Here is a 55,102-nt window from a genome sequence, read left to right as displayed (position 1 = left end):
TTGACGGGTCAGCTCGATCATGTCGGCGACCAGCCTGTCCTCGTCCGCGCGGCCTCTTGGGATGCGTCGTTGCGTGGACCGGTGTTGTCCAAGCACGCGACAGGCGCGTCTCTCAGAAACGTTCAGCTGGTTGCGTACATGGTTAACACAAGCACGACGACGAGCGGGGCTCAGTAGTTTCCCTTTGTGGCTTCCGTCAGGATCAGTTTGTCCAACGTCAGATCAGAAACCGCACGTCGCAATCGTTCGTTCTCTTTCTGAAGCCGCTTCAATTCTTTCAACTGATCTACGCCCATTCCGCCGTACTTCTTGCGCCAGCGGTAATAGGTTTGTTCAACAACGCCGATCTGTCTGATCGCATCAAGTCGGGACATGCCTTGCCCCATCAGAACTTCAACCTGCCGTAACTTCGAGACAATCTCTTCGGGCTTCGGTCTCTTGTTTGCCATTCGTGGTCCTCCGTTTCCTAAGCATAACGGTGGACCAGTTCAGTTGGGGAGGCTCATCGTCAGAGCGGTCATTGAAAGCCTGTCTGAAGGGCGAAATTCAATCCACCATTTCGCCGCAATCGGGACCGACAAACGAGGAGCGGACAAACCCGACCTACCGCTGGCACTTAGAATAGGCCCGCTGGTCGAAACCAAGCGGGCCGATGGTGCTAAAACTGTCCACTCACGAGCGATTTCCCTTAATCGAGTTGAGTGAACGTTTTGTGACAAACCGTCTTGGACCTCTCTTCAATCCGCGTAAAGCATTTAGTGACTATGCGCGGACCAAACCGCCGCAGGCCAATTGTAACTTGCAGAAGCATCGAATGCTGTTAAGCGACTGAGCGCAGCATTTTGATTTTTTTTTTGGTCAAAAAGCAAAGGCCCCTCGCGCAATGAGGGACCCCAACGCAGCTAGAGACGATCAACCAGCAACCGCCGAGTTGCATTCGCGAGCTTTGTCTATGGCCTTGAGGGTCCCATCTAGGCTCACATCGAAAGTGTTGGCGTCTTCTGGCATGACGGTCATGACATAGCGCTTCTGAAGGTCGTCAACAAAGTTCGGGTTGTTGGCCAGCAAGTAGCCACCTTTGTAGTCGCGTGCGAGGTTCGAAGGTGCGGCTGTCGCATCGCCCACATAGGCTTTGTCATCCAGACGCAGGTGCACCTTGTTGTCCTTGAATTCGACGTCGGCCTTAGTAAAAACTCCGACATAGCCGAACTCTTTGTCTGCCGTCAGCCCCATCTGCACCACGTTCTCATTCTCATCCACGCGTTCGATCAGGCAAGCATTACGGCTCTTATCTACATAAATGGTCCAGCCAGACTCGTCGCCCCATTTTTCAAACTCGGCGTTGTCCTTTGGCAGGACACCGTCATCAGCGAGTGCAACGCACGCAGTGCCAAGTGCAATTGCTGCGCTAGTCGTCAATGTTCTCAATACTTTTGTCATGACATTACTCCCTAAATTTTCTTCCCAGATGATTTGCGAAACCGCCTTAAAGTGGTAACAATTCCAAATTTTGAATTCAACGTTCCTTAGCTGCTAAGCGGCAGGTAGAGTTTGGCAATTGGCCGCAATGGGCACCGGGAGGAACCGCGAGGCCCCGCCATGACCGACGATGCTTCGCGGAACATCCAGTTAGGAGTAGTAGCACCGCGAAACTTCTTCGTCTGGGAAAACGAGCAACTATTCGATTTCGAGTTTTTTGAAACGCGATCCTTTCCAGCTCACATCAGCCATCAATCCTTTTTGACCAAAAATGAAGGATACGATATCGCTTTTAAGGTTGGTGGTGTCCAAGTCACCGCCAGCGCCAACTTTGGCCACGGCCACTGATGCATCCACGCCCAATTCCCACTCGCGGTCATTGCTGGTGAACTTTGCCAGCGCTTCGTTTGTGTTCAACGCCAAGATCATCGAGTGGGACTGAATTCCAGCGATGAAACCACCTTTGACGCCGAACGTGTTGTAATAGAGCTTTTCAGCAGCGCCGGTAACCAGTACGCACCGACCTCCCTCAGCGCCAAAACCTAGGCCCGCTTTCGTGATGCTTGGGCAAACCAGCACGCCTTTAGCGCTCGCCAGCACTTCGTCAGCGCCTTTTGTGTCGGCCTTGAATTGAGCTAATGTGGCTTCTGCTTCTGAGTCCAGTTTGGCTGCATCTTCAGCAGTGAATTTTGCGGTTGCAGTGTTTGCGAACACAAAAATGAACAAAAGGCTTGTGAAGACGATTGTAAGGCGGCTTTTAAATGTAGGCATTTTCCATTCCTCAAAAATCATGAATCGAGTAGTCGGGTTGCTTGTGCGAACAGCACACATAAATGACTACCAGATCATCAAGGATACACATAATCAGATATAATATTTTTAATTATCATGTTCTTTAGTCGCCGATCCGCTTTCCCGGTGTCCCGTTGTTCGGCTCTCGAGCCTTCCCGGTGAAACTGAGCCGTGGTTTCAAATACCTACGTTTTGCAAAGCTGTTTTGAGATCAGTTCAAAAAAGTGCCGTCGTATAATGACCACTTTGGGCACTGAGCAGTCGGTCAGGCCCAATTATACGAACGACAGCTTCAAAAAGCTGAATGTCCACGCATTGGGCCAAGCCGGTGAAATCGCCAGATCATCCCGATTTCTGCAATGTCTGCTTTCGGGACTGGGTTAGAGTTCGAACCGCTGCAGTGCCCCATGTCTGCTTCGAGCCGATTGTGTTGAAAAACTCTACCCCGCGAAATTCGCGCCAAAATTTTGGAACAACGTCCCTCCGATTTAGCCCTCAGGAAACTACGTTCGAAAATGTGGGCTTTAGCGGGAGGATGTTCTCCAAATTTGATCGCCTCGGTCCGCACACCGAGTTTTTCAACACAATCAGCCCAGTGCGGACGGATAAGTCCAACAATGGCGCAACAAAGTGCCCGGACTAAAAGGCTACGCCAAATTGGGGAAATCAAAGTTCGGGCTGGTCAGGTGAAATCAATGGTCAGTAAATTTGATAATAACCGCCTGGTCCGCTTCCAAAGACATATTCATTCCAACCGCCGAAACACGTGCTACAATAGTTACGCATTTCGAGTTCACCAACACAATGTCGCTTTTGCCTGCAATTGCAAGAAAACCACTGACAACCCCCTGATAAACGCCCGGGAAATCATCTGGCGATTGCAGGCCGTAAACATTCCCCGAAATCGTGCCATCGCGGGTGCCAGTTTCCCCAAATTTGAAACCACGTACAGAAAACGGAAATTCTTGACCTTCCTCGAGGCTTAAAACTCCTTGGCCTTGACGGAAACCGATGACTAGAGACCTAGTCTCCCCTGTGAAAGTCACGCTCCCAGATAGTTTTGGATTCTCCGGGCAATCTGTACCGAGTGCTTGAGTCGTGGATGCCGACAGACAAAGCAAAAAGACGCTAAGCGAATTTTTCAGAAAACTTGGCAACTTTCCCGTCGTATAAGACATTGAACGCTCCGATTGTTCTGCCAAGCCTAATGTGCAAAGTGATTGTCAATTAAGATCAGGAGTCAAGGTGTTGATTGCTCCATCGACGCCTACACCAATTGTCTGTCCTAAGGTTAGCTTGGGTCGGGCGTTGAAGCTGTTGCCGTTTTTTAGGGCGTCTCCAAGAAGTCGAACGACTTCGGGGGAATCCTTATATTTGGCATGCGAATAAGAGCTGTCGTCATCCACATCACTTAAATCTATGGCGATTATTCCACGCCTGTCCAATTCAGAGGCCGGAAGTTGACCAATACGAGATACGCCCCCCGCAACCCTGCGGCTTGCTAACAATGCCTTGTCATCTGATGAAACAAGAATGATCATATTGTATCCGCCTTCTGGAAAGTTTCTTAGCTGTGACAGAAAAAGATCGCGGTCGATATCCGGAGCGGCTAGCACAACATTCCGAACTTTCCCGGTTGGGTTTATACCAGTTGTAATAACAATCTGGCGTGCGGCCTCCATTACCAGAAGAGTTCCCATCGAATGTGCAACTACATCGTAGCTTTCGACACTTGCAAGCTGCAAAGTCGAAAACATTTTGACCAATTGATCCCGCGCAGAAAGTACGCTGTTTATGTCGTAGACATACTTCAATGTTTGACCGCTAGATGCCCATGAAAAAAGAACAGGCACACCATTGTACCCGGTGTCTTCGACAAATTGTGTCACCTGAAGAATAGCCGAGGTCAAGTTCGTGTTGTATCCGTGGACAAATAGCAAAATGTTGCGATTTTCTCTGGGCAAACCTTTCAAATGTGCCGTCAACTCGTTCTGAAACTGTGTTTCCGTGTTGAATGAAACGGGTTGATTGATAGTGAAGTGCTTTTGCGGATCGGGTGGCAATTGCCTAGGTCGTTCAATTTCGCCTGGCACGTGTGACGGCGGCACTGAAATATCCACCTGTGCAAAGTTCAGGGCTTGGCTTCGTTCGCCGGAGTAGAACTCCCCAGAAACGCTCGACGGCACTCTAGTCGTTGCTATGAAAAGGCGGTGTTGGCCTGCATCTCGCACAACGTCCAGCGGTGCCTTCAATTCAACGCCAACGAGGTTTTTCGGAGTCGAACACGACAATAGCAGTGATGCAAATATCACTGACAAAACTGCTGGCCAAGCAAGGTCAGATAAATTTTCAAGGCCGCTGAGATAAAGTCGGGCGCTTCTTAACCCCTGTTCAAACATTCTTGAGAACGCCAATCTTGCGCTCGAATAAAACCGCTTCTCGCTTGGACGTTTCAAAATTCAAAGACCCAGACAAATTTTAGTACTGCATATTAAGTACGTAAGTCACCTCGATCCAATCTGTATAGACCTAAAGGTTTGTCGCAACCATCCGTCATTGGAACAAGAAATGACCTTGGAAGCGATTGCTAAGTTTGGCGGCAGTTAGCGATCTCTGCGCAAGTTATTATTATTGCGATACTTTTTTGCACAACTATACGTGCGCACCGGCGAAAAGTCTTGGACTTGACCATCTGTCATTGCGATTGCGGCTCATCCTGATGGTATGCCGGAAAGGGGGAACAAAAGCGATGCGCAAACCATCTGGCCCTTCGCAACGTAGATATCACACCCTCCGAACACCGCAGTTGTCGCATTGGTGGTTCTCAAAAGGAAACCTACCGATTTGACTTCGATACCCTCTTTAAGGTGGTTGATGGCAGTTCACCGAACATTTTTTTGTAATCGGCTGCAAATTGCCCCATGTGCCAAAAGCCCCAGCGATTGGCGATATTAATGACAGTGAAGGCTGGGTCTGAAGTAAGTAGTTCATTTCGAGCACGCCCCAACCTAAACCGAACAAAATAGGCTTTCGGGCCGATTCCAAATTCTTCCTTGAAAACCCTGTCCAAGGTCCGCCATGAACAGCTCACGGACTTGCAGATCTCAGCGATGGAAAGAGGATCGCATGCGAATTGCTCCATTCTTTCCAAAGCGAGTCTCAATGCTCTACGTCGCTGAAATGCGGTACTTTTGTCTTCATGGGCTTCACCATTTATGGCAAACAGAAGTATCTCCTTTGCCAACGCCTCACACATTTCCCTATCTGACAACAACGTCGAGTCGGTTAAAAACCTTGCAATAAAAGAATCCAGTCTATTGAACTCGACATCCGAGCCAGCTGCTTCAAATTTGCAAGCTGATTGAATGGTTTCAGGGACTTCTAATCCTAAAGCTTGGGCGGTTCTATCGAGGTAATCAACGTCCAAAGATATCACTCGTCCATTGAAACCACCGGAGCTTGTGCTCTCATAGCCGTCCCCATTTCCAAATGACAGCAATCGGGGTGAGTAACATCATCAAGGAGTTTTGCTTTTCTGCTTGGTGGTCTCGGGGATTGCTTAACACTCGCTTTATTTGTTCGTGTGGTGGTGGTCCGAGCCTTGTTCCCGTTGAATAGACCTTTGACACCGTTTTGCTTTAGGTTGCGGCCTAAAGCCTGGAAGTCTTCCTTCACAGCCCGACCTAAACGACTAGCGCTCTTTAACTTATGACTTTTGCTCGCAGACTTCGTGTTTGTCCCGTTGAGAGTTTTGTCTGAACCCCATCCCTTTTTGGCACCTTTTTAACCGCTGTTGCCACCCTTTCCGCCACCCTTGCCACCTCCGTTATCCCCTTTTCCGCCGCTGTTACCTCCACCTTTGCCGTTGCCATTTTTGGCGTATGCGTAATCGGTGGCGAAAACGGTCACGATTGGCGCGACTACAAATGCAGACAGTACGAGTGCGGAAACGCTCACTTTAAGGAAGTTCAACACTGCAGAAATCCTTTTCGTTTTGAGAAATACGGGTCAGCGGCGGCGAACGAATGCCATCCCTAAGAATGTTGCTCAAACAGGGCCGTAATGTGGCAGCTCTCCGACTTTCAGAAGTTGTTATTTTTAATTTAGTATTAAAATCTTAGCCTTTGTCTCCAAAAGAATCACTTGGGAATATAAGACTGTTAACAATAGCAGTAGTTTTAAAGTTTTTGTCTCCAGCAGCGATCAAAATAAACCACTAAATCGGAAATAATAGGAGCGTTAACACTCGGTTAATGTGAGGTCTGAAAAATAGCAAATAGTTTATTTTTACGAGTTGACTATGGTTAAGCAAAGCAAAAGGGAGCTATTCCCGCCTTTAAACAACGCCGAGGTCGAAACATTTGGCCCGGACAAGAATAGCTCCCTAAAACCTATGATAATAAAAGCTATATTTGCTGCCCCGATTTTGTTGATTTTTCTTCTACTGGCCTTTTTTCTAAGTAGAGCGTCCGCCGCTAGCTATATATCGATCCTGTAGTAGAAGAAGGCTTTTGCCGTGAGATAGACAATGAGGGTCCGCGCTTTTAGACGAGACAGCGAAAGATAGTTCTGTTCGTCCACTCCGCCTACTGAGCAATACTTCATTTGGTTCCGGAGCTCTGCGCCGCAGCAAACGGCAGCCTTGCCCGCCAAGCGGTCAATCGCGACAAATTCGTGAACGTCTGCCTCGAGCCCGCTCCGGTACTTTCATTTTTAAAGCTGGTTGACACGAATAAAAAGCTGTTCGTCCCCCCGTCTTGTTTGGGCCATCACGCATGGATCTGAGTGGTCTCGGTGCACGGGATTTGGAAAAGTCCGCTTTTGCGGGGTAAGTTGGTGGTTTAGTCCTCTCGACCGAAGGGAGGCCAATGAGAGGTCAATCAAAATGAACGACGTCCCAGAAGACGGCGCCCCACCTTCAGGGCCACCATGGATAGTTCCGGAAATTCAACAAAAGATCGCTTGGAGGGACGGAGATGTAGTGATTTCTGTTCCAATTAAAAGCGGGACAACCTGGACAATGAACATCGTTCATCAGTTATTAACGGGCGGGGCTGATGATTTTCGAGACGTATACGAAGAAGTGCCTTGGATTGAATTTTTGGCCTTCCCCGGGCAGCCCCAGGAAGTCGTAGTTGAACGGGTAACAGCCATGCCAACCAACACGCGCCGCGCTTTCAAGACGCATTCGCCGCCACCTGCGGTGCCGTTTCAGAGCGTCGGGTCGGGCACCGACGTCAAATATGTCGTAATCATGCGAAATCCGGAGGAGGCCCTCGTTTCATTCAGGCCATTCCTGAACAAGCACTCGGACGCATGGTATGAACTCTGGGGCGTGCCAAGAGAAGCCCTTTGTCGACCCGACTTTCCATCCTTCTATTCTGATGTGATTGACGCCAACGGTATGCAAGGCGCAATCTTTGGCTTTCTCGCCGCGTGGTGGCCGCTTCGGAATGAACCAAACGTTTTGTTCCTGCACTTCTCTGACATGAAGAGTGATCACCAAGGATCAATCCGAAAGATTGCCGAATTCATCGGTGAAGAGCTGACCGAAGAACAATGGGCTAATGTACTGGAGTTTACATCCTTCCCATGGATGAAAGCGAATGAGGGAAAGTTTGAAGGGCGTACGGTCTCAGAGATCCCGATCCTTAATTCCGGAGCCATGATCCGCAAGGGCGCCGTTGGCGAGGCAAGAATGGATGGAATGACGGAGGAGATTTCCCGGCACCTGCGCGAAGTTGGTGGCCAGATTTGCCCGGATTCCGCCGCCATCAAATGGGTTTACGAGGGAGGCACTTTACCCAATTAAGTAGCGCATGTGCGGCGAAGCAAATACGGAAGAACTGGCAAAATTAAGGACCAATGGGCAGATCTTTGACAGTCTGCCTTGTCCGCAAGTTTAACGTTAGGCTCTAGTGCTTAAAGTAACCTAAGTTTTATAGGCCCTCTTATTTGGCGAGGTCTCCAACGATGCCAACTGCGTCGACGACCGTTGAAAGGTCATCAGTAACTTCCAAAATCTCATCGTTGACGCGTATGTAACGATTGCCTTTTCCCGGAGGTTTTAATTTCCAGTCAACAAGGTCTCCAATGTCCGTGTAGTCCAAGTCGCTGGGAAGCTTGGCGCCCCTTGTATATCTCTTTATTTGTCCTGGTGGCACAGCTTTCTGGCCCTTGCCTGGTTTGCCGTCCAGCTGAACTTTTTTGTCTTTTGAGTTTCCGCCTTTCTCTTTGGCGGATACCAAATCAACGCCTCCAAATGTCAAGCTAAGAGCAAGTAACCAAACGAATACGGAATAGATCTTCACGCGATGTCCCTTCAATTTCACAGAGCTCTTACTAACAATGCACAAGCCACAATTGCTTTGGAAGCATCAAATTATGAAGCAATGATCGATAGCGTTCCAAACCATTACGCTTGTCGGTCTGACTTTGAAAACGCCTAGACAGCAACAGCTGCAAAGCGTCGTCACAAACCCAAGGACGTTCTGGCGTTGGGCAGAATTAGAACAACCTACACAGGTTTGCTCAATCTGATCGACACGCCATTGAATCTCTTCACTCGTAGCCTGGTTGCAGCCCGGACCCTCATAGACGCGCAAGCCTCCCCATTTCTGTTTGATCTGAACGATGGACGGGTGTTCATCACCAAACAGGTCGGGCTGCTCGTCGATCAACCTCTTCACTTTCCCAATTGCAAGCGTAAGCTGCTCCGCCCAAGGTAGAAGCGACGCAAACAATCTGATCGAGGTTGATTTGACAGTAGAACTGCAGAACCTGATGCTAGGACAGCGAAATTAGGAGTGTTTGTATGTCCTTCAAACAACAGTGCCAGGAGGTATTCGACCACTATGTCGCCTGCTACCAACAAGGGGACGCCAATGGATGCGCTTCAGTGTTTGCAGCGCAAGCAGAGATGTACTCTCCTTTCGGCCCACCTTCCATTGGAAGGCAAGCTATTGAAGACACACATGCAGAGTGGGTCGCGGAAGGTGGAGAAGACAAAAAAATCACTGTCTCTAGTGCAGGTCGAGACGGCGAACTCGGCTGGTGTCTTGCAGAATTTAGCGAAGGCACGACAGGTGAAGGCGTTTCGCTAAATGTGCTTGAGCGACAACCAGATGGTCGATGGCTAATCACCCGATGCAGTCTTAATGAGACGCATCCCTAGAATTTAAACAGCTTGCTGCCGTCTGATCCCATGCGTCGAATTGCCGATGTTAAATAGTTTTTATCTAAACTTACCGAGCCGAGCTAAATTGAAAGGAATCTACCATAGCCTCGCAATTGAGTTGTTTTGTTCGGTTTTGGGTTGAATTGTTCCAAGAATAACGCACTTTTGGCTGAGTTATGGTGCGTTCAAGTTGATCAAGCCACTGTACGACAATCGACAATTGAGCGCGTATAGTGAACCGTGCAATCTTATGGGCAAAAAATGCAAACCTATGCGCAAATGCTGTACAAAATTCTGGGCGAAGACACCCAGATTTTCTGAATAAAATCAATGATAAGAATGCAGCGTTATGCGCGTCCCTACAGATCTTGTAGGTTTGCGCATAACACTTCGCGCACCCCAAAAGTTTGCGTAGTTTGCCCATAGTTTTGCGCTGCGCGATTGTCTGCCTTAGCGATGAATTCAATCAGTTTTTGGCGTAGTTGTTACGGTTTTGGTCCTTTGCGGTGCCCAACCCCTCACGGGGCCTCCCAAGGCCCCTTGGGTTCCATGCGGGCTTTTTGCTTGGATTCTCGCGAAAGTCTGTGATGCGCAGAAAGCTGACTTTGCAAAGTCTAGCTTGAGCCCAAAACGGACGTGCACTGAATTAAACGAAATTGGCTTTCGCCGCTTTCAGAAAAAAGGGTTATGAGTTTCCTTCTTTAATTCGAAGTATCCCAAATCATACCTAGGTAGGAGGAGTTACCATGAAGACAGCGGTTGTGACCGGCGCCGCGGGAGGGATGGGGCAGGCCATCTGCCGCCAATTGCAGACAAACGGGTTGCATGTGATTGGTCTGGACCTCAAAGAAGAGCGTCTGAACGAACTGGCATCAGAATTTAGTTCGGACTTCACACCTATTTACGTTGACTTAACTGATCCTTTGGCCGTGGCTCAAACGTTTGAGCGCATTAGGACAGCCCGTGGCGGTCTGGATGCTTTGGTAAACAACGCTGGCACCTGCTTTATGTCTGACTTCCCGCACATTCCGCCCGAGGAACTCGAAAAGCAGATGGCAATCAACTTTAATTCTGCATTCCATTGTTGCCAGCAAGCGGTCCAATTGATGTTAGAACGCGAAGGCATCAAAAAGATTGTAAATATCTCATCGAACGGTGCTTACAATTTCGATGTGTTCGACCCTCCGCACTACCGCGCGTCAAAAGCAGCGATGGATACCCTAACAAAAGACCTCGCCCGTCGATACGCAAAGGATAAAATCTGTGTAAATTCTCTGGCACCTGCCATGACTGAGACACCGTTGTTCAATGTCTTGACCGAGGAAGTCTTGAAGAAAGCCGTTAGTGCCATGCCACATGGTCATGCGATGCTACCTGAGCAAATCGCCTCTTGGGTTGGTTTTCTCATTTCACCGGCAGGGGATGTTTCCAGTGGGAATGTGATTATTCTGAACCAAGGGCGCGACGTCAGATAATTCTTTGGTGCGACATCACTTTCCGGAAAAATGGTCCAAGGGGTGGGATCAGCTGTAGACTTCTGGTGCTTTCTTCAGAACAGCCCACTGCTTTGGACAATGCCCATAGATTACAAAGGCATCTCGCTCGGATGCCAGACGCATCAACCTGTCTGCGCTGGCAATTGCTGCATCTTCGTCCCAAGACCCGGCAAACTTCTCGTCGATTTCTGCTGGTCGGGAAATCGCATCACTGGTCAATAAAATCGCCCCCGACGGAAGATCGACCATTACCGCGATCTGGCCAGGCGCATGACCGGGTGCCATCAAAACGAAGATACCTGGCCCAATCTCTACGTCGTCATCAATAACCAGATAATCCTGCTCGGGCCATTCCATCGGCCGCATATCGCCCCAATACAAGGGGCGAGGTAAGGCTCGCTCGGCAGAGGAGATGAGAATGGGACTGTTTGGAAAGTCGCCCAATGCACCGATATGGTCGATATGGGAGTGCGTACAAATCTGTAATGAAATGTCTGACGGAATAAGCCCGAGTATTGCCAGCTGTGCGTGTGGCAGATTATCTGGTTCGCACTTCAGAACCTCGCCAAACTCGAACAATCGATCTTCTTTGACCGCGGCGTCGGTATCAATGGCGTATTTTTCAGGAAATCCAGTGTCGATGAGTATTGCTTCTCCCAAATCTGTTCGGATCAGAAACCCGCAGATACCTATTATGCGGCCAGTGGAATGGACCTTGAACAGCCCGTAGTCCAAAACCACAAGGTCAATCGGTCGCCCTTTGACAAATCCCTCTGCTTGCACAGACTCTCTCCCTGATTGACTACAAAGATTTTGAGTAGAGCATGAAAGTCAAGATACACACACTTTTTCAATACCTACTGGATACCACGGAAGCGGATCCAGAAGCTTTCGTTGGGTTTTCCTTGTCCGAGTCGCCGCGTTTGGGTGAGTTCATGGATGCGCTGGATCCAGCGCTGCCGTTGGATTGGAACCAAAAGAGCTTTCGGGGTCTGCCTGCTTTACGACGGCATGTTTTGGACCGCGCCGGCTTGTCTGATGTTTGCAAGCCAGACGACGTTCTGATCACCGCCGGCGCCGCGGAAGCCAATTATCTTGCATTCATGCAATTGGTCCAACCGGGCGACGAAGTCGTAACGGAACGCCCGGGCTGGCCACAAGCGGGCGTATTGGCAGAGGCAGTTGGCGCGACGCTAAAAGTTGTCGACCGCGAAGAGAGGGCTGGTTGGGTATTGCCGCTCGACAAAGTTGAGGCCGCAGTAACAGCGCGCACGCGGCTCATCTTTATGACCAACCCCAATAACCCCACCGGGCAGTTGATGACACAAGCAGAGCTGGAAAGGCTTGTCCAAATCGCAGATTGCGTAGGTGCATGGCTGGTTGTTGACGAAGTTTACGCGGGATTGGAGTGGGACGGGTCCCGTGCCCCTTCGATTGCTGGTTTGTATCCAAGGGGTATCACGACGGGCAGCGTTTCCAAGGCACTGGGGCTCCAGGGGCTACGCACCGGCTGGATGATATGCCGTGATTCAGATCTCATTTGGGACGCTATTATTCTGCGGGAAAACTCGAGCGAAATTATGAATATTCTTGGCGAAGTCATCGCCGAAATCGCCTTGAGGTCTGACCGATATAATCAGGCTTTGAAAACTGCACGGGCAGCTGGGATGAAAACGCTGGAACGCCTGGATAGGTTTGTTGCCGATCAGCCCAACCTCGATTGGGTCAAACCTCAGGCTGGATTAATTGGTTTGGCACGGCTCGATGGGATTGATGGCGACGTGTTCGCCAAACGCTTGCTCGCCGATCCCTATCGGACATTTCTACTACCGGGTTCGTCTTACGGGATGCAGAACCACATCCGACTGGGTGTGGGGGGAGGTGCTGCTGCCAACCTCGACCTTGGCCTAGAGCGCATGGGCGAACTTTTGGCAAACTGGTAGATTTAGGACACTCATTTCGACGGTTCGGGCTGCAAAGTCGGTCAAATAACGTTGCCCGTCCCAAGCTGACACTAAGCCCAATTTTGGTGCAAGTTCACCTGCCATACGCTGAAAGCTCTATCGCTAGAATAACGCTGTCGGCGCGCTAGTTCGAAGATGGAACAACTGATTCATAACCAAGGTTCGAAATGACAGGTTGGACAACTGAAAACGTCCAAGACTATCCGCGACCACCTGCGCTGCGGGCAGTGCCTCATCGAGTGCGGATCGAGCTCGGCGGTCAAACAATCGTGGAAACCGATCAGGCGTTTCAGGTCCTCGAAACCCACCACGCCCCCACGTATTATATTCCGCCGCAAGACATTGATGCCGTTCTGACAAAGGCCTCGGGTAGATCATTCTGCGAGTGGAAGGGTGTTGCGAGCTACTGGGACGTTCAGAGCGGGGCAGCTGCGGCTAAGAAAGCTGCGTGGAGTTATGCTGCACCAACCATCAAATTTGAACGGATTAAGGGCTATCTCGCCTTTTACGCCGGACTTATGGACGCTTGTTTTGTTGGTGAGTACCGGGTGATCCCGCAACCCGGGGACTTCTATGGAGGTTGGGTCACCGAAAACTTGAAGGGTCGCATAAAAGGCGCTCCGGGCACGGAATTTTGGTGAGTATTGATGACCGACCCTAAATCCTCACCAACCCCTTTGGCAGTTCCTACAAGCCGTTTGGTCCGTGTTGCCGGTTTAAGCAGTATGACGGCAGGCATTGCGGGGAACATGGCAGCACGCGCCCTAAGAGAGATCGGTCGCGGCGCGCGACCCGATATGCGTGGTTTGTTGATGACACCCGGCAACGTGACACGAGTCGCGGATCAACTCGCTCGCATGCGAGGCGCCGCGATGAAAGTGGGTCAGTTGATTTCGATGGATGCAGGTGAGGTCTTGCCGCCTGAACTGGCTGACATCATGGCGCGTTTACGAGATCAGGCGCATTTCATGCCACCGAAACAATTGCGTGACGTCCTGAACCGAGCTTGGGGTGCAGATTGGCGAAAATCCTTCAAAGATTTTAACGTTAGGCCCATAGCGGCAGCGAGCATTGGGCAAGTACATCGTGCGACATTGAAAGACGGGCGCGACGTGGCGATCAAAGTGCAATATCCCGGTATCGCGCGCAGTATCGACAGCGACGTGGCCAACGTTGCCACTCTGGTTCGCATGTCAGGTCTGCTTCCCCAAAGCTTTGATCTGGCTCCGTATATCCAAGAGGCGCGCAGTCAATTACATGAAGAAACGGACTATGAACGCGAGGGGCAATATCTGTGCTGTTTTGCTGACCTATTGCAGGGCGATGAAGCGATTAAAATCCCAGAGTTCTATGCAGATTGGAGCACGCCAGAAGTTCTGACGATGTCCTTTCTGGAAGGTCGCCCTATCGAGGCCGTGAGTGATGAGACAAGCGAGGAACGCAATCGAGTCTCAGAGGCCTTGGTCAATCTCACGCTGCGCGAGGTTTTTGAGTTCGGTATGATGCAGAGCGATCCAAACTTTGCCAATTACCGATACAACCCATCCAATGGAAAAATCGGTCTCTTGGATTTTGGCGCGGCACGCGCACTGCAACCATCTGCAATAGATGGATACGTGGATCTGTTGCGCGCCGGTTTGCTTGAAGACGGCGCGGCGCTTCGAAAGGCTGCCATACAACTGAAGCTTATTGAAGGTGATGGCCCATTTGACGACCGGATCCTCGGAATGATCCGCGGCGTTTTCGAAGCAATTCTATCTGCGAATGAATTTGATTTCTCCGACCGAACGCTTTCCCACCGCCTGAACAAAGAGAGTATGGCCCTGGTCGAGGTCGGCTATATCCCACCCCAGGTGCCAATGGACGTTCTTTACCTTCAGCGAAAGATTGGAGGAATGTTTCTGTTGGCTACTCGATTGAATGCCTCGCTGCCCGTGAAGATGCTGCTTGAAAAGTACGTCATCTGAACTAGCCCAATTCACTCAAAACCAACAAGCCGAACAACTACAAACCTGCGTCACTGATCAGCGTGACCAACCCAAGACGAAGTGTGAATACGGCGCGAATGTTGCCAAACGCGGATTCGAGAACGTCTTTGAAGAGCCAAGGCCGCGTCCACAGCGAAGTGGAGAGGTGGTTGAAACAAAGATCCAATTTCTGTGGCCATACGTACAGTACTTGAAGAACGGAGGTATCGTGCAAGTCGTTTGGTTCAAACGGGATTTACGGGTAAGTGATCATCCGGCACTTTCGCAAGCGTCTGAGGTCGGGCCAGTTCTGCCACTCTATGTTGTTGAACCGGAGCTTTGGCAGCAACCCGACGCGTCAACACGGCAGTGGAACTTTGCTGCTGAGACAATCGCCGGACTTCGAAAAGACCTTGGGGAACTTGGCCAGCCTCTTGTTGTGCGCACCGGGCAGATTGTGTCGGTCCTATCCGAGTTGAAGGATTGTGGTCTAGTCGACGTACTTTGGTCACACGAGGAAACAGGGAACAATTGGACGTATCAGCGGGACCTTCAGGTCGCGGCTTGGTGCAAGGATCATGGTGTGCATTGGCACGAAGTGCAAAACCACGGCGTTTTTCGCAGGCTCAAGTCTCGCGATGGCTGGGCGGAACAGTGGGACAGGTTTATGGCATTGCCCGTTTCGTCACCAGTTGCGCTTAAACCAATCGACATAGAACTAGGGTATATTCCCACGGCGCGCGACCTCGGCTTGCGGGATGATCTGTGCGTTGGTCGTCAAGCCGGTGGACGAGCTGCGGGTTTGGAGCGGCTGAACAGCTTTCTGACCTACCGAGGCAAAAGATACCAACGCGAGATGTCCAGCCCTTTGGAGGGAGCCGTTGCGTGTTCGCGGCTATCACCCTACCTGGCTTGGGGCGCGCTTTCGATGCGCGAGGTAACACAAGCGACTGAAAAGCAAAGACGCAGATTGCCGTCGCAAGCAAAGGACTGGCGCAAATCGCTACGCTCGTTTTCAGGCCGATTACATTGGCATTGCCATTTCATTCAGAAACTTGAGGATGAACCTCGAATTGAGTTTGAAAATTTGCATCGGCTCTACGACGGGCTTCGACCGAAAGCGCTAGATTGCGAGCTTTTGGCTGCCTGGTGCAAAGGCGAAACGGGATATCCGTTTTTGGATGCATGCATGCGGTCATTGCAAGCGACGGGGTGGCTCAACTTTCGGATGCGCGCAATGGTGATGGCCACGGCGAGCTATCATCTCTGGCTGGATTGGCGTGCCCCGGGTGAGCATTTGGCGCGCATGTTTACCGACTATGAGCCGGGCATTCACTGGAGTCAGGTGCAAATGCAATCGGGCACCACCGGCATCAATACCGTGCGCATCTATAACCCAGTTAAGCAGGGTTACGATCAGGACCCTGATGGGGTGTTCATTCGGACATGGTTGCCGGAATTGGCCAATATTTCGGATCAGCATATCCACGAACCCTGGAAAGCTGAAAGCGCGCAGAAAATCGTTGGAACGGTCTATCCAGATCGTGTTTTTGACCATTTCGCAGCAACCAAAGCCGCGCGCGAGCGGGTTTGGGATGTCCGCCGGAGCACTGAGTTTCGCGCCCAAGCGCAAGCCATCGCGGCAAAGCACGCGAGCCGAAAGACCAGGTGGACTGCTCGCAAAGATGCGCGGTCGGCTCAAGATCAAGAGCAACTCGACCTGCCTTTGGGGGACCAACGATGAGGATGCGGAAGAAAGCCGATTTGCCCCAGAAAATCTGCCCGATCTGCAAGCGCCCGTTCACCTGGCGCAAGAAATGGGAAAACGTTTGGGATCAAGTGAAATACTGCTCAAAAAATTGCAGGTCGGCCGCATGACCGAGATTTTTCCAGAACTTGCGGAAGCGAAAGAGACGATCAGTTTCAAGCCCACACGAACCAATGGCCTTAAAAGGCTGAAGCAGTTCGTAGGACGCGCCGGTCGGCATTATGCAGGTAAGCGGAACTACGATTTTGGGACCGATCAACGCAGCAATGTATCGGGTTTGTCACCTTGGGTGCGCCACCGTTTGATAACGGAACAAGAGGTACTGGCAACTGTACTAGCGTCACATAATCCCGACGCGGCGGAGAAGTTCGTTCAAGAAGTGTTCTGGCGCACTTACTTCAAGGGCTGGCTGGAACAGAGGCCCAGCGTCTGGGCACATTATCAACGGGATCTGTTGAGCGCTTTAGAGCGACTAAAATTCGATCAGGGCTTAGAGATCCGTTTCAACGATGCAGCGAACGGCAATACCGGCATCGACTGTTTCGATCATTGGGCGCGGGAACTGGTGACGACCGGTTACCTCCACAACCATGCGCGCATGTGGTTTGCATCAATTTGGATTTTTACGCTCCACATACCCTGGCATCTTGGCGCGGACTTCTTTTTGCGGCATTTGCTGGATGGCGATCCCGCGTCAAACACGCTGAGCTGGCGGTGGGTCGGCGGATTGCACACAAAAGGCAAAACCTACCTCGCGCGACCCGATAATATTGCCAAATACACGCAAGGACGGTTTCAACCAAAAGGCCTCGCCAAATTTGCAGAACCGTTGACCGAGCCGGTAGATCACCCGCTCATTCCACTTTCTATCCCGCTCATTCCCGCAGACAGCCCTTATCTGTTGCTGTTGACAGAGGATGATCTGTCAAGTGACTGCTTAGTGCGGACATCGCCTGCTGCCGCGATTGGACTTTTGGCGACGCATGGTCGGTCTCCAAACCCGATGGGGGACGCCGCAAAGGATTTTGCCAAGGGCGCGATGAACAGCGCCCTGGAACACTACGGAAAGCTTGCTCAGTCCGCCGAAGACTGGAGTGGTCCGTTGATCAAGGCAGCACGGAATGCTGGTGTCACAACCATTGCAACAGCCTATACGCCTGTCGGTCCCACTCGGTCACGATTGGATCGTGCGGAACCCTTTTTGAGGGACGCAGGCCTATCCTTGAATCGGATTCTTCGGCCTTACGACGCTTTGACATGGCCTCATGCAAGGGCCGGCTTCTTTGGTCTTCGAAAGAAGATCCCATCGCTTTTGAGCCAATTAAACCTGGCCACCCAACCAAGGCCATAGCCGGTGTCCACTGCCGCGCTTCTACTTCCCAACCAATTGTTTGCCCAGCACCCCGGTGTGGCCGCCCGACCCGACGCGGTTGTGCTTTTCGAAGACCCGCTTTTCTTTGGCGATGCGTTTTATCCTGCCACGATGCACAAGCAAAAGCTTTGGCTGCACCGTGCTTCCATGACGCGCTATCGCGATGGCTTGGTCGCAAAGGGATTTGATGCCGCGATTTGGCCCTTTGAGCGGCAGCCGGGCGCATGCCTGTGCCTGTTTCAAAGTCTGCGGGACCACGGCATCAGCCATATAGTCATGGTTGATCCGGTAGACTTCATTGCAGAAAAACGTCTTCGGGCGGCGGCTGGCAGAACCGATATCACGCTCGATTTCCAGCCATCACCTGGTTTTTTGAACACTCGGGCCGACAATCAGGATTGGTTTGCCGGTCGCAAACGCTGGTTCATGGCAGAGTTCTACAAGAGCCAACGCCGCCGCTTGAATGTGTTGATGGACGGCGGTCAACCGGCGGGGGGACAATGGAGCTTTGATAAGGAAAACCGTAAGAATGTGCCCAAGGCGCTGTTGGGCAGCCTGCCCTGGATCGACTGGCCTTCCCATGACGCGGTTGATGAAGCCGCGAAAGCAAGCGTACTTGCTGACTTTCCAGAAGCATTGGGCAGCTTGGATACGTTGTACTATCCGACATCACACAAAGCTGCGTCCGACTGGCTGGCGCAGTTTCTGGAACTGCGGTTTGATCACTTTGGCGACTATGAAGATGCCATTGTTGCCGGTGAAAGCTGGCTGTGGCATGCCGTTCTCACGCCAGCCTTGAACATTGGATTGTTGACGCCCAAACAGGTTTTGGACGCTGCGCTGGCGCATGCGGATCGCAAGGGTATTCCCCTGAATTCGGTAGAAGGTTTCGTCCGTCAGATCATTGGCTGGCGCGAGTTTATGCGCGCGACCTATGAGAGCCTGGGTGTGCCGATGCGCACTACAAATCATTGGGGCCATCACCGCCCAATGCCCCGCGCTTTCTACGACGGAACCACTGGTATTGATCCGCTGGACGACACGATCAAAAGGGTGCTCAAGACAGGGTATTGTCATCATATTGAACGCCTCATGGTTTTGGGTGGATTTATGTTTCTGTGCGAAATTGATCCGGATCATGTCTATCGCTGGTTCATGGAAATGTTCGTCGACAGCTATGATTGGGTGATGGTTCCCAATGCCTACGCGATGAGCCAGCATGCCGATGGCGGGTTGATCACCACCAAACCGTACTTTTCGGGTTCAAACTATGTTCGCAAAATGAGCAATTGGGGCAAAGGGCCCTGGGCCGACATTTGGGACGGGCTTTATTGGCGATTTATCCTGAATCACAGCGATAGACTGGCTGGCAATCCCCGATGGGCGATGATGTGCCGTGCGGCTGAACGGATGTCGCCAGAGGCCAAGAGCACGCACATAAAGACGGCTGAAGCTTTTTTGCGACGGATGACACAAGCATGAACACTATGGTGGCGCGTGACTGATATTGAGGTCACATCCCGTGATCAACTGTGGGAGTGGGTGAGCACGCATTTTGCCCAACGTGATAGCGTCCGCCTGCGTCACGTAGCATGACGAGCGTGCCCGCTTCTGAGAACGCCGAGCTTTCAATCGTACCTGATTGACCGTCTGGTCCTCCAACCTGCCGCAAATGATCGATACACGCGTCGTCTGCTTCAGACATTGCAAACGAAGCTGTGCCTGCGATTGCGAACATCGGTGCGAGGAATTTGAGTACAGCGAGTTTCATCAGATGGTCCCTTGCTGGCTAATCCTTAGAGTTTTGTTCCGTACAAAGCGGAACCTCACTTAGCTTCTCGTAACTTTGACAGAAACTCATCGCATGCCTGTGCGCTGCCGACGATCTCGCCTGTCGTTTCAATTCCTTGCAGAGATGCCATCTCGGAATTTACGCGATTGAGGATCTGATCCGCTTGCTCGGCGGTGATCAGGTTCTCGGCTTGTGCTCCTTTCAATGTGGTGCAGACACCGGCGGACAAGCCTGTCGCAACGCCGACACCCACCGCGGCCCCACCACCCAAGGTCATCGTCCCAACCACGCCGAGGACGAGCCCGATCACAATTCCCAAGATCACTTTTCCCATGTTTTCCTCCCTTTTGGTGAGACAGAGCTCTTCCTTCATTTCTGGTGTAAACTGCGAGCCCACCTGCAAATGAAAACCAGCGCCAAAATGTTGAGCACCGGTGCAATCGCCGCGAACCACGGCTTGGCGGACTCCGAAATTAAGTCCGCTACAAGTATCCAAGGTAGTCCCAACGGCAGCAGGAACACTCCGGACAAAGGGTCTGGTTCCTGTCCCAACCAGCCAAATGTGCCCGTCAAGAATGCAATCAACGCCAACAGGTACAGGACCGCGAATACGATGATGGTGGTTCTACAAACCAAGTCGAGCCTCAGCAGATCAAGCCAGTGCTGCGCAGCCGTTTTCAGCTACGCAGCAGACAGGTCACAATGCGCCTTCGTCGCCCAGGAACTCGATACCAGCTGTCGCGCCATCACTGTAAGCAATGCAATTCCAAGGAGCACGATCCTCGCCAACGCCGACTGTGACCTGTGTTCCCGCCTCGCTAAACGCGGATGAGAGTACCACGACTTGCGAATTGTTCGTCGTATTGGCTACATCTCGCAAACACGCCTGCTGAGCTGGCGTGAGCTCGGCGGACGCGCTTGATGTACTCGTATCGTCGCAGGCCGCAAGCAGTGCGAAACATGTCGCGCCTACAATCATCACCATCTTGTTAGACATTTTCTTCTCCCTCTGGTTCCCTTGAAATTAGTGAAATTGGATGCGCTTGTTTGAAGCTCTCGCGTCTGTGCAGCCAATTGAACATACCTTGATCCTGTGACTACCTTTCCCAAAACTTGCCGCGGTGGGCTTGGTCGGCGGGACGATATTTCGTTGACTATCGGGGCCGACATTAACGTGTGAAGGCCGAATGAAGTCACTGTAAAATGCTAGAGTAAACTCTGGAAAGAGGGCGAGTACGTTAAGTCTGAGCATCGCGTCCTCCCAGCGCTCAATCACTGTAAAGTGCTTTCCGACCGCCAGCACTCACTCCAGCAGTCGAAAGGGCTCGGCCCAGCGAGCAGCAACGACAACAACGGAGGTAAAGTAAAGTTGTGTCGAATTCGCATGTTTGAATCTAATTTTTAATAAATCAATATTTTTTCCGCGCGTAAACTTCTTTACGCTCGCGTACGATAGGCTTCTGCTTTCAAACAAAAATGTAAGAGGGAGCTATGAGTGTGTTCCCCTGAGCGGCGAAGCGATTTGAGGCCGCACAAAAACAATGAAGGGATTGAAAGATGGGATTTGGTGAAGCCGTTAAAACGTGTTTCTCGAAATACTTCCAGTTCTCCGGTCGGGCTATACGCTCAGAATACTGGTGGTTCTTCTTGTTTGTGGTTCTCGTGAGTGCTGCCTTAGCTGTGCTGGATATGATCCTATTCGGGACCAACCCCGAAACAGGCCAGGGATCTCGGGTCCTGTCCTCTGTTTTCCAGCTGGCTGTTCTCATACCGATGCTGGCCGCCGGTTGGCGGAGGCTGCATGATACAGGACGACCTGGCTGGTACTTGCTGCTGCCGATGGCGCTCAGCATTACAACGCTTTTTGTTATGCTGGGTGGGGTGGCGTTCTTCTCGGTATTGGAGCAAGGGACCGAAAACCCCGATGCATTACGAGGACCCGCGGCAGTCTTGGGCGTGACCGGTATTGTTGTTGTCTCAATTCTTCAATTGGTTCTGTCTATCCTGATGATCTGGTGGCTGACACGACCTTCCCAAGAAGGCGCAAACGAATTCGGCGAACCTGTTTCCTGATCTGGCTGTCCGGGCAATTGGCTGGAAGCTCTGCTGAACGACAGTGCGAACCGTAACTCAATGGAGAGAAAAAAAATGAGCTGTAAACCCATTTCCATTGGAATGCTACTGATGGCAGTGGCGACCACAGCATCAGCGGAGTGGTCGTTCAGCTCCGGGCCCAACCCCAATGCGTTTATTCAGACAGGAAACATGACGCTGGAACTTCAGTGTGACCGTATTCGCTTTGCTCCGGCTGGATTCGAGGACAGCCAGGACATTGTGGACAAGCAAGGGCTCTCCATTCTTTTTTTTAAGAACGGCACCACCGAAGTTGGGGCATTTCAGGTTAGCGCAGAAAACGCTGCTTTGCAGATCGTCGACAATTATCCGGTCGAGGTCAGCTTCAATAGTCAGCAGGACTATAGTTTTGTGCTGGACCAGCTTGCGGCCAATGCGTCGGTCAATCTGTCGATGATTGAACAAGACGTCAGCTATGGAAGCTTTGACTTACAAGGTTCCGGCGCGGCAATTCGGTCCCTTCGTTCCGCGTGCGATTCAGATGCTAGCCAGGGGACCTCCTACGAAGCACCCGAAGGCATCGTCTATTGTGGTGGCGGAGCGATAAAACGCGTAATCGAACCCGTAATTTTGGACAACCCGGACGGAGAGTGGGACGCGCGAGTAACGGTTAACGGCGAGCCGATCAGAGCCATGACAGCCTACAGCTATTTCGGAAACTCTGAGCCGCCCGCCGGATTTGTCGTCGCCCTCCTTGGGGAGGACAGGTCCGAGTTTCTGATTTTTAGCGAAGGCTCGGCAAACTGGCTGGAATACGGGGACTACAGGTATGATCAGTGCAATTGATACCTCCTTCCAACCAGCTGCCAAAGTAGTGCGTCAGATGAAATGCTTGGCTTCCGGTATGGTGCTGGTTTCGGGTCTAGGAAGCGTGTGGCATTTCAATTCTCGGGTGGTGATGTCGCCCATGCTCATGCGCATCTGATACCGCTTCTCGAAAAGTACGATGTCACCTCGCGAAGCTACATCGAGCAAGAAGTAATCACCTTCAAACCAATCCCGAATCCGGGGAACAACGAGCTCCGAACCTTTGCCAAACTAATTGCGGATGCTCTCGACCGATGATGTAACTTTGGGCTCTTACCGATATTCTATGCCAAGGCCGGTCAGTTGTTACTCAAGTCAGACTGAAGCACCAAGATACATTCCGCTACGTCGTCTTTTCTCATTGATCTGGTACTGACTTCGACAGATAGAGAGGTGTGCGGTGGCTGTCTTCCTTCGCAAGTGGCGCATGTCAAAGCGCTGCCGGAGGACCTCCGGTGGCATTTATTCATGGCTTACGCACCTGCCACAGGCCCTATCAGAGGACGTAATGCCCTTTTCACCTGACGGTCAAGACCGCGCTACTCGCGCCATTGACCCATTGCCAATACGCCTTATCAAGCGCGCTATACTGGTTCTTGTCGGCCTGTTTTATTTCCTCTTCGTGGCCTTTGCCCCTCTTCTTTGCGTTCGGCGCAGAGGGTTTCGGGGTTGGTATTGGCGCCTGGTGAAACGGTCATGTTCCCGCCTGCTGTGGCTCCTCAGCATCCGCGTCGAGATGCGTCCTGAGGAAAAGAATGCCCTCGCCGCCGACACCAACAGCATCATCGTGGTTAACCACCGTAGCCATCTCGATGGCTTCAGTCTCATGCATGTGGTGCCCGACACCAAATGGTTCACTTTCGCGGCGAAATCAGAGTTCTGGAACAGCAAACTCCTGCGTACTGGTTTTGATGGAGCGGGTCTCGTCCCTATCAACCGGGATTCCGGTTCAACGGCCATGGATACGCTGACAAAGGCTGTCAGGGAAATGCCTGCCCGTTGTTCCATTGTGCTATTCCCAGAAGGCACCCGGTCCAAAACAGAATCGCTCGGGGATTTTAAAGCGGGTGCTGTATTAGTCGCCCGAGAAACCGGCCGCACGATCACCCCTATTGTCATCCACGACAGCGATAGTCTACTTCCACGCGGCAAACATTTACCGCGCAGCGGGACGATCCGTGTGGAGGCTTTGCCAACATTTACGTGCGATCCTACCGCTAGTGTGGATGAGGATCTGGCGCGATTGCGCAGGCAGATGATGGCTGTATTTGAGCGGTGAAGTCTGTTTGACAGAAATATGCAGAAACCGAGTTTGTTGAGTTTCCGCTACGCGTAGCGGCAGATAACAGATTTGCAGAGCAGTTGCACTTGTTGGTGGGATTTTCTCCAACGGGTATCGATATTCGAAGACCTAGTTAGTACCCGTATTTCAGTACGCTCTTGGCCATTCGTATTTATGGATGGGCTGCTTGGTATTGTCTCTGAATTCTCAGAAGAGAATGGACATTTAAGTGCCCTGATCTCGCTATTCTTGCCGGAGGCAGAAAAAGCAGGGGAGACATGAATTTGCCAGAAGCTGTACGACGTATGACTGACCAAAAGCTAACACTAAGCTGCCATCAGACCACCAGCATCGCCTGCGATACCGACTATGCAATCATCGCCGGTCTGAATGCGATTTGCCGGGCTTTCCCCTCCGAGTTCCAGTTTGGGTGAGGTTAACCAGAACGCGCATTGCCACGGGGTCATTTCACGTGGCAGAGCTTTCAACACTTTTTCCATCAAAGGAAGCGGGGTTCCATCCTGAGCAAACTGGAAAGATGGATAGGCGTTGGCTCCTTTGTAAGGCAAAGAAAGTACCTTCCCGGTTCGTGTCCAGATGTCGGCTATCCGCGTGATCTGCCAAGAGCCCTTCTGCCATTGTGCGTGCACGCCGGCATCGTCCAGCAACGGATACTCACGCGCAAAATCATCCATCCGGATGTCATTGACCGCGCAACAATGCCCCTCGAAATTATGCAAATACATCTATTTACTCACTGAACTCACTAACAACTCATGAAACGATACTGCCAAAAAATCGTTCTAGCCAAAGTTAAGAAGTTCACATTGGGCAAACTTAACATCAGCTAACCTCGCTTTTTTAACCTAGCGCGCTGAAATTATTGTTGGTTTGCTTACAATGGCCCGCCGTACTGATGCTCGTAAAACCAGTTCTGAATTCGTGGCTTTGTTACTCATTGGAGTAGTAATCCTCACAAGCTGAGGGCATTGGCCATGGATCTACCGAACCAATCTCTGGTTTGTGAGTGATCAACATCAACGCATTGGACAAAGCCACAAGTCAATCTGTCCAGTGTAGGAAACTAGTGCTGAGGATGGCCTCTCTTTTCTACGATCTCGATCCTCTTCGTCTGACACTCCCGCAAAAAGACAAAAGGTCCTGATCCTAAGACTGGCGTGACGCCAAGCGCGACGGGAAGGTTTTGTATTTCTACCGACCTAAATTCCTTTCTCTGGTCACAATACGGACTGACCATTCCAAAAATTCTTTACCGCCACCTTGAATTTCTGGACCGACCATTCCACATCCTGCTCATGAGCAAAGAAACTCACGCATTTGGCGACATCAAATCACCCGCAGGCCCGGGTAGGCCTCGCGCCTTTGACGAAGCTGAGGCTTTGGAAAAAGCCTTGTGCGTTTTTTGGCACAAGGGCTACGAGACCGCTTCTGTGGATGATCTGACCAAGGCCATGGGTTTGAGCCGGTCCAGCTTCTATGGAACGTTCGGCAACAAGCAGGCTTTGTTTCACAAAGCTCTCAGGCACTATTCAAGGCGTGGTTTAAAAAATCTGCGTGACGTTGCAGATGCGGGCGGAAATGACCCCGTTGGTGCGATAATGGAAGCTTTGGCGAACCCGCAAGGCGGGCGTGACGGCTGCATGCTCATCAACTGCCTGACGGAACTTGCCCCGCAGGATGATGAAGTGGCGGGTCTCGGGCGACGCCATTTGGAGAGTATTGACGAAATTATTGCGGGAGCGCTTGAGCCTTCTGATCCGGGTCTGGCTCTCGACAAAGCGCGCGCTTATGCCTCCCTTGCAATCGGCACGTTGGCATTGCGCAAGGCGGGCGTTCCCGCTGAGCAGATATCGCAAACCCTGAAACAAGCCCGGTTGGTGATTTCGCCCTAAGGCCTCCCGCCACCATAAGGAAATGAAACCTAACACAAATTCAAACAAGAGACAGTGACCCTAATATTGGACTAAATAGTCCAAATTTATCTGAACGAAGTAGACCAAAGAAGGAAGCAGCAATGGCTGATGAAAAACTGTTCTCCGGCATCAAGGCTGGTGCAATCGAGCTGAAAAACCGCGTTGTCATGGCGCCACTGACCCGCAACCGGGCAAGAGCCGAGGATGACAGCGTCCATGAATTGCAGGCCCAGTACTACGCGCAGCGGGCGGGTGCTGGTCTGATCATCACGGAAGCTTCGCAAATCTCGCCCCAAGGCAAAGGCTATGCCTGGACGCCCGGCATATATTCCGAAGCACAGATCGACGGCTGGAAAAAAGTGAGTGAGGCAGTCCATGCTGAGGGCGGCAAGATTGTGATCCAGCTTTGGCATGTGGGCCGGATTTCGCATTACAGCTTGCAGCAGGATGGTGGCGCCCCTGTTGCGCCATCCGCAATTGGCGCTAAGGCCAAAACCTTTGATGGTGAGCAGTTTGTTGAAACATCTGAGCCGCGGGCTCTGGGTATTGAAGAAATTGCAGGCCTTGTCGCCGACTACCGGCAGGCCGCAGAAAACGCCAAGAGAGCCGGATTTGACGGTGTCGAGGTCCATGCAGCCAATGGATATCTGATCGATCAATTCCTTAGGGACGGATCCAACAAGCGTGAAGACGAATACGGCGGTCCTGTCGAGAATAGAGCGCGGTTCCTGAAAGAGGTCATGGACGCAGTTGTCGACGTGTGGGGCGCTGAACGCGTTGGTGTCCGCCTCAGCCCGTTCTCGGACGCCAACAACATTTCCGACAGCGACCCACAGGCGACATTCTCACATGCGATCAAATTGCTGAATAGCTATGGGTTGGCCTATCTCCATCTCGTAGAAGGACAGACCGGCGGCCCGCGCGATATTCCGGAAGGTGGCGATCTGAAGGCGCTCTATGAATTGTTTGACGGTGCGAAAATGGGCAACAACGCTTATGACCGAGAAATGGCGGTTGAAGCGGTTGAAACCGGAGCCGTCGATCTGGTGGCCTTTGGCCGGCCGTTTATTTCCAACCCTGATCTTGTCAACCGGTTGGAGAAAGGCGCCGCTCTGAATGAACTCGATCCAACTACCCTCTACGGCGGCAATGAAAAAGGGTACACCGATTACCCGGCACTAGCAGAGGAAGCGGTTGCCGCAGAGTAATACATCGCTCTTAACTCCGTGGTGACAGGCAATACCAAGCGAAGTGAGCGCGCGGGTTGGGGCGCGCTCACCTAGCGGTTACGGCAATATCCATTCTTGAAGCGGGGAGGTTTGATATACAATCCGTCAACTCAGTTGACATATAGCAATTCCATCCATATATGCCGAGTATAAGACATTCTTTGGAGGAAGCTCCATGAAGTGGCGAACACTGATCGAGAACCAGATCCACAAAGCACAAGCCGGAGGGCAGTTGGAAAACCTTAAGGGTGAGGGGAAGCCTTTGCCACAGCGCGACGCCGGAAACATCGTTTCAGCTGGTTTCGGGATCATGGCGGAAGCGGGTGTATTGCCAAACGAAATCGTTTTGAAGAAAGCGGTGGAGGAGCAACGGAAAGTAATTCGAGAAACCACGGATCTTACTGCAAGGAAAAAAGAAATGCGTAAATTGGCAGACTTGCAATTGCGCCTCTCCATCGAACAAGAAGCCCGTCAAAAATTCTACAAAACGACGTAACCGGCGGGAACCTAGATCGTATTGGACCAAAAAATAATATGTGACTGTCAGACAAAGCCCGTATGGCTCCAGTGATAAAACGCAGACCAGGTAATACCCAGATGAATTCAGCAGACCTCGGATTTTCGTTCAATCAATCCAAGAACGGCGACGTCTCCATAACTCACAATGGCAAGCGGGCGGCGACGCTCCGGAAAGAAAAGGCTGAGTGGTTTCTTGAGGACATGAGCAACCTGAACTTCGAGGGTCAGCAACAGGAAATGGCTCGCTTGACAGGAAACTACCGGAGGGGAAACGAGCGAACCGCCAAGCAGCATCCACGCAATCGATAGCGCGTTTGTGGCGCTGCATTTGAATATCGACCCCCCCGAGTTCGCCGGGTCGGCATGAAAACCATTAAGCCTGTCATTTGATGAAAAAGCTCATGTCTCGCATACTTGCCTCATTGTTGGTTGCAGGGGCTATTTCTGTTGCAGCGTCCTGGTTCATCAATATGCCTTCCAAGGAAATGTTGGGAACCTGGGTTGCTCCTGACTACGGCCAAGTAATGCGCATTACGAGACTGCGTGCCGAAGTGTATAGAACAACAGCTGTCAGTTGCTTTCGAGAGTATGCATTTCCAGCGCATTTGGGTCTGGTGAAACTTATTGCGGGCGCCTCAATAGAGCGCCGAAATGACATGCTGGAACTTAGCGTTGATGGCGTCTTAGAGCCAATCCGACACACTCGTTCCGAGTTTCCCTCTGAATGTGCCGAACCTGATCATATCGACCAGAGGAGGAAGCCTGCAACGAAACGATCTCCATTGCAGGCGCCTACAATCTGAATTGGTATTGGTCTCGAAGATCCTAGCGGGTTCAAGGTTAGAATTGATATGACACACCGAGAAGGAGCGTGGTTACGTCTACATCTACGTCCGCACCCGATGACTCAAAATCAAAGCTATCCCGGAGAAGTTCAGCATTAAGAATAATACTCTCTGTCGCTTTGTAGCCCACGCCAAGCCCGTAAGTCACACCGCTTTCGTTCTTGCCATCAAGATCAATGTTTGAGTAGCCCAAAACACCATAAATCATGGCTGCGCCCACGGCGTATCCCGCTTTGAGTTTCAAGCGCGTCGTGTCCATGTCTTTTGATGGACCAAAGGCAGAAAATTCAGCGGTGCTATAACTAAGTTCACTTCCGACAATCCAGTTGTTTGCCAGGCTATAGTTGTAGCCGAGTTGCAACCCATAGACGGCTGAATGGTCGCTTAACTTGGCTGAGCCACTTGAAAGGTCACCGTCGGCAGCGCCAAAATGAATGCCTGCGTATACCCCGGCCCAATCGTCATCTGCCGTCGCGATACTGGGCGCGATCATCACAGCCACGACCGATGCGATCATTACTGATGTATTTCTCATGTCTTCTTCTTTCTTGTCTTGGCACGACGTGTCGTCGTGCGCTTTTGGTGGTCAAAATGTTTGTGAGGGTTGTTGGCGCAAGCGCCCTTCGGATTGGCCCAGCTTCAGGCAACACTGATCTGTAACGGGTCGAAACCCGCAAGAATGCAGCACCATTTCTGCGTAGTTGAACTGGAGTTAAATTGCCTGAACTAAGCGGAAGTGGCTTTTACTCTAGAGCTCTATCTTCGTTGCATCTTGTCAAAGCAGCGACATCGCCCTGCTCAATCAAATGCAGGTTTTTTGCGATCTTCTCCGGAGTCCAATACCACCAGGCGATCTCGAGGAGTTTAGAAATTTCCGGCGGTTCAAACCGCATCCGAATGACCTTTGCCGGGTTTCCAGCAACGACTGCAAAGTCTGGTATTTTGCCACGAACCACTGCCCTTGCAGCAACGACTACACCACATCCAAGTTCTGCACCGGGCATCAACACGGCTTCTCTGCCTATCCAGCAATCGTGACCAATTTTGGTGTCTCGACCTCTTGGCAAAGAATCCCGGTAGCCTCCTATCCGTTCACGATAAAAGACGGCGAATGGAAATGTTGAGATACCCGTCATCGGATGATTAGCAGTAGCAGTAATGAACTGCACACCCTGAGCAATTTGACAGAAACGACCAATATTTAACCTCTCCGGTGCTCCCGGATATAGGTAAGGTGCCAAGGTTTCAGCATAGTCGTCCGGCAGGTTGCGATCATTGTAGTATGTCCAGTCACCGACATCGATATTTGGATGATCTATGACCTCCGACAAAAACACTGTCGCGGGATCATGAGTGCCATCCGGAAACACAAGCGGGTTCCGGGATCTTGGATCTGGCAGTGTTACACGCTTATCATCAGGCATCAGTTGGTTCCGCCGCTGGAGTTTTGGGGCCGTGTCGGGTACATAGGTCGCTAGAATAATATTGTCAACTCAGTTGACGAATAATGCAAAGGAAGCCCGCAAATGGCAACTGACACCGACAAAATGTCACCTGCTGAGATGCTGTATGCCGGGATACAGTTGACGCGGCCTTTGCTGCGCAACATCACTGCGCGGGTTGAAGCAGACCTGGACGGCACAGGCATTAGTGTCGGAGAGCGTGCCATTCTTGAGGTTTTGTTGGCGGTTCAACAGGCAACAGCGCCTGAAATTACTCAGATTTTACAGGTAAAGCGACAGCTGGTCGGGCGCTTGCTAAAAGATCTTGTTGCACGGGGGCTCCTAAAAAGTATCCCAAATCCTCAGCACCGAACCTCCAATTTCTATCGCCTCACAGAACAGAGCAAAGCGGTGATCGAAACTATACGCGCGACCGAGATGGCTCGTATGGCGCAGTTTGTTGAACGTTTCACAGAAGAGGAAATCCGTGCCTACTTCGAAGTTCAGAGCACAATCAACGACGTCATGATTTCGGGGTATGGCGAAATCGACACTTCAGATTGATCTGATCAGAAGGATGCCAGGACTAAACACCTGGCATGGGGCGCATCTTTACTTCACAGTTTGCCGGTTGGAATCCAGGCAAAGCTCGAATGGCAATAGCAAGAAGCATGCCTTGATCGATTGGCAAATTAACGACGCCAATACACATCCAACTAATCACCATCGACTTGTCGTTCGACGAGTGGACGAAAACACTCGAGTCGATGAGAGGGGTTTCTGGCTCATCGTAACCGCCAAGGAGTGGAGATGAGAAAGGAACCCGGAACCAAGCAGGGTCACGGCGAGAAGGTCGCAAAAGACATCCGCCGCGCGAAGCCCAATCCACTAGGGGACGCCTCGGCGTTTTCACAAATTAAATCAAGACCAAAGCGCAGAATTACGACAATCTGCACTCGGTTTGGGAGGCACTCGATAGCTCACTTAACCCCAAACAGATAAAATAACCTACCTGAAATTCTCTCCAAAATTCGTCCGTCCGCAAAACCGGACGGTTTGGCGAAGATACGCAAACGATGCTAGGGTCGGCAACAAAGGGGCGCTGTATGGAACGAAAGCTAGTGGCCATACTTGCGGCGGACGTCGTCGGTTATTCACGGATGATGCGGGATGATGAGGAAGCCACGCTTGCGACGCTCGCCACCTGTAGGACGATCATTGACGGTTTGGTTGAATCCGCCGGCGGGCGAATATTTGGCAGCGCTGGCGACAGCGTATTGGCAGAGTTTCATAGCTCTGTCGCCGCCGTCCGAACCGCGCTGAAGATTCAGCACCGCCTGACCACACAGAACGCTGACTTGTCTGAAAGCTCACGAATGGTCTTCCGGATTGGGGTTAATCTGGGCGATGTGGTCAGCGACGGAGACAATCTTCTTGGTGATGGAGTGAACGTCGCCGCCCGGCTCGAAACGTTGGCGCCACCTGGCGGCATTTGCATTTCCCGCCAGGTGGCCGAGCAAATCGCTGGAAAGCTGGATGAAGGTTTCGCCAGTGCGGGGCTGAAAGGTCTGAAAAACATACCTACACTACTAGAGGTTTTTGTATGGCCGGCTACAGCTGCCCGGTCCATTCGAACGCAACCGAAATACGGCCGCTGGGCAGCTGCAATTGCCTTGGTTGCAACACTTGCGATTGCGGCGTTTTGGTATAGCCATACATTGCCAAGCGCTTCGAAGCTTCCAACAGGTGCTCGGATCGCGCTGGTGCCTTTCAAAAATCTCAGCGCTGAGCCCGGTGACACATATTTCAGCGATGGGCTGAGCCGGGATATCAATGCCTTGCTTGCCAGGTTTTCCAACCTTTTTGTCATCGCGCCCGAAGCTATGTTGGCCTTCCGTGACGACACAGGCTGCGAAAATCTGCGTGAAAAGCTTGGTGCAGACTTTATCCTGCGAGGTACGGTGCAACGCTCGGCCGATCAGCTTCGGGTCACGACCACTCTGACCGATGCAAAAAGCTGCCGTCAGTTAACATCGCCTGGACCCTTCGATGTCGACTTGAATGCGGAACGGTTGCTTGAAGTCCAACTCGACATTGCCCGCAAGGTTGCGTCGGCCATTGGGTCCAGCGATGCGCCGCTGTTCAAATCAGCCATTGCACAGGAGATCAGGAATAAGGCGCCAGACAGTCTTGATGCTTATGAATGCGTGTTCTTGTCGTTTTGGTTCTATCAAACATTCACCATTGAGGATCATCGAATTGCACGCGATTGTCTGCTGCGCACGGTTGAGACAGAGCCTGATTACTCACTGGCTTGGTCACGGCTCGCTTACAATTACTTGGAATCAAAAAAGCGCCAAATGGATACACCGCCGGACTGGTCTGAGAAGGCGCTCCGAGCCGCCAACAACGCTCTCGACGCCGACCGGGACAACCCGGATGCGTATTATGCATTGGCAATCCATAGCCGTATGGTCGGGGAGAGCACAGATATCTTCCGAAACTACGCGCAACGCGCAATCGAGCTCAATCCTAACGACTCATGGATTTTGGCCGATTTGGGGATATTTTTGGCATATTCAGGAGAATGGGAGGCCGGTGAAGCCTGGATCACCCGGGCGCGGGAACTCAATCCCCAGCTTCATCCAGGTTATGGCAATGCTTTTCACCTTCATGCAATCGTGCGGGGCGACTACGATGAAGCTTTGGCTGTAATAGCCGGCATGGGCGGCGCGCGTCGCCCCATGAACATGACATCCACCGCCGCGGCTTTGGCCTTAAATGGCGAATTGGATGCAGCGAGAGATTTGGCCAATGAGCTACGCAAGGATTTTCCTGACGCAGTCAAGGACCCACTGGCCCCGTTCCGTGCGCGCGACATGCCCAAGGACCTGATCGACAAACTACAAAATGGGCTCAAGCTTGCAGGGCTGGACGCTTGAATTGCGTATGAGACTTGTACCGTCGACCTCTTGGAACGAGTTTCCATTATATGACGCAGCTTTCGCCAAGCGTCTTGACCCATAGGTGTGGTTCAGGAAGCGTCCGCCCGTAAACCGGAATAGGCAACGTATGTGATCTGTAGAAACTTGGTCCAGATTTGTCGATCCGGCAGGTTTGGGTCTTTTCCATCTCGAAAAAACTACCCATAGAAAAATTCTGAGTGTGGCTGAAAGGGTATGAGAGATCATTCTTTCAGACACAATCAAATGGCTGAGTGAGCATATTGACATTGATCAAGCTGTGAGCCGTGCGATGAAGTAGGATGATTGCGTCGCATTACGCAACCGAACTTCCGTGACAAGAATGATAGCTCAATCCCCACCTTGGGTTCGCCCGGTCGCAATAATCGCTGCACTCTTTGGTCTCCTGACCATTTTTTCCGGGGGGATGGTATTGTTTGGCGGCTCAGCCGCAAAATCCGCAGCCGGGGACACGGTGCCAATAGTGCTTTGGTTCAATTTCCTCGCGGGGTTCGTTTATGTTGTTGGTGCTGTCGCACTTTATAAATCCGCAGTATGGGCGCGGCGAATTGCTTGGGCAATCGGCATTTGCACAGCTCTCGTGTTCTTGGTTTTGGTAACAATGGCGCTTGGTGGAACGCCCTTTGAGTGGCGAACTGTTGGAGCGATGACCATACGCTCGGGATTCTGGCTGGCTATTGCAATTGCGCTTTCCAGGGGCGCTTGAAACCAGTAGCGTTTCTAAGAACATGCCATTTTGTCTTGTGATGACTGACCTCGACGCCAATTCGACGGTACTACGCAACTTCTAGACCCAGCTAAAGACCGCTAAGCTGTTCGCGATTGGAGGAAACGGGTTTGGCGCGCCTTCTGAAATCCGAAACGGTTGATCACTCAGTTGAAGTACGGCTCGACGACAGGCTTGCTCGTCGCAGTGAAGACAGTTTTGACGAAGCTGAACGAAACGGCCTCATGCTCGCCGCGAAGGTTCGAACCTTCGCGCTATGTATCGTTTTGCTCTGGGTTGCGGTCGACACACAAAGCCGCGGGATTAGCTTTCTCTACGATGTGTCCCAAGTTGCTGTATTCGCGATCCTAGGCATCATGCAATTCTATTTCGCGAAGTATAGCACGCACGCCAGGGTACTGAAATATGCCTTCGTGGCGGTCGACTGTGCTTTGCTGGCCCTCATCTCCAGTATTCAGAACCCTTTTACCGAGCACGACTTACCACCTGCGATCCTGATGAATGGAAGCCAGTTTACCTATTTCTATTTGTTCCTGATGCAGGCTGCATTCAGCTTCCGCCCAAGTCTGGTTCTCTGGTGTGGTCTATGTATTGTTGCTGCGCGCACAGGAATGCTGGTCTGGTTTGTGAACCAGCCCGGCGCCTTCACAAACCTTGATTTAACCGAGCGAACGATTGAGGATTTGTTGCTGGCTCGTTCTGATCCCAACTTCATTTTTCTTGGGTTTTGGGTGCAAGAAATACTCGTATGCTTGCTGGTGACCGCAGGCCTTGCAGCATTGGTACGCCGGTCACGTTGGCTCGTCGAAAGCCGAATTCGCTCGGAAAGGTCACGCACCAATCTTGCTCGCTATTTCTCGCCAAACGTCGTGGATCGTCTCGCGAGTTCTGAAGATAATTTGGGAGAAGCACGTGAACAAGAAGTCGCAGTCATGTTCGTCGATATCATTGGATTCACGACGATGTGCGAGAACGACACGCCTGCAGAGGTCGTTTCTTTCCTGCGAAGGTATCATGATCGTCTGGGTAAGGCAGTTTTTGAGAACGGCGGGACACTTGATAAGTATCTCGGCGACGGGCTTATGGCGACTTTCGGTACGCCGGAACCTGGTGGGCAAGATGCCAGAGACGCGCTTCAATGCGCATTTGACATGCTAGATTCATTGGATGATTGGAACCGCGAAAGAAAGGCTGCGGGGCTTCCTCAGGTGCGTATCGGGATTGGTATCCACTACGGGCCTGTTGTTTCTGGTGACATCGGAAATCAACGTCGCCTCGAATACAGCGTTATTGGTGACACAGTGAACGTCGCAAGCAGGCTTGAGCAACTTACGAGAACGCTTGAATGCTCATTGGTGGCCAGCGATTCCGTGATTCAGGCGATACATCCGACCGACGATCCTGGTAAATCATTGGTTGAAAAATTGGAGCCTGCCGGGGAGCATGTCTTAAGGGGCAGGCGTGGAAAGATAAGTGTCTGGGCCTATCTGCCAAAGTCATGACGTCGAGTGTCCGACCTTACTCGATAAGATGGAACAACTCGATTGCACCCGTAATGCCGCGGATATTATGGACACCGCATTTGGAAAAAGTTCTGGGGCGGCTTTTGCGATGGCGGTTGTCGTCAGCACTCTGTGTCCCACTGATTTGATTAAGCCTTCAATCCTACTCGCAACATTGACCGCACCACCCAATACTGTGAAATCGAGCCTGCCGGGGCTGCCAATATTGCCGTAGCTAACCTGCCCTATTGCTTTTGTGAGAAGCTTGTTTCTGTCAGGTAATCGGATCTCAGTGCCTGTTTGTTAAGTCATCTATAGACCCACCATCGCGTAGAAAATCGCTCCAGACCCATGCCATGCGATCCACAAACCATATCTTGCTGCCCGAGATCACAACAATGCCAAGGCATGTGAACCCCAGGTCGAACGCCCAAAGGCCGTAAGCAAACGGCAACAGACCCGTACCACTGGCGAAGGCAAGCGCATTTGCGACGCGATTGTGATGAGCCGCGATCTTATCGCGGTTTCGCAACCAGACACGCTCGCCCAATACGCCTTGCGCTGCCCAACTGTCGAAGGTCTCGGGTTGCGAAAAAGCGCGTGGGTTGACCCAAACCCAGACCAGAACTGCCCCCACCGCGACCCATGCCCAGTGGTCTATCCATTCCCGACTCCAGATCGCTAAGGCTAGCAAAGGTAACGGTGTCAGCACGCGGGTCCAGACAGACCAGGGGTTTGCATGTCGCAGCCAAATCTCGTCTTTCATGCCCATGAGGCGTTCGGAAAATCGCGCTATGTCCATCTGTTCAACTCCAGGACCCACCACTCTGACAGAGGGAGTTTTGCCATTCAAAGCAGACTTCGACCGGAATACGAACCTGTCTTGCCAAATGCCTCGCAAAAAACTCACTATACGTTGAATTTCTTTGGGGGGACCTAGCCGGCAGTGTCCCCCGCTATTTTGAGAATCTCGAAGGGCTTCAGCTAGAACTTATAAGACACCCGAAGCGCGACAGAGTCTGCCGTGATGTCATCACCTGACGTGTCATATGTGTCTCGCAGGTATTCAAGACCAACCAATATCTTGTCGGTTGCGCGATAGGTCACACCAACACCCGCAGAATAGCCATCCTCGCTCTTGGATCCGCCATTGATGTTTGCGTAGCCAACCACGCCGTAAAGGTATGTCCGGCCAAATACGTGCCCACCTTTGAACTTCAGGCGTACAGTATCGACTTTTTCGGCTTTCCCTCCTGCCGCAACCTCAGCGCCCGCGTCATAAGTAAGTTCACTGCCGATTACGTAGCCGTCAAAATCGTGAAGATAACCAGCGTGAAGGCCCAGAGTTGCATTCCCATTGTCGTTGGAGCCCTCGGAGACATCGATTGTTGAGAGCTGCAAACCTGCATTGAAGCCGGTCCAGCTTTCATCTGCCAAGGACAGGGTCGGCATCATGGCTGCCAGTGTGATCATTGTGATAGTTTTCATTTTAAGGTCCATTCTGTTGTTCGTTTGGACAAGGCACCCGGTCGCTGGCCATGCTTGATGCACCAGCGCGAGTGATCGTCTGTTATTGGGCGAATTGAAGTCTCCGCTTTCCGGTTTCAGTTCAGCGGTGATCCAAAGTCGTGATTAGAGGATGGGTTTGGGTTTGCTGGTCATTTGAAGCAGTTTTCCAGATTGGTCATATCGGGCGGTGACCAGTACCCGGCGCGCATGTGCCACCTCCAGCGGGCCACCAACAACTTCCCAAAGCCCGAAGGTAAATAGATCCAGTGTTCCGTGGCCTGCCGCACGGGCCAAGTTTGGTTTTGTCCTGGGCTCAACATCATAAACAGCCACCCAATCTCCATTGGCTTGTTGCTGCAAATCCTCGGGTGAGCCCAACTGGCGTTCAACATTGAACCGGGTGGCCTCCTGGCTAACGACGCTCAGATCAGGGCCATCACTGCCGGTCGCTGCCATGTTGGCGGCACATCCGCTCAGAGTGGCACCACAGGTTAGCGCGACGAACACTGAACGCACATACTGAGCTGAGGAGGCAATGCGTTGAATTGAGAACCTTCGATTTCGACTTGCATCAAAGGAGACCGGGTTTTTCGAACCGGGGAATTTATGGCGTCTTCTCATAGTCTTTCCATATCTTGATTGATTTGTGTGTTGTTTTGGCAAAACGAACCACTCAGATGCATTTCAGAACTGGAACGGATTGCTGTTTGGCCTGGCTGCTTGTCAGCCTCGAAGTTGATGACAATTCGGCCTCTTGTCCGATGGGACATCAGAGTTTTGATGGCGGCCTGAATTTCAAGCAGATCGAATGGAATTTCCGCCTCGATAGGTGATCGAATTTTGTGTTTCGCGATGCTCAGCATTGCTGCATAGGCGTTGTGCCGTGGTAAGGACGCGACAAATTGATACCGAGGGCCCCAGACCCTTGAGGCAATGCTTCGCCAAACGATGTGACCAACGCCCAGAAGTAACTCGATCCAGGACAGTTTACGTTCACCAATGTGGCGAACCGGTCCAACGATAGTGATGAATCGGCCTTTGCGTTTCAATGTGCGGTAGGCTGCGGTCTCGACCTCTCGGCCACCTACCAGATCAAAGACTTTGTCATAGGTGCTCCTGCCTTGTGCGCCAAAGTCTGTGTGCTTGTAGTCGATTGTGTCATCAGCACCCAAAGCGTTCACCAGACCAGCGTTGGCACCACTGCAAACGCCGGTGACATGTGCGCCCTTGGATTTAAGAAACTGGACCATCAGTGATCCAATGGCACCTGATGCTCCCACGACCAGACAATGTTCACCCACCTCGACTTGTGCGATTTTGATCGCCCCCCAGGCCACGCATCCGGAAAGCGTCGCCGCTGCCGCTTCGACGTGAGACAATGTCGGAGGTTTGAGCATCACGTAGTTCTGCTCCACGCATCTGTAGGTTGCCCACGACCCGGAATCGCCACGCTCATTTGGAATGACTATGACTTCGTCTCCGACTTTAAATCGTGTCACCTCCCGCCCAACCGCAACAACGACACCTGATACCGAGGACCCCATAAGGTAGGGGGAAGCAGCGGATACATCTTTGGGTCCAAAGAACCGACCCAAGGCCGTGCCTTGGGCTGCATAAACCTCGTCCACGTGCATTGAAGAGGCGACCAACTGAATGGCAACTTGATGGCGCGACGGCCTTGGCACTGGTGCAGTCACCAGTTGCAATACATCCGCGACACCACCGACTACCGGAGTGTCCGTAATGGCGATTGCCGTCATCTTGTCAGACGCGCGGTAGACTGCTGAAAGAGTTCTAGGATTGCCCAAAATGTTTGTCTCCCAAAAGCTTTGAATCAATTGGTGTAAAGCTGTTTTGAGGGTTTCACATTCAAGTGCGTTCGAGCCGAAGTTTGCATGACATCCCAAGGGGGCAGATAATTCGTGACAAGAATCCCGAGCAATTCGCGAATGCCCGTCAAACGCGACGTTCTACGCAACTCGGATGGTGGAATGTATCCACAGACAAGAGCATTCATGGCATTCAATCCTGTGTAGTTCGCGCAATTCAACCGGGACCGCGAAGCGTCATGGCTTGCGGATTTGGGCTGCGTAAACGCATCGTTTAATTAAGGTTGGCAGGTGATTTACATTGCCCTGCCAAGTGAGTCGGAGTATAAACAGACCATGGGTCTGTAGTTACAAACCGCTGGTCGGTTTTCAAGAGGAAAATGAATGAAATCTACAAAACGTAAGAACATGCAGCCCGAGGAACGTCGCGCTCAGTTATTGGGATGTGCTCAGATCTTGTTCTTTTCCAAAGGGTTCGAAGACACAACCGTACAGGATGTGTTGGATTTGGCCGGTGTTTCGAAAGGTGGATTTTATCATCACTTCAAATCCAAGGACGAGCTGTTGTTCGGTGTCTTGGATGGAATGGCAGAGGGTGTCTTTTCGCAGATGGACCTCGTCGCCTCTGACGAGACGTCCTCTGCGCTTGAACTGCTACGTAGCTTTATCCACCTGCGGGCAAACTACCTGCGCGAACATGACTATCCTGGTCAGGTCGAATTCTTCAAAGTCATGAACCAGGATAAAAACCTAGTCCTGCTTGAACAGTTCAAACGCAGGGTCAGAACCGGTGCTATGCCGGTCCTGACCAGGATCATCCAGAAAGGCTGTGATGAGGGCACGTTTGCCGTCGCGGATATTGATACGGCCGCAGAGCTCATTTTGTTCCTGAGCACTTTTATGGACCTTGCCCTGTTGCGCGCGATTGAAGCGCGAGGAGCTGAGACGGCGGACCATGCTGCTGGTAAGTTGCAAGCCGCAATCGACATGCAGTTCTTAACAATCGACCGCATTTTGGGATTGCCAGATGGGACAACGGATTTCGGTTGGCCGGAAGCCGTAGACGTGACGATGGCAACTGAACCTCCACCGCCTCCTTCGACCAATTAGTGCGGTTGGGAATTAGACCAGACAGGTACGAGACCCATGGTAACAGTAGTTCTTTTGAATGGTGTTGGGAGCGTTGGAAAGAGCTCCATTGCAAAGGCACTTCAGGGCATAACCTCGCGACCGTTTTTGCACATTGAAATGGATGCATTCCTAGCAATGCTGCCAGAACGGCTTGAAGGTCATCCTGACGGGTTGAATTTCGAAAAGCGCATCGAGAACGGGAACGTGACCACCTTTGCGAGAACCGGACCCATTGCGAAACGCGCGTTGTCCGGAATGCGCCGGTCGGTGGCAGCAATGGCAGGCGCTGGTAACAACTTGATCGTCGACGAGGTGCTGTTTGGAAACACGGAATCTGGGTCAGCGAGCGCTGTATCCGAATATCAGGCCTTATTGGAGCCGTACAAGTTTCACATGGTCGGTGTCTTTGCATCCCTCGAAGTCCTGGAGGAAAGGGAAAGAAGGCGCGGAGACCGAAACATCGGGCTATCCAGATGGCAGTACAAGCGTGTCCATGAAGGGATGACTTATGATCTGTCGGTCAACACTGAAAACAAGTCCCCACTTGTATGCGCCGAGTTGATAAAGGCGCACTTGGGCTTATGATTTTTGCAGGTTTGCAACTTTAGCGCTGAATACGTCAGTATTTCCACCAGTGCGCGCGATCATCAGGGCCACGTTCAACTAACCCAATATCGCGGCGCATGTGGTCGGACAGAGGTGTCGTATTTTTTGAGTTTCCTCCTGCGCTACTTCCCTTTCGAACATCATCTGACTGATGCCAAAGTCGAAGCAGCTGACGAGCGCAAAACTCAATTATGCTGCGCGGGGCGCGGATCGTTTCGTTGTACATGTTTCAAGCTTTCACTTTCAGGTACACCTACAGCGTCCACGAAGTTGACGACGTGAACGAGGCGGCAATTTTGTTTCGAGTGACTCACAAGGTGAGAACGCGGTTAGGTCTTGGTGAGAGTCTAATTCCGTCAGATACAGACTGATGGTCGGTATATGTAGACCGCCGGTCGGTTTGTAAAGGGAAATTCACGCCTGATGAAGCCGTTTTTCGATATGACATTGACAATAGAGAAAAAAATAAGAGCCCGGTATCGATCAGAACTCTGGCAATCTCAATTCTACAACGTCACTGCCATCTTCCAATGAGGAAATCGTAGCTGCAATGCGTAAGATTCAAATCATACACCAGCAGTCAGTTGAGGAGAGGTTAACCCGTTACTGAATTGATGGACGTAAATCGTTGCTCTAGGTGGTTCATGCTTTCGAAAAAAGGGCCAGGGCCAAAGCTTACGCGTGCAACTCCGTGTTCAGATAACATTTCGACCGAGTTTAGGTCGCCCATCATCATAACATTAACTGGCAATGGAACAGCTTTGGTAAGCTCTTGAATTATTGCAACATCCGTCAACCCAGGAACAAAAAACCCATCTGCGCCAGCCTCTGCATAGACGCCAGCCCGTTCCAGTGCTTCAGTCAACAGGTCCGCGTGCGTGGCGGTATCTGATCCCAGAAACAAATCTGTTCGGGCATTTACGAAGAGGGGTAAATTTTCCGCGTTTGCCACCTCTCTGATTGCTCTGATCCGCTCTGCCTGAACCGTCATCGGATAAAGGCCTTCGCTTTGAACAAGCTGATCCTCAAAATTTATTCCAATGGTGCCGGCCTGAATAACCTTTCGAACGTTGGCTGCGACCTCATCGGGTTCGGTTGCGTATCCGCCCTCAAAATCGACAGTTACAGGTAGATCAACGGTCTGAACAATGCGTTCGATTATTCGCAGGAGGAAATCTAGGGGAATGGCTTCACCGTCAGCAAATCCATGAGCTGCGGCGACCGACCAGCTCCCGGTGGCGACGGCCCTGGCGCCGGCATCAGAAAGGGTTTTGGCTCCGCCCGCGTCCCAGATATTGTATAGGATCAAAGGTGCGCCTTTTTTATGTAACGCTTTAAAGATCTTTGCTTTTTCGGTTTGGTTCATGAATGTGTTTCCAGTTTATCGGGCAGGTACTGCCGCTCGATCTCAAGTAGTTTTTGTTTGCGCCACAATCCGCCACCGTACCCTGTCAAAGATCCATCGGCGCCGATGACACGGTGGCAAGGAATGACCACGGCAATTTGATTGGCACCGTTGGCGCGCGCGACAGCCCGTGTCGCAGTGGGGCGACCTATCGCCTTGGCGATATCGGAATAGCTGCGAGTTTGGCCAGCAGGTATGGTCTGAAGCTCTTGCCAAACAGAACGGGTAAATTCGGATCCATGTTGAGCCAACTGTGCTTGAAAGTTCGCTGACGTACCGGCGAAGAACGCGCGCAACTCGGCTTTGATCTGTTCGGACGTGTCTGTCTTGCCAATTCCGATCCGCCCTTTTGCAAACTTGTCCAATCTCGAGAGTTCCGTTCGGAGAGCCCTTCGGTCAAAAAACTCCAGCAGATGCAGCTCTGACCTACTCGTAACCGCCACCATGTCGCCTAATGTTGTTGGTATCCAATCTGCAAAAAGAATTGGATTGGCATCCATCCTGCCTGGTGCCTTGCCAATTAGTTTGGCGAAAGCTGTTCGAAACGCACTGGCGGATTCAAAACCCGCATCCAGTTGCGCTTCGATTACTTTTCCACCTTCAGCAATTGTTTCAAACCCTTCTCGCAACCTGCGTTGCCGAGCCATCTCAAGAAACGTCATTCCAAACTGGCGCTTGAAACTGCGCCGAATAGTAGATGGGTCGAACCCCATCCTCTGGACATCTGTTTCGCGCCAAGGATACTCGGGACGTTCATCCAGCGCTGCAAGCAACGCACCAATCGCAGGATCCGCAGAAGCCATAGGCTTGAGCGGATGACATCGTTTGCATGCGCGATAGCCCGCCTCAATACACTCGCTTACTGTTCCGTAGAATGTACAATTTTCAGCCTTAGGTTTGCGTGCCGGGCAAGTCAAACGGCAAAAGACACCCGTACTTGAAACACAGACGTAGACACGTCCGTCATAGTTGGGATTACGGTCCAGAAGAGCTTGGTACAGCGTGGAATGGTCGGGAAGGTCAAAAAGCATAAGAGCTTTTAACACGGCAAATAATGACTGCCGCCGAAATTCGGGCGTCTATTGTTCTTAGCAGAACTTGATGAGGCCGAAGACTAGGATGAAGGCGGTTCTGGGCAACAACTCGGCCGAATGGTTGCAGATATTTTGCGGCACACCCCTTCAATTCGTGCATTTGGCGGGTGCCGCGGTACGAACATGCGTTTCGTGAAGTAAATGGCGCTGAAAGTAGTGATGGGGCGAACAACGTCGCAATATGTTGAAGGGGATCTGCCACAACCGCACAAATTCGCTGCATCCTTCAAATAAAGGTTGAACTTAGCCGATCAGAGTGCACTTGTAATTGAACAACATTGCCTCAAAGTTGACGAGACGGCACGGAAACTACCATCAATTGAGCGCGTATTTTGAAGCGCGCAAACTTATGGGAAAATCGTGCAAAATTATGCGCAAATACCGCGCAAAATTATGAGCGAGAACACGCGAAATTTCTAAATAAAATCAATGCTAGCAATGCAGCGTTATGCGCACACCTACAGCGTTTGTTGGCCGCTGGTCTGATTGTGGTGGCAGCTGTAATTGCTGGTTCGCCTGCGTCAGTGGCTGCGGAACACCTACCAACGCTGCTGCTATCCCTTGCCGCCCCATTTTGGTTTGGCTTCGGAATTTGCGTCCTGGTATACAGGTTGTCACGGATTGCGCCGTTGGCACGTATCGCGTCAGTTTCTCTGGGGGCTGTACTGGGCCTCGCGCCGCTCATCCTTGGAGCTGAGGTTGGAGAGCTTCTCCCAAGGGAACAATCCGATTGGCTTTTCATTGTTGGTATTGGTCTGGTTACCGCTTTCGTGCCCCAGCTTATCTACACGATATGCTCACCTGTTATTGGGGCTTCCCAAACTGCGGTCGTCGGAAGCATCGAATTACCCACGATGTTTGCCGTGGGATATCTTGCCTTTGGCGAAGCCATCTCTTTTCCTCAAGCTTTGGCATGTGCCTTAGTGCTGGGCGCAATCGCGATCACAAGAAGTAGAAAGACGCGCACCGTATCTACCGTGCTCGCAAAATCACCAAGGCGGTAGTACTGGGCTCGGTGCTGCCGTTCTCTGACGTGAGCAAGCTCTGCACGGGTGTTTATCGAGATGACGACGGAGCGGTGCGGGTAGTTTTCCCATCGATTACGGCACAGTCGTTGTTTCACGACTCGATGCCGGCACTGAGACGCGCAGCCAGGGGCAATGGACTCGTAACGGCCGTCCTTATTCGAGCTTTGCCGCGTATTGCTGAAGCAGCTCCAGAAGAAGATTTGCAGGCTGTTGTAGATGAACTATCTGCGGTCAGAGATGAGACCCGAGAAAGCGATATGCTTGAGCGCGATATTGATAATTTTTGCAGCCAAGTAGAAACCGCAATTGAACGATTTTAGTCAACCGTCCTAGACCTTTGCAGTCCAGTTCGGCTGGGGGGTGGTTTGTGAGTGGGCCATCCCCTAACTTATCGAGAAGTGCTTAAATGTCGGGATTGCCTTCAAATTCAAAAAAGCAAAAAAGCGGGAGATGAATGAAGACGGCAGCCTTGTCCGCTTCGGGCTACGAGCGCCGCTGGAAATTGAAGTTGAAGTGTCCTTGAAGTAAAATAGACTGGGAACTAACTGTTGAGGCAACTCGTTGTGAGGTCATCATGGCAGCCCCATTAGTCCAAAACTGGGAACTGACCGCCGCCATCCAGGACATAGCAGATTGGCTGGTTCAACAGGGCTTAGAGAATGCGCCTGTGGAGCGCTGGCTTGAAGCATTCTGTAACCGTCTTGTTTCGGCAGGAATTCCGCTTCAAAGAGCAAACATCACTGTTCGCGCTCATCATCCCGAGATTGGGACTGTCGCTTTTCGCTGGCACAGGGATGGCGGTCATGAGCGAGAGAACTTTGTCCGAAGAACGGATGCGCCTGAGGAATACGTTCTAAGCCCGATTTACTATCTTTTGGCGAATAACGTTGAAGAGATCAGGCAAGATCTGACAGTCGAAGAACCCGCGCTCAACTTTCCGATTTTCGACGAACTTCGCGAGCGCGGTGCAACTGACTACTTCGCTGTTAAACGGTTTTTCCTTATTCAGGACAATACTACGCCAGTCGATCCAATGCAGGCCTATGAAGGTGCTATAATCTCGTTGACAACCGACGCGAGCGGGGGTTTCACAAGCGAGCAACTTGATGGTTTGCGTCAACTGATATCTCCACTTTGCCTGACGCTGAAATGTGGGGCGAACCGATTGATGGCTGAAGACATTACAGCCGCATATCTGGGCAAAGACGCCAGTAGGCGCGTTCTTTCCGGGGACATCACCCGAGGTTCATCGGAAACTATTTCAGCGGTGATTTGGTATTTTGACCTGCAAGGATTTACCAAATTGTCAGAGGCGCTTCCGGGGGACTCAATCATAGGATTGCTAAACGACTACTTCGCGGAAGCTGTTGACGTAGTCGAACGCAATGGCGGTAACGTTTTAAAATTCATGGGAGATGGAATGCTTGCCATCTTCGATATCAATCAAGTTCCGGACGCTCGCCGCGTCGCAATTTACGCGGCAGCGGAGTTGCGAGATACTTTTGAGGAACTCAACCAACGACGGCAAGCGGATGGTTTGCCAACGACCGGCTTCACTCTTTCGTTGCACGCAGGCGATGTTCTTTACGGCAATATTGGCGGTAGGTCTCGCTTGGATTTCACAGTGGTCGGCCCAGCGGTAAATACAACTTCGCGCATTTTAGGTATGTGCAGCGCGCTTGATCAGAACATTGTGGTTTCCGACAAGGTGGCGAGCGACTTGGTGGGCTCCGTTCCAAGTCTTGTTTCCCTGGGGCAATACAGATTGCGCGGTGTTGCTGAAAGACAGGAGCTGTTCACGATAGACTAACTGCCGCTATTTGGAAGCTGCCGCAATGGGGTGTTGACCTGCGTCAAAGCAAAGGTAGCCGGATTGCTACTAGGTTGGTTTGCACATGGAACAGAACTGTTGGATCAAGCGCCCGCGCAGAGCGGCATTCTTGGTCATAGTGATTGCATTGTCAGGGTGCACGGGCAGGCACCACCAAGGCAATTGGCATGGCCACGGCTTAGAAGGTTGCTATGGACCTCACCACGACGTTGATCGCGAGGTCCATTGCCGAACGCTCGAGTGAACGTGAGCCATACGCGACGCAACTCACAAAACGTTTGGCGACCAATGTTAATTGGATTGAGATTCAGATCTTGTATCGAAACTGCCCGTTTGATGCTCAGTCCGGTAACATTGAAAAGTTTGGCCTTGGCACAATATCTTTGTAGTCCCATGAGGAAGCGGAGAAGAGACCAATGAAACGACGCGAATTTTTACTAGCGGGTACAGCAGCTGTGTTGGCTACTCCTTCCGTCGGACAAGATGCCCCACTCATCAAAGTCTACAAGACGCCAACCTGCGGCTGTTGCGCCGCTTGGGTAGATCACCTGATTTCCGCAGGATTTCGCGCCGACACGCTAGACGTGGAACAGGAGCAACTGTGGTCGCTAAAAGAACAAATGAAAATCTCAGATGAGCTTTCCAGTTGCCACACTGCAATTGTTGGGGACTATTTTGTCGAAGGTCATGTCCCAGCAGAAGATATCTATCGACTTTTGTCCGAACATCCTGAAGGCCTCGGCCTGACAGTTCCAGGCATGCCGATGGGTTCACCCGGCATGGATTTTTCAGACGAACTACAACCTTATGAAACCTTGCTCGTTGGTCTGGATGGGACGACGAGTGTGTTTGCTCGACACAGCTAAGAGATTGGATGAAGAACAATCAGATTTCCCAGTTCCATGTCCAACACCAGATTACGCTGACTTCAAAAGAATTCAGCTGCAACCGTTGTGTTTTTTCTACATGGCTGGGTCGTGGCCTTCGGGCACATTGGAGCACGGGTCGTTCGCATAGGCGTCTGGGGTACGGCAACAGGATGGCCTGACCTAATAGTTGCTGCGATCATGGCAAGCCTCTTCTTGTCATCTTCGTACCAGATTATTCGTAAGGCACTTGAGGAACGGCGCGAGGAAGCAGTGCATGAGCATGGAACAGTTCGGACAAGCTGACATTCGCTGCTGAGGGCAAACTACACAGGTATGGGCTCCACGCGGTCATTCGCAATATCGCGATGTATGTCCACTTTGCGGACTTTTCTGCCGATTCTGAACACCTTGCGCATGACACTCAAGCGCGGCAAAGCAGTCTTTGGTTCAGCGCTATTGGTCTATTTGGTCAGTGCCCAGCTTGGTTTGCCCGGACGAGACAGATGAAGATCGCCTCTGTTGGCTCGGGGTATCGAGGGCACCTCCGCTCGCCGGGCCGCGTAGCGGCTAAATCAGCATTCGGTCGAGCCAGAGGTGTCGGCGTGTGCGAAACTGCTTGATGCCGACTTCCATGCCCTTGTGCCCCTTCTTGGGTTGCGCAACGTAAGTGCCTAGAAGTCGGTCCCACCACGGTAGATTAAAGCCAAAGTTCGAGTTGGTCTCGCTTGGATCGACTGAATGGTGGACTCGGTGCATGTCTGGAGTGACGACGATCCATCTGAGAACTCGATCCACCGGACGCGGCAAATCAATGTTTGCGTGATTGAAGAGCGTGGTAGCGTTCAGGGTCACCTCGAAAAGGAGCACGGCGACAGCGGGCGGCCCCAAGGTTGCTACGACCGCTAGCTTGATCCCCATCGAGATGAGGATTTCTACCGGATGGAAACGCAAGCCAGTAGTCGCGTCAAAATCGAGGTCGGCGTGATGCATCCGGTGCAGACGCCAAAGCCCCGGTACGGCGTGGAACATCACATGCTGAAGATAAATTGCGAGATCGAGAAGCAGCATGGAGACCACGATGGCAACCCAAACCGGCGCCTCGATGTTATTGAAGAGCCCCCATCCGCGATCCTCGGCCATGGCTGCGAGACCAACTGCGAGGATTGGAAAGGTCAGCCGCAGGATGGCGGTGTCGAGCACCACGAGCGCAAGGTTGTTTGTCCATCGGATAACGCGCGGAATATCCCGTCTTCGCCGGGGTGCGGCCACTTCCCAAAGTGCCATCGCCGCCAGGACGGATAAGAAGGCAATAAGACGGATAGTTGGTTCAGCAGCTAGGATTGTGTCGGACATGGACATCCACTATTCGGGTTTCCGTCGCGATAGAATTGCAAGCTGTTCTAGGCGACGCCCGCTCCAATGTAACGCAGACATGCAAGCGATACCATCTGAGGGCGGCTTGGTCCGCTTAGCGGAACTTCCGATGGTTTTCGGGAATGACCGTTTCCGGCAGGAAGCAGAAATTTAAGTCAAAAAAACGAGTCGATATTGTATGATGTCTGCTTTCACCGAGACCGGGCATTCAGAAAAATAGGCTTTATGTCCGAGTTGCGGACGAAGCAGCCGTCGGGCCTGCCAGGATGAGTGTCCGGTTCGGCGAACAACTCAGTTTTTTCGCCGTCCTCGACTTCTTGCAATCCGAGTAGGATCATCATGATCGCCCCAATCGCTTCGAGCCAAACTATTCGGGATGAGGTTTCCAGCATGTTTGGATCTCCCAATCCAGATTGTCTTACACATTGCTTAGAAACACAAAAGTGAAAGATCCACAGGACATACAAGGTCTACAAATAACCTTCTCCTCCCTTGGTACGCGGCCATTTCCAAGTCTCTGTAAGAGTTTGTAAAGTTGACCCTCATTGATTTTAAAGCTGCAGTTGCCGTCATTGCCATGCGCTACAATAGACCGTAGGCTGGATCAAAAACCGGGGTAGAGCATGCACGCTACAAGGTGGGTAATATTATCGGCTGGATTTTTTGCTCTGGCCGCAGCGTCGTGCACAGATTTATATCCTGACGCCGATGTCATGCCCACTCGCGCTGATGGGGCGGTCTTTTTCTCAGAAAACTGTACTTCTTGTCATGGTGTGGATGGCAGAGGCGGTGGCCCGGCAAGCAGCGGTCTTTCCGTTGCGCCAACAGATTTGACAACATTGAGCGCGAAGAACGGAGGCAATTTCCCTCAAGCACGCTCACTAAGTTACATCTATGGCGACCCAGAAAACAGCCACCTTGCTCGGGTTATGCCGGAGTTTGGTGGGGAAATGGCGGAAGACCTAGTTCCGGTTGAAATCGAGGGTGTCTTGACGCCCACTCCGCGGGAATTAGCAGGGTTATTGTTTTTCTTAGAAAGCATCCAACATTAGATTAGTGTTCTTGGCGCTATGTCAGCAATTGACCGTTTGCCGGTGTTCTGGACTTGCACCTTTTTGACCCGGTGACTATTGCAGGCCTAGTATTGTGAAGCGCCGTGGTCAGCTAGGCGTAAGCAGTCACTCAAAATCTTTTGGCCGAATTGGCAAGTCGAGCCCAGTTCTGGCTAAATGCGAGTTGACATATGATTTATGTCAAAGAGTCGAACGTGCTCACATGCTAAATTTCGAATGTTAAATGGTGAAGCTGTTCTGAGCTCGCTTCTGCCTGTCCCCATCAATCGGTTTTGGGTCACAGGATAGCAAATGTTATATGGTAAAGGACCGACGTTGACCGGGGGAAGATGTCGGTCCATTTCTGTTGTAGTAAACTCTCGTTTGGCAAAGGACCTCCAGCTTATGAGGTACTTTATGATCGTTTTAAGCATAGTCATTTCTTCGGTTCCAACGATATCTGCGGCCGACGAGTTTTTGGACCTTGGGAAAGGACTTTTTTTCGAGCATTGCACTAGGTGTCACGGAGTCGATGCGACAGGAAATGGGCCTGATGCCACTGATTAGAAAACAGAGCCTGCTGATTTAACAAAGATTTCCGAACGCAGAGGGGGTGTGTGGCCCATGTTGGAGGTCATGTCGATCTTGGACGGTTACTTGAAAGTACAAGAACCTCGCGATGACATGCCGATAATCACTGAATTGAATGACGGCCCTGCTGTCGAATTCGATATGGGCAACGGTTTGGTTACGCGTATTCCTTCCAGACTTATCGAAATTGCTGAGTATTTGGAGAGTATTCAGTCTTCGAAGCCGGAAGGTTATGTTCCGTGAAGTTCTGCTCCGCATTTGTGTACGCTAAAGAGTGCTGTGTTGGGCGGTTTCCGTATTCGCCAAGAAGCAACGAATATGAGGTTCGCGTTGTGGACGATGCCGTCGCGGTCTGGCCTAGCTTGCTTCAATATCAGGACTCGCGCTTCACAGCGGTCTAATCCAAGACTTCTTGTAACACTTCACCGCTCGCACCATTAGGACGCGCCGTGCTCAATAAAGCAGACAGTGTGGATGCGAGAGCAGTCGTGCAAACCCGGCGTGCGACCCGTTGCGGTTTTAAGTTCGAGCCAGCAAAGATAATCGGCACATGTGTGTCACCGCGCCACGGCGACCCGTGGGTGGATGTGACGGACAGGCCATCGAATTTTGCGATGAACCAGCCGGGTTTGAAGACTACGTATATGTTCCCGGATCGGGTGGGATGATAGTTGTTGCTGACCAGGCGCATGATGTCGGTATCGGGCAGGAGGTTTGCTTCGATAGCCGTACTGGGGACGGCGAATGCCACTTCGGGAAAGGATAGAAGCTCTTCTGCAATAGCTGACTCCAACGTGGGTAAATCAATATCACTGCGAGCCAATACTTCTGGGGCGATATTGAGATAGGGGTGATTATAACCCTCAAGCAATTTCCCGGTGATCCCAAACCGCTCCTTAAGCCTGGCTATCTGTTCCGTCGGGTCCCATGTGTCCGGAGCAACAAGGCCAGTTCGGATGCCAACACTCTCCAAATAGCCCGGCGCATCGGTGGTGCCGTGGTCCGCCGATAGAACGATCAAAACGTTTTCCAGCCCAATCCGTTCGTCGATAAACGCGAAGAGATTCATGAGAGTCTGATCGAGGCGGTATATCGTGTCCTCGGCTTCAAGACTGGAGGGGCCAAACACATGGTTGACGTAATCCACGGACGAGAAGCTAATCGCCAGATAATCCGTTACCGCGTCTTGCCCGATATCCTCGGCATCAATCAATCGTTTGGCAAATTGCGCCGTCAGATCGTCGCCAGCGGGACTAAGCGTTAAAAAGGCCGTAAAGTAGGGATTTTCTAGCGGGTCAAACCCATTTTGCGTCGAAGAATAGCGATGAGGAAAGGTTATGCCGAACCCGGCGACATCCGTCTCCCATGGTTGGTTGTCACGGTCGCCAAAGAGATAGGCTTCCTTCGGGTGCATCAATTCCCAAGAGGTTCCTTCAAAGGAGGCACTCGGCGATGCGTCATTCCAGACAGAAACCCAATCAGGGTATTTGTCGTAATAATACGAGCTTGTGACAAAACGATTTGCGGCTTTCGAGAACCAGAAGGCTTTGCCGCTTTGTCCCGCCATTGTAATAGCCCCACGGTCTTTGATTGAAACTCCAAAGACCTTGGCCGCACCAGCAGTGGAAGCGCTTAATTCGTCCGAAAGCGTCGTAACAAGCATAGCGCGTGGTGACCGCCCATCTGTGCCAGCTGCCGCCTGTGTTGGGTCAATTTCAATATCATCATTGACGCCAGCGCCATCCCCAAGAAGCGGAGCGGTGCTGTCTTCAACGTTGTAAACAACGCGGTCCAAGGTTCTGTCGAACCAAATGTTTCCGATCATCCCGTGCACTGCCGGTGTTGCCCCGGTCGCCAATGTGGCGTGCCCGACAACAGTCTCTGTATTGGCATGGCAATGATGGGCGTCCAGATAGTGTACACCGTTTTCTAGTAAATACTTAAGGCCACCCTCTCCAAGATTCTCATAGTAGCGTGTCGGCAGATCGCCCCGAAACGCGTCAACGGTCAGCTGTAAAACGAGACGAGGAGGTTCTTGTGCATACGCAGAAGCGCCTGCAACCAACCACAAAGACAAACAAGCTCTCAGTGTATTGGTCATAGTGTTTCCTTTCGCTGTATTGCGCAGCAGGTTGGCGGCGACCGCAATTGCACGCTAGAACAACCCGTTTCAATACCAAACTGATAACAAAAACGCTTCAAGTCTACTTCTTGAGACCTATCGCGAAAGAGCCTGCAACACCCAAACCGGTGTTCATACAAACAATTGCTTGGAACTGAGGTGCCCGGATCGGTTTTGATCCAAAACAAGGCTTTGAGTCTTTTGAGACACTAAACTCTGCGCCAGAAACCCTGTTTCAGGTGAAACGCTATGACCAAAAACCTATCGGTTTTTCTTATTTTGGCTGGTTTAGTAATTGCTGGTGCGTTGCTGTACGTCGTTGTTGCCGAGGATGGCGATGAATTGCCGGTCGGATTTGTGCAAGGAAACGGGCGGGTTGAAGCGGAACAAGTCGAAATAGCACCAACTAATGCAGGTCGGGTTGCGAAGGTAACGGCAACAGAGGGCAGTATGGTTGCAGCCGGTCAAATCCTGGCCGAAATGGACATAGACGAGCTATCTGCGGCCCTGGACCGGGCTAGAGCCGAAGTAGCCTTGGCAAATCAGACAAGGGCCGAAGCAGAAGCGCTCGTTGTGCAACGCGAAAGCGAACAGCGCAGGGCCGAGCAAGAGCTTGATCGTGCCACGGCGTTGCTGGCAGGACAAAACATCTCCAAAACTATTTTTGAAGATCGCGATACCACTCATAAGGTTGCTACAGCAGTATTAGGCGCCGCCAAAGCCCGAGTTGCAACCGCGGAAAGCCGTATTGCTGCCGCTGAGGCGGAAGTGCGTAGGATTGAGGCACAGATTGAAGACAGCGCTCTAGTGGCACCTTTGCCCGGACGCGTGCTTTACCGGCTTGCAGAACCCGGAGAGGTGGTTGGCGCGGGCGAACCAATCCTGACTATTCTTGGCCTTGAGAATGTTTACATGGAAGTTTTTCTTCCGGCGCGTGAAGCCGGACTTTTGCCCATTGGAGCTGAGGCTCGCATCGTGCTCGACGCTTTGCCGGAATATGCAATACCAGCATATGTCAGCTTTGTTTCTCCGGAGGCACAATTCACCCCCAAACAGGTCGAGACCCTGGATGAGCGAGAGCAACTGGTTTTTCGCGTTCGCGTCCGTATCCCAATAGACTTGGTTGAAAGTCGGATTGAGCACGTCAAAACTGGTCTGCGCGGTGTCGCGGTGATCCGGCTGAACCCAGCCGCTGCTTGGCCTGAGGCGCTTGAACAACGCATCCCAGCAGAGCTGTTCGAATGAGAGTAGAGGACGGAACCTACGATATTCGAATTTCAGGTGTTACGCACCGCTATCGCAAGCATGTCGCATTGGATTCTGTTTCGTTAGAACTGCCAGGCGGCCAGCTTGTTGGCTTTATCGGGCCGGATGGGGTGGGAAAGTCTACACTGCTTGGTTTGATCACCGGCGCAAAGAAACTGCAATCCGGTAATATCGACGTTCTAGGCGGCCCGATTGGCGATTCTGGTCATCGGCACAGCATTTGCCCAGCCATCGCTTTCATGCCGCAAGGGTTGGGTCGAAACCTGTATCCGGAGCTGTCTGTACGCGAGAACCTCGAGTTCTTCTCAGGTCTCTTTGCTCAAGGGTATTCAGAGCGGGATGACCGTATCGCAGCGCTATTGGCTGCGACAGGGCTTGCGCAGTTTGAAGACCGTCTGATGGGCAAACTCTCGGGTGGGATGAAGCAAAAACTAGGCCTTTGCTGTGCATTAATCCATGACCCCAAACTTTTGGTTTTGGATGAGCCAACGACCGGGGTCGACCCGTTGTCGCGTCGGCAGTTCTGGGCTTTGATCGATGCAATCCGAGTAAAAAGCCCTGAACTGTCGGTATTGGTTTCAACGGCGTACATGGAAGAAGCCGACGGTTTTGACCGGATTGTCGCGATGGACGCGGGTCAAGTCATCTTTCATGGGAAGCCCGCCGAATTGAAAGGGAGTGATGTCGACCTCGAAATTGCATATCGGCGTCTGAGAGCACGGGAGTTGCCTGTCGAACCGGCGGGGAAAAACAAAACGAATGGGCAGATCGAAGCAAGCCCAGTGATAGTTGCGCGTGGACTGACACGACGCTTTGGTGATTTCACGGCCGTAGACAACGTCGACTTCACAATCAATCGCGGAGAGATATTCGGGTTTCTAGGATCAAATGGTTGCGGCAAATCAACGACAATGAAGATGTTGACTGGCTTGTTACCTTCCAGCTCAGGTGAAGCACTGTTATTTGGCAATCCTGTCGATGCGTATGATCGCAAAATGAGGCGTGAAATAGGCTACATGAGCCAGGCCTTTTCCTTGTATGGCGAGTTGTCGGTACATCAGAACTTACAATTGCATGCGCGGATATTTGCAATTGCCGACCGAGAACAACGTGTTTCGGAACTCACTGAGCGCTTTGGGCTTGAGGAGCACCGGCATACGTTGGCGACGGCACTGCCCTTAGGGATCAAACAGCGACTGTCGCTAGCCGTAGCAGTGATCCACCGTCCGCGGGTGCTAATACTCGACGAACCAACATCCGGTGTGGATCCAGAGGCACGCGATTCCTTCTGGGACTTGTTGATTGAGCTGTCGCGAAATGAGTCGGTAACGATCTTTGTGTCCACTCATTTCATGGGTGAGGCGGAACGCTGTGATCGCGTTTCGTTTATGCATGCTGGTAGGGTTCTAGCCGAAGGTACTCCGGCTGAACTGATCGCTGTTGAAGGGGCGGAAAACCTTGAAGACGCCTTCATTTCGATATTGGAAGTAGCAGAAAAACCAGTCTCTGTTGTCGCGCCAGAGGTGGGTTTTAGGACCAAATCCCACGCCGGGGGAGGAGCGTTTTCTCGTGTATTGGCTTATGCGCGGCGCGAAACCGTTGAAGTAGCTCGTGACCCGGTGCGTCTGGCTTTCGCGTTTCTGGGTTCTGCTATTCTAATGTTGGTTTTTTGCTTTGGAATTACGCTGGATATCGATGAGCTTGAATTCGCGGTACTTGACCTTTCTCAGGGGCCGCAGAGTCGTGCTTATTCGGCTGAATTCGCCGGATCGTCCTACTTTAAAGCCTCATCGCCGCTGCAAAGCGCCAGCGAAGGGCACGACCGTCTAGTGGCAGGTGAGGTCTCTCTGGTTGTTGAGTTGCCACCTGACTTGAGCCTCCCCAACTGAACTGGTCCACCGTTATGCTTAGGAAACGGAGGACCACGAATGGCAAACAAGAGACCGAAGCCCGAAGAGATTGTCTCGAAGTTACGGCAGGTTGAAGTTCTGATGGGGCAAGGCATGTCCCGACTTGATGCGATCAGACAGATCGGCGTTGTTGAACAAACCTATTACCGCTGGCGCAAGAAGTACGGCGGAATGGGCGTAGATCAGTTGAAAGAATTGAAGCGGCTTCAGAAAGAGAACGAACGATTGCGACGTGCGGTTTCTGATCTGACGTTGGACAAACTGATCCTGACGG

The 55,102-nt window shown here is 51.7% G+C and carries 56 protein-coding genes and 2 pseudogenes; 34 read left to right on the top strand and 24 right to left on the bottom strand.

Features of this window, described 5'->3' with window-relative positions; genetic code table 11:
- From DHN12_RS21900 to DHN12_RS21890, 3 genes and pseudogenes are all read right to left on the bottom strand, one after another.
- A pseudogene (locus DHN12_RS21900) lies at nt 1-449 on the bottom strand (transposase); the annotation flags it as partial.
- Nucleotides 450-912: 463 nt separating this feature from the next.
- Nucleotides 913-1,440, bottom strand: a complete 528-nt coding sequence (locus DHN12_RS21895) for a hypothetical protein (protein WP_058272691.1) — start codon at nt 1,438-1,440, stop codon at nt 913-915.
- A 237-nt stretch (nt 1,441-1,677) separates the two neighbouring features.
- Nucleotides 1,678-2,271: a YSC84-related protein gene (locus DHN12_RS21890; RefSeq protein ID WP_058272692.1), complete on the bottom strand. Its 594-nt coding sequence runs from the start codon at nt 2,269-2,271 to the stop codon at nt 1,678-1,680.
- Between the two features lie 237 nt (nt 2,272-2,508).
- Here DHN12_RS21890 and DHN12_RS24535 point away from each other — a divergent pair, with 237 nt between their 5' ends.
- A complete protein-coding gene (locus DHN12_RS24535; protein ID WP_159090156.1) occupies nt 2,509-2,655 on the top strand; it encodes a hypothetical protein in 147 nt (48 codons plus the stop codon).
- Between the two features lie 308 nt (nt 2,656-2,963).
- Here DHN12_RS24535 and DHN12_RS21885 read toward each other — a convergent pair whose 3' ends face one another.
- The 4 genes from DHN12_RS21885 to DHN12_RS21870 form a co-directional block, all read right to left on the bottom strand.
- Nucleotides 2,964-3,449 (bottom strand): hypothetical protein, encoded by a 486-nt coding sequence (locus DHN12_RS21885; RefSeq protein ID WP_159090154.1) that lies wholly within the window; start codon nt 3,447-3,449, stop codon nt 2,964-2,966.
- A gap of 45 nt (nt 3,450-3,494) precedes the next feature.
- On the bottom strand, nt 3,495-4,670 hold the full coding sequence (locus DHN12_RS21880; RefSeq protein WP_108862083.1) for an alpha/beta hydrolase: 1,176 nt from the start codon (nt 4,668-4,670) through the stop codon (nt 3,495-3,497).
- Between the two features lie 437 nt (nt 4,671-5,107).
- Nucleotides 5,108-5,698, bottom strand: coding sequence for a helix-turn-helix domain-containing protein (locus DHN12_RS21875; RefSeq protein WP_159090152.1), 591 nt, complete (start codon nt 5,696-5,698; stop codon nt 5,108-5,110).
- Between the two features lie 356 nt (nt 5,699-6,054).
- On the bottom strand, nt 6,055-6,228 hold the full coding sequence (locus DHN12_RS21870; protein ID WP_234416744.1) for a hypothetical protein: 174 nt from the start codon (nt 6,226-6,228) through the stop codon (nt 6,055-6,057).
- A 928-nt stretch (nt 6,229-7,156) separates the two neighbouring features.
- Between DHN12_RS21870 and DHN12_RS21860 the strand changes: the two genes are divergently transcribed.
- Nucleotides 7,157-8,083 (top strand): sulfotransferase domain-containing protein, encoded by a 927-nt coding sequence (locus DHN12_RS21860; protein ID WP_082636997.1) that lies wholly within the window; start codon nt 7,157-7,159, stop codon nt 8,081-8,083.
- Nucleotides 8,084-8,222: 139 nt separating this feature from the next.
- On the opposite strand, the gene DHN12_RS21855 is transcribed toward DHN12_RS21860, so the two are convergent.
- On the bottom strand, nt 8,223-8,582 hold the full coding sequence (locus DHN12_RS21855) for a hypothetical protein (RefSeq protein ID WP_108862080.1): 360 nt from the start codon (nt 8,580-8,582) through the stop codon (nt 8,223-8,225).
- A gap of 503 nt (nt 8,583-9,085) precedes the next feature.
- Here DHN12_RS21855 and DHN12_RS21845 point away from each other — a divergent pair.
- Nucleotides 9,086-9,445: a nuclear transport factor 2 family protein gene (locus DHN12_RS21845; protein WP_082636996.1), complete on the top strand. Its 360-nt coding sequence runs from the start codon at nt 9,086-9,088 to the stop codon at nt 9,443-9,445.
- Nucleotides 9,446-10,194: 749 nt separating this feature from the next.
- A complete protein-coding gene (locus DHN12_RS21840; protein ID WP_108862078.1) occupies nt 10,195-10,923 on the top strand; it encodes an SDR family NAD(P)-dependent oxidoreductase in 729 nt (242 codons plus the stop codon).
- Nucleotides 10,924-10,971: 48 nt separating this feature from the next.
- On the opposite strand, the gene DHN12_RS21835 is transcribed toward DHN12_RS21840, so the two are convergent.
- Nucleotides 10,972-11,727, bottom strand: a complete 756-nt coding sequence (locus tag DHN12_RS21835) for an N-acyl homoserine lactonase family protein (protein WP_108862077.1) — start codon at nt 11,725-11,727, stop codon at nt 10,972-10,974.
- A gap of 41 nt (nt 11,728-11,768) precedes the next feature.
- On the opposite strand from DHN12_RS21835, the gene DHN12_RS21830 reads away from it, so the two are divergent.
- From DHN12_RS21830 to DHN12_RS21800, 7 genes are all read left to right on the top strand, one after another.
- Complete coding sequence (locus DHN12_RS21830) at nt 11,769-12,887, top strand: pyridoxal phosphate-dependent aminotransferase (protein ID WP_108862076.1); 1,119 nt, start codon at nt 11,769-11,771, stop codon at nt 12,885-12,887.
- Nucleotides 12,888-13,075: 188 nt separating this feature from the next.
- Nucleotides 13,076-13,549, top strand: coding sequence for a DUF427 domain-containing protein (locus tag DHN12_RS21825; protein ID WP_108862075.1), 474 nt, complete (start codon nt 13,076-13,078; stop codon nt 13,547-13,549).
- Between the two features lie 6 nt (nt 13,550-13,555).
- Nucleotides 13,556-14,875, top strand: coding sequence for an AarF/ABC1/UbiB kinase family protein (locus DHN12_RS21820; protein ID WP_108862074.1), 1,320 nt, complete (start codon nt 13,556-13,558; stop codon nt 14,873-14,875).
- Nucleotides 14,876-15,104: 229 nt separating this feature from the next.
- Nucleotides 15,105-16,619: a deoxyribodipyrimidine photo-lyase gene (locus DHN12_RS21815; protein WP_108862087.1), complete on the top strand. Its 1,515-nt coding sequence runs from the start codon at nt 15,105-15,107 to the stop codon at nt 16,617-16,619.
- Nucleotides 16,616-16,753 (top strand): DUF2256 domain-containing protein, encoded by a 138-nt coding sequence (locus DHN12_RS25180; protein WP_108862073.1) that lies wholly within the window; start codon nt 16,616-16,618, stop codon nt 16,751-16,753. Before DHN12_RS21815 ends, DHN12_RS25180 begins: the two co-directional genes overlap by 4 nt.
- On the top strand, nt 16,750-17,994 hold the full coding sequence (locus tag DHN12_RS21805) for an FAD-binding domain-containing protein (RefSeq protein WP_108862072.1): 1,245 nt from the start codon (nt 16,750-16,752) through the stop codon (nt 17,992-17,994). The genes DHN12_RS25180 and DHN12_RS21805 overlap by 4 nt, the downstream gene beginning before the upstream one ends.
- A 3-nt stretch (nt 17,995-17,997) precedes the next feature.
- Complete coding sequence (locus tag DHN12_RS21800) at nt 17,998-19,497, top strand: cryptochrome/photolyase family protein (RefSeq protein ID WP_108862071.1); 1,500 nt, start codon at nt 17,998-18,000, stop codon at nt 19,495-19,497.
- Nucleotides 19,498-19,528: 31 nt separating this feature from the next.
- Here the strand turns inward: DHN12_RS21800 and DHN12_RS21795 are convergent, their stop codons facing one another.
- The 3 genes from DHN12_RS21795 to DHN12_RS21780 all read right to left on the bottom strand — a co-directional run bounded on the left by DHN12_RS21795 (nt 19,529) and on the right by DHN12_RS21780 (nt 20,804).
- Nucleotides 19,529-19,786 carry a hypothetical protein gene (locus tag DHN12_RS21795; protein ID WP_159090150.1) on the bottom strand — a complete coding sequence of 86 codons (258 nt, stop codon included), beginning with the start codon at nt 19,784-19,786 and terminating at the stop codon, nt 19,529-19,531.
- 55 nt (nt 19,787-19,841) lie between these two features.
- Nucleotides 19,842-20,141 carry a hypothetical protein gene (locus DHN12_RS21790; RefSeq protein WP_108862069.1) on the bottom strand — a complete coding sequence of 100 codons (300 nt, stop codon included), beginning with the start codon at nt 20,139-20,141 and terminating at the stop codon, nt 19,842-19,844.
- Nucleotides 20,142-20,504: 363 nt separating this feature from the next.
- Nucleotides 20,505-20,804 (bottom strand): hypothetical protein, encoded by a 300-nt coding sequence (locus DHN12_RS21780; RefSeq protein ID WP_108862067.1) that lies wholly within the window; start codon nt 20,802-20,804, stop codon nt 20,505-20,507.
- A 560-nt stretch (nt 20,805-21,364) separates the two neighbouring features.
- Here DHN12_RS21780 and DHN12_RS21775 point away from each other — a divergent pair.
- From DHN12_RS21775 to DHN12_RS21760, 3 genes are all read left to right on the top strand, one after another.
- Entirely contained in the window at nt 21,365-21,880 is a 516-nt protein-coding gene (locus DHN12_RS21775) for a DUF805 domain-containing protein (RefSeq protein WP_108862066.1), read from the top strand.
- 75 nt (nt 21,881-21,955) lie between these two features.
- The gene (locus DHN12_RS21770; protein WP_108862065.1) at nt 21,956-22,726 is read left to right on the top strand and encodes a hypothetical protein; all 771 of its coding nucleotides are present in this window, start codon (nt 21,956-21,958) and stop codon (nt 22,724-22,726) included.
- 529 nt (nt 22,727-23,255) lie between these two features.
- Nucleotides 23,256-24,026 (top strand): 1-acyl-sn-glycerol-3-phosphate acyltransferase, encoded by a 771-nt coding sequence (locus tag DHN12_RS21760; RefSeq protein WP_159090148.1) that lies wholly within the window; start codon nt 23,256-23,258, stop codon nt 24,024-24,026.
- Nucleotides 24,027-24,355: 329 nt separating this feature from the next.
- On the opposite strand, the gene DHN12_RS21755 is transcribed toward DHN12_RS21760, so the two are convergent.
- Nucleotides 24,356-24,724, bottom strand: coding sequence for a hypothetical protein (locus DHN12_RS21755; RefSeq protein WP_159090146.1), 369 nt, complete (start codon nt 24,722-24,724; stop codon nt 24,356-24,358).
- A gap of 621 nt (nt 24,725-25,345) precedes the next feature.
- Here DHN12_RS21755 and DHN12_RS21750 point away from each other — a divergent pair.
- From DHN12_RS21750 to DHN12_RS21730, 5 genes are all read left to right on the top strand, one after another.
- A complete protein-coding gene (locus DHN12_RS21750) occupies nt 25,346-25,942 on the top strand; it encodes a TetR/AcrR family transcriptional regulator (protein WP_058276468.1) in 597 nt (198 codons plus the stop codon).
- Between the two features lie 122 nt (nt 25,943-26,064).
- On the top strand, nt 26,065-27,171 hold the full coding sequence (locus DHN12_RS21745; RefSeq protein ID WP_108862061.1) for an alkene reductase: 1,107 nt from the start codon (nt 26,065-26,067) through the stop codon (nt 27,169-27,171).
- Nucleotides 27,172-27,367: 196 nt separating this feature from the next.
- Nucleotides 27,368-27,688: a DUF1992 domain-containing protein gene (locus DHN12_RS21740; protein ID WP_108862060.1), complete on the top strand. Its 321-nt coding sequence runs from the start codon at nt 27,368-27,370 to the stop codon at nt 27,686-27,688.
- 101 nt (nt 27,689-27,789) lie between these two features.
- Entirely contained in the window at nt 27,790-28,020 is a 231-nt protein-coding gene (locus DHN12_RS21735) for a hypothetical protein (protein WP_058273062.1), read from the top strand.
- Between the two features lie 80 nt (nt 28,021-28,100).
- Nucleotides 28,101-28,514: a hypothetical protein gene (locus DHN12_RS21730; protein ID WP_108862059.1), complete on the top strand. Its 414-nt coding sequence runs from the start codon at nt 28,101-28,103 to the stop codon at nt 28,512-28,514.
- A 37-nt stretch (nt 28,515-28,551) separates the two neighbouring features.
- Here the strand turns inward: DHN12_RS21730 and DHN12_RS21725 are convergent, their stop codons facing one another.
- Nucleotides 28,552-29,091, bottom strand: a complete 540-nt coding sequence (locus tag DHN12_RS21725) for an outer membrane protein (protein ID WP_108862058.1) — start codon at nt 29,089-29,091, stop codon at nt 28,552-28,554.
- Nucleotides 29,092-29,299: 208 nt separating this feature from the next.
- Nucleotides 29,300-29,980 carry a CatB-related O-acetyltransferase gene (locus DHN12_RS21720; protein WP_108862057.1) on the bottom strand — a complete coding sequence of 227 codons (681 nt, stop codon included), beginning with the start codon at nt 29,978-29,980 and terminating at the stop codon, nt 29,300-29,302.
- 102 nt (nt 29,981-30,082) lie between these two features.
- Between DHN12_RS21720 and DHN12_RS21715 the strand changes: the two genes are divergently transcribed.
- The 3 genes from DHN12_RS21715 to DHN12_RS21700 all read left to right on the top strand — a co-directional run bounded on the left by DHN12_RS21715 (nt 30,083) and on the right by DHN12_RS21700 (nt 35,211).
- Complete coding sequence (locus DHN12_RS21715) at nt 30,083-30,562, top strand: MarR family winged helix-turn-helix transcriptional regulator (protein WP_108862056.1); 480 nt, start codon at nt 30,083-30,085, stop codon at nt 30,560-30,562.
- 542 nt (nt 30,563-31,104) lie between these two features.
- Nucleotides 31,105-32,940, top strand: a complete 1,836-nt coding sequence (locus DHN12_RS21710; protein WP_159090144.1) for an adenylate/guanylate cyclase domain-containing protein — start codon at nt 31,105-31,107, stop codon at nt 32,938-32,940.
- 879 nt (nt 32,941-33,819) lie between these two features.
- The gene (locus tag DHN12_RS21700) at nt 33,820-35,211 is read left to right on the top strand and encodes an adenylate/guanylate cyclase domain-containing protein (protein WP_108862053.1); all 1,392 of its coding nucleotides are present in this window, start codon (nt 33,820-33,822) and stop codon (nt 35,209-35,211) included.
- Nucleotides 35,212-35,500: 289 nt separating this feature from the next.
- Here the strand turns inward: DHN12_RS21700 and DHN12_RS21695 are convergent, their stop codons facing one another.
- The 4 genes from DHN12_RS21695 to DHN12_RS21680 all read right to left on the bottom strand — a co-directional run bounded on the left by DHN12_RS21695 (nt 35,501) and on the right by DHN12_RS21680 (nt 38,480).
- Nucleotides 35,501-35,977: a DUF6653 family protein gene (locus tag DHN12_RS21695; RefSeq protein ID WP_234416742.1), complete on the bottom strand. Its 477-nt coding sequence runs from the start codon at nt 35,975-35,977 to the stop codon at nt 35,501-35,503.
- A 218-nt stretch (nt 35,978-36,195) separates the two neighbouring features.
- Entirely contained in the window at nt 36,196-36,699 is a 504-nt protein-coding gene (locus DHN12_RS21690; protein ID WP_159090142.1) for an outer membrane protein, read from the bottom strand.
- 144 nt (nt 36,700-36,843) lie between these two features.
- Nucleotides 36,844-37,227 (bottom strand): hypothetical protein, encoded by a 384-nt coding sequence (locus DHN12_RS21685; RefSeq protein WP_159090141.1) that lies wholly within the window; start codon nt 37,225-37,227, stop codon nt 36,844-36,846.
- 110 nt (nt 37,228-37,337) lie between these two features.
- Entirely contained in the window at nt 37,338-38,480 is a 1,143-nt protein-coding gene (locus DHN12_RS21680) for an NAD(P)-dependent alcohol dehydrogenase (protein ID WP_108862049.1), read from the bottom strand.
- 453 nt (nt 38,481-38,933) lie between these two features.
- On the opposite strand from DHN12_RS21680, the gene DHN12_RS21675 reads away from it, so the two are divergent.
- On the top strand, nt 38,934-39,659 hold the full coding sequence (locus DHN12_RS21675) for a TetR/AcrR family transcriptional regulator (protein ID WP_108862048.1): 726 nt from the start codon (nt 38,934-38,936) through the stop codon (nt 39,657-39,659).
- A 36-nt stretch (nt 39,660-39,695) separates the two neighbouring features.
- Nucleotides 39,696-40,265 carry a chloramphenicol phosphotransferase CPT family protein gene (locus DHN12_RS21670; RefSeq protein WP_108862047.1) on the top strand — a complete coding sequence of 190 codons (570 nt, stop codon included), beginning with the start codon at nt 39,696-39,698 and terminating at the stop codon, nt 40,263-40,265.
- 616 nt (nt 40,266-40,881) lie between these two features.
- Here DHN12_RS21670 and DHN12_RS21660 read toward each other — a convergent pair.
- Both DHN12_RS21660 and DHN12_RS21655 read right to left on the bottom strand, forming a co-directional pair.
- Nucleotides 40,882-41,652 carry an isocitrate lyase/phosphoenolpyruvate mutase family protein gene (locus DHN12_RS21660; RefSeq protein WP_108862045.1) on the bottom strand — a complete coding sequence of 257 codons (771 nt, stop codon included), beginning with the start codon at nt 41,650-41,652 and terminating at the stop codon, nt 40,882-40,884.
- Nucleotides 41,649-42,722, bottom strand: coding sequence for a bifunctional transcriptional activator/DNA repair enzyme AdaA (locus tag DHN12_RS21655; RefSeq protein WP_108862044.1), 1,074 nt, complete (start codon nt 42,720-42,722; stop codon nt 41,649-41,651). The genes DHN12_RS21660 and DHN12_RS21655 overlap by 4 nt, the downstream gene beginning before the upstream one ends.
- A 395-nt stretch (nt 42,723-43,117) precedes the next feature.
- Between DHN12_RS21655 and DHN12_RS21650 the strand changes: the two genes are divergently transcribed.
- The 4 genes from DHN12_RS21650 to DHN12_RS21630 all read left to right on the top strand — a co-directional run bounded on the left by DHN12_RS21650 (nt 43,118) and on the right by DHN12_RS21630 (nt 46,510).
- Nucleotides 43,118-43,789, top strand: coding sequence for a DMT family transporter (locus DHN12_RS21650; protein ID WP_234416741.1), 672 nt, complete (start codon nt 43,118-43,120; stop codon nt 43,787-43,789).
- Between the two features lie 188 nt (nt 43,790-43,977).
- Nucleotides 43,978-44,133, top strand: coding sequence for a hypothetical protein (locus DHN12_RS24530; RefSeq protein ID WP_159090139.1), 156 nt, complete (start codon nt 43,978-43,980; stop codon nt 44,131-44,133).
- Between the two features lie 254 nt (nt 44,134-44,387).
- Nucleotides 44,388-45,623 (top strand): adenylate/guanylate cyclase domain-containing protein, encoded by a 1,236-nt coding sequence (locus tag DHN12_RS21640; RefSeq protein WP_108862041.1) that lies wholly within the window; start codon nt 44,388-44,390, stop codon nt 45,621-45,623.
- Nucleotides 45,624-46,060: 437 nt separating this feature from the next.
- A complete protein-coding gene (locus tag DHN12_RS21630; protein ID WP_108862039.1) occupies nt 46,061-46,510 on the top strand; it encodes a DUF411 domain-containing protein in 450 nt (149 codons plus the stop codon).
- A 570-nt stretch (nt 46,511-47,080) separates the two neighbouring features.
- On the opposite strand, the gene DHN12_RS21620 is transcribed toward DHN12_RS21630, so the two are convergent.
- Nucleotides 47,081-47,866 carry a sterol desaturase family protein gene (locus DHN12_RS21620; RefSeq protein WP_108862086.1) on the bottom strand — a complete coding sequence of 262 codons (786 nt, stop codon included), beginning with the start codon at nt 47,864-47,866 and terminating at the stop codon, nt 47,081-47,083.
- 212 nt (nt 47,867-48,078) lie between these two features.
- A complete protein-coding gene (locus tag DHN12_RS21615) occupies nt 48,079-48,279 on the bottom strand; it encodes a hypothetical protein (protein WP_108862038.1) in 201 nt (66 codons plus the stop codon).
- A 231-nt stretch (nt 48,280-48,510) separates the two neighbouring features.
- Here DHN12_RS21615 and DHN12_RS21610 point away from each other — a divergent pair, with 231 nt between their 5' ends.
- From DHN12_RS21610 to DHN12_RS21605, 3 genes are all read left to right on the top strand, one after another.
- Nucleotides 48,511-48,939 (top strand): cytochrome c, encoded by a 429-nt coding sequence (locus DHN12_RS21610; protein ID WP_306418422.1) that lies wholly within the window; start codon nt 48,511-48,513, stop codon nt 48,937-48,939.
- Nucleotides 48,940-49,251: 312 nt separating this feature from the next.
- Nucleotides 49,252-49,506, top strand: coding sequence for a c-type cytochrome (locus DHN12_RS25275; RefSeq protein WP_373455770.1), 255 nt, complete (start codon nt 49,252-49,254; stop codon nt 49,504-49,506).
- A 117-nt stretch (nt 49,507-49,623) separates the two neighbouring features.
- Nucleotides 49,624-49,773 (top strand): hypothetical protein, encoded by a 150-nt coding sequence (locus DHN12_RS21605; RefSeq protein ID WP_159090137.1) that lies wholly within the window; start codon nt 49,624-49,626, stop codon nt 49,771-49,773.
- A gap of 154 nt (nt 49,774-49,927) precedes the next feature.
- Here DHN12_RS21605 and DHN12_RS21600 read toward each other — a convergent pair whose 3' ends face one another.
- A complete protein-coding gene (locus DHN12_RS21600; protein ID WP_108862036.1) occupies nt 49,928-51,631 on the bottom strand; it encodes an alkaline phosphatase family protein in 1,704 nt (567 codons plus the stop codon).
- A 270-nt stretch (nt 51,632-51,901) separates the two neighbouring features.
- Here DHN12_RS21600 and DHN12_RS21595 point away from each other — a divergent pair, with 270 nt between their 5' ends.
- The 3 genes and pseudogenes from DHN12_RS21595 to DHN12_RS21585 all read left to right on the top strand — a co-directional run.
- Nucleotides 51,902-52,897 carry an HlyD family secretion protein gene (locus DHN12_RS21595; protein ID WP_108862035.1) on the top strand — a complete coding sequence of 332 codons (996 nt, stop codon included), beginning with the start codon at nt 51,902-51,904 and terminating at the stop codon, nt 52,895-52,897.
- Nucleotides 52,894-54,414, top strand: a pseudogene (locus tag DHN12_RS21590) (ATP-binding cassette domain-containing protein); the annotation flags it as partial. The gene DHN12_RS21595 and the pseudogene DHN12_RS21590, both read left to right, overlap by 4 nt.
- Nucleotides 54,415-54,846: 432 nt before the next feature.
- On the top strand, nt 54,847-55,102 hold a 256-nt coding region (locus DHN12_RS21585), incomplete at its 3' end, for a transposase (protein ID WP_159090135.1).

This window comes from Ruegeria sp. Alg231-54, from assembly GCF_900143525.1.
In the GTDB taxonomy this organism is placed as follows: Bacteria; Pseudomonadota; Alphaproteobacteria; order Rhodobacterales; family Rhodobacteraceae; genus Ruegeria.
Note: the sequence above shows the minus strand (reverse complement) of the source record. Positions and strands in the feature narration are given on the sequence as shown.

Bases quoted from the DNA above. Each gene is read 5' to 3' on its own strand.
- DHN12_RS21895 (WP_058272691.1), bottom strand. From the start codon at position 1,440: ATGACAAAAGTATTGAGAACATTGACGACTAGCGCAGCAATTGCACTT.
- DHN12_RS21890 (WP_058272692.1), bottom strand. From the start codon at position 2,271: ATGATTTTTGAGGAATGGAAAATGCCTACATTTAAAAGCCGCCTTACA.
- DHN12_RS24535 (WP_159090156.1), top strand. From the start codon at position 2,509: ATGACCACTTTGGGCACTGAGCAGTCGGTCAGGCCCAATTATACGAAC.
- DHN12_RS21885 (WP_159090154.1), bottom strand. From the start codon at position 3,449: ATGTCTTATACGACGGGAAAGTTGCCAAGTTTTCTGAAAAATTCGCTT.
- DHN12_RS21880 (WP_108862083.1), bottom strand. From the start codon at position 4,670: ATGTTTGAACAGGGGTTAAGAAGCGCCCGACTTTATCTCAGCGGCCTT.
- DHN12_RS21860 (WP_082636997.1), top strand. From the start codon at position 7,157: ATGAACGACGTCCCAGAAGACGGCGCCCCACCTTCAGGGCCACCATGG.
- DHN12_RS21845 (WP_082636996.1), top strand. From the start codon at position 9,086: ATGTCCTTCAAACAACAGTGCCAGGAGGTATTCGACCACTATGTCGCC.
- DHN12_RS21840 (WP_108862078.1), top strand. From the start codon at position 10,195: ATGAAGACAGCGGTTGTGACCGGCGCCGCGGGAGGGATGGGGCAGGCC.
- DHN12_RS21830 (WP_108862076.1), top strand. From the start codon at position 11,769: ATGAAAGTCAAGATACACACACTTTTTCAATACCTACTGGATACCACG.
- DHN12_RS21825 (WP_108862075.1), top strand. From the start codon at position 13,076: ATGACAGGTTGGACAACTGAAAACGTCCAAGACTATCCGCGACCACCT.
- DHN12_RS21820 (WP_108862074.1), top strand. From the start codon at position 13,556: ATGACCGACCCTAAATCCTCACCAACCCCTTTGGCAGTTCCTACAAGC.
- DHN12_RS25180 (WP_108862073.1), top strand. From the start codon at position 16,616: ATGAGGATGCGGAAGAAAGCCGATTTGCCCCAGAAAATCTGCCCGATC.
- DHN12_RS21805 (WP_108862072.1), top strand. From the start codon at position 16,750: ATGACCGAGATTTTTCCAGAACTTGCGGAAGCGAAAGAGACGATCAGT.
- DHN12_RS21795 (WP_159090150.1), bottom strand. From the start codon at position 19,786: ATGAAACTCGCTGTACTCAAATTCCTCGCACCGATGTTCGCAATCGCA.
- DHN12_RS21790 (WP_108862069.1), bottom strand. From the start codon at position 20,141: ATGGGAAAAGTGATCTTGGGAATTGTGATCGGGCTCGTCCTCGGCGTG.
- DHN12_RS21780 (WP_108862067.1), bottom strand. From the start codon at position 20,804: ATGTCTAACAAGATGGTGATGATTGTAGGCGCGACATGTTTCGCACTG.
- DHN12_RS21775 (WP_108862066.1), top strand. From the start codon at position 21,365: ATGGGATTTGGTGAAGCCGTTAAAACGTGTTTCTCGAAATACTTCCAG.
- DHN12_RS21770 (WP_108862065.1), top strand. From the start codon at position 21,956: ATGAGCTGTAAACCCATTTCCATTGGAATGCTACTGATGGCAGTGGCG.
- DHN12_RS21760 (WP_159090148.1), top strand. From the start codon at position 23,256: ATGCCCTTTTCACCTGACGGTCAAGACCGCGCTACTCGCGCCATTGAC.
- DHN12_RS21755 (WP_159090146.1), bottom strand. From the start codon at position 24,724: ATGGATGATTTTGCGCGTGAGTATCCGTTGCTGGACGATGCCGGCGTG.
- DHN12_RS21750 (WP_058276468.1), top strand. From the start codon at position 25,346: ATGAGCAAAGAAACTCACGCATTTGGCGACATCAAATCACCCGCAGGC.
- DHN12_RS21745 (WP_108862061.1), top strand. From the start codon at position 26,065: ATGGCTGATGAAAAACTGTTCTCCGGCATCAAGGCTGGTGCAATCGAG.
- DHN12_RS21740 (WP_108862060.1), top strand. From the start codon at position 27,368: ATGAAGTGGCGAACACTGATCGAGAACCAGATCCACAAAGCACAAGCC.
- DHN12_RS21735 (WP_058273062.1), top strand. From the start codon at position 27,790: ATGAATTCAGCAGACCTCGGATTTTCGTTCAATCAATCCAAGAACGGC.
- DHN12_RS21730 (WP_108862059.1), top strand. From the start codon at position 28,101: ATGAAAAAGCTCATGTCTCGCATACTTGCCTCATTGTTGGTTGCAGGG.
- DHN12_RS21725 (WP_108862058.1), bottom strand. From the start codon at position 29,091: ATGAGAAATACATCAGTAATGATCGCATCGGTCGTGGCTGTGATGATC.
- DHN12_RS21720 (WP_108862057.1), bottom strand. From the start codon at position 29,980: ATGCCTGATGATAAGCGTGTAACACTGCCAGATCCAAGATCCCGGAAC.
- DHN12_RS21715 (WP_108862056.1), top strand. From the start codon at position 30,083: ATGGCAACTGACACCGACAAAATGTCACCTGCTGAGATGCTGTATGCC.
- DHN12_RS21710 (WP_159090144.1), top strand. From the start codon at position 31,105: ATGGAACGAAAGCTAGTGGCCATACTTGCGGCGGACGTCGTCGGTTAT.
- DHN12_RS21695 (WP_234416742.1), bottom strand. From the start codon at position 35,977: ATGAAAGACGAGATTTGGCTGCGACATGCAAACCCCTGGTCTGTCTGG.
- DHN12_RS21690 (WP_159090142.1), bottom strand. From the start codon at position 36,699: ATGAAAACTATCACAATGATCACACTGGCAGCCATGATGCCGACCCTG.
- DHN12_RS21680 (WP_108862049.1), bottom strand. From the start codon at position 38,480: ATGACGGCAATCGCCATTACGGACACTCCGGTAGTCGGTGGTGTCGCG.
- DHN12_RS21675 (WP_108862048.1), top strand. From the start codon at position 38,934: ATGAAATCTACAAAACGTAAGAACATGCAGCCCGAGGAACGTCGCGCT.
- DHN12_RS21670 (WP_108862047.1), top strand. From the start codon at position 39,696: ATGGTAACAGTAGTTCTTTTGAATGGTGTTGGGAGCGTTGGAAAGAGC.
- DHN12_RS21660 (WP_108862045.1), bottom strand. From the start codon at position 41,652: ATGAACCAAACCGAAAAAGCAAAGATCTTTAAAGCGTTACATAAAAAA.
- DHN12_RS21655 (WP_108862044.1), bottom strand. From the start codon at position 42,722: ATGCTTTTTGACCTTCCCGACCATTCCACGCTGTACCAAGCTCTTCTG.
- DHN12_RS21640 (WP_108862041.1), top strand. From the start codon at position 44,388: ATGGCAGCCCCATTAGTCCAAAACTGGGAACTGACCGCCGCCATCCAG.
- DHN12_RS21630 (WP_108862039.1), top strand. From the start codon at position 46,061: ATGAAACGACGCGAATTTTTACTAGCGGGTACAGCAGCTGTGTTGGCT.
- DHN12_RS21620 (WP_108862086.1), bottom strand. From the start codon at position 47,866: ATGTCCGACACAATCCTAGCTGCTGAACCAACTATCCGTCTTATTGCC.
- DHN12_RS21615 (WP_108862038.1), bottom strand. From the start codon at position 48,279: ATGCTGGAAACCTCATCCCGAATAGTTTGGCTCGAAGCGATTGGGGCG.
- DHN12_RS21610 (WP_306418422.1), top strand. From the start codon at position 48,511: ATGCACGCTACAAGGTGGGTAATATTATCGGCTGGATTTTTTGCTCTG.
- DHN12_RS25275 (WP_373455770.1), top strand. From the start codon at position 49,252: ATGTTATATGGTAAAGGACCGACGTTGACCGGGGGAAGATGTCGGTCC.
- DHN12_RS21605 (WP_159090137.1), top strand. From the start codon at position 49,624: ATGCCGATAATCACTGAATTGAATGACGGCCCTGCTGTCGAATTCGAT.
- DHN12_RS21600 (WP_108862036.1), bottom strand. From the start codon at position 51,631: ATGACCAATACACTGAGAGCTTGTTTGTCTTTGTGGTTGGTTGCAGGC.
- DHN12_RS21595 (WP_108862035.1), top strand. From the start codon at position 51,902: ATGACCAAAAACCTATCGGTTTTTCTTATTTTGGCTGGTTTAGTAATT.